Source organism: Salinactinospora qingdaonensis, from assembly GCF_039539445.1.
Taxonomy (GTDB): domain Bacteria; phylum Actinomycetota; class Actinomycetes; order Streptosporangiales; family Streptosporangiaceae; genus Salinactinospora; species Salinactinospora qingdaonensis.
The window spans coordinates 1-55,849 of record NZ_BAABDD010000003.1 but is presented as its reverse complement, the minus strand read 5'-3'; the positions used below and the strand labels follow the sequence as shown (position 1 = coordinate 55,849).

Annotated in this window: 54 protein-coding genes, 1 tRNA gene and 2 pseudogenes (1 of these 57 cut by a window edge); 34 read left to right on the top strand and 23 right to left on the bottom strand. The window is 68.7% G+C overall.

The window, feature by feature from the left end; genetic code table 11:
- Positions 1-904, bottom strand: a pseudogene (tgmC, locus tag ABD848_RS04135) (ATP-grasp peptide maturase system methyltransferase); its annotated part reaches 239 nt to the left of the window's first position; the annotation flags it as partial.
- A 214-nt stretch (positions 905-1,118) separates the two neighbouring features.
- On the opposite strand from tgmC, the gene ABD848_RS04130 reads away from it, so the two are divergent.
- Genes ABD848_RS04130 through ABD848_RS04120 form a run of 3 tightly spaced genes read left to right on the top strand, consistent with a single transcriptional unit; the run spans position 1,119 to position 3,461 of the window.
- On the top strand, positions 1,119-1,385 hold the full coding sequence (locus tag ABD848_RS04130; protein WP_344967461.1) for a hypothetical protein: 267 nt from the start codon (positions 1,119-1,121) through the stop codon (positions 1,383-1,385).
- Entirely contained in the window at positions 1,385-2,425 is a 1,041-nt protein-coding gene (locus ABD848_RS04125) for an MvdC/MvdD family ATP grasp protein (protein WP_344967459.1), read from the top strand. Before ABD848_RS04130 ends, ABD848_RS04125 begins: the two co-directional genes overlap by 1 nt.
- Positions 2,343-3,461, top strand: coding sequence for a methyltransferase domain-containing protein (locus ABD848_RS04120; RefSeq protein WP_344967457.1), 1,119 nt, complete (start codon positions 2,343-2,345; stop codon positions 3,459-3,461). The genes ABD848_RS04125 and ABD848_RS04120 overlap by 83 nt, the downstream gene beginning before the upstream one ends.
- Before the next feature lie 121 nt (positions 3,462-3,582).
- Here the strand turns inward: ABD848_RS04120 and rraA are convergent, their stop codons facing one another.
- Positions 3,583-4,074, bottom strand: a complete 492-nt coding sequence (rraA, locus tag ABD848_RS04115; RefSeq protein WP_344967455.1) for a ribonuclease E activity regulator RraA — start codon at positions 4,072-4,074, stop codon at positions 3,583-3,585.
- A gap of 125 nt (positions 4,075-4,199) precedes the next feature.
- Between rraA and hemL the strand changes: the two genes are divergently transcribed.
- The 5 genes from hemL to ABD848_RS04090 all read left to right on the top strand — a co-directional run bounded on the left by hemL (position 4,200) and on the right by ABD848_RS04090 (position 8,971).
- Positions 4,200-5,501: a glutamate-1-semialdehyde 2,1-aminomutase gene (hemL, locus tag ABD848_RS04110; protein WP_344967453.1), complete on the top strand. Its 1,302-nt coding sequence runs from the start codon at positions 4,200-4,202 to the stop codon at positions 5,499-5,501.
- 384 nt (positions 5,502-5,885) lie between these two features.
- Positions 5,886-6,836 (top strand): LysR family transcriptional regulator, encoded by a 951-nt coding sequence (locus ABD848_RS04105; RefSeq protein ID WP_344967451.1) that lies wholly within the window; start codon positions 5,886-5,888, stop codon positions 6,834-6,836.
- A gap of 23 nt (positions 6,837-6,859) precedes the next feature.
- Positions 6,860-7,495, top strand: a complete 636-nt coding sequence (locus ABD848_RS04100) for a histidine phosphatase family protein (protein ID WP_344967449.1) — start codon at positions 6,860-6,862, stop codon at positions 7,493-7,495.
- A gap of 267 nt (positions 7,496-7,762) precedes the next feature.
- A complete protein-coding gene (locus ABD848_RS04095; RefSeq protein WP_236538798.1) occupies positions 7,763-7,861 on the top strand; it encodes a 30S ribosomal protein bS22 in 99 nt (32 codons plus the stop codon).
- A gap of 78 nt (positions 7,862-7,939) precedes the next feature.
- On the top strand, positions 7,940-8,971 hold the full coding sequence (locus ABD848_RS04090; protein ID WP_344967955.1) for an NAD-dependent epimerase/dehydratase family protein: 1,032 nt from the start codon (positions 7,940-7,942) through the stop codon (positions 8,969-8,971).
- Positions 8,972-9,269: 298 nt separating this feature from the next.
- Here ABD848_RS04090 and ABD848_RS04085 read toward each other — a convergent pair whose 3' ends face one another.
- Positions 9,270-10,130 carry an HAD family hydrolase gene (locus tag ABD848_RS04085; RefSeq protein ID WP_344967446.1) on the bottom strand — a complete coding sequence of 287 codons (861 nt, stop codon included), beginning with the start codon at positions 10,128-10,130 and terminating at the stop codon, positions 9,270-9,272.
- Positions 10,131-10,315: 185 nt separating this feature from the next.
- Here ABD848_RS04085 and ABD848_RS04080 point away from each other — a divergent pair, with 185 nt between their 5' ends.
- From ABD848_RS04080 to ABD848_RS04045, 8 genes are all read left to right on the top strand, one after another.
- Positions 10,316-11,512, top strand: coding sequence for a putative quinol monooxygenase (locus ABD848_RS04080; RefSeq protein ID WP_344967444.1), 1,197 nt, complete (start codon positions 10,316-10,318; stop codon positions 11,510-11,512).
- Positions 11,513-11,730: 218 nt separating this feature from the next.
- Entirely contained in the window at positions 11,731-12,426 is a 696-nt protein-coding gene (locus tag ABD848_RS04075; protein WP_344967442.1) for an LmeA family phospholipid-binding protein, read from the top strand.
- Between the two features lie 66 nt (positions 12,427-12,492).
- Positions 12,493-12,816, top strand: a complete 324-nt coding sequence (locus ABD848_RS04070; RefSeq protein ID WP_344967440.1) for a TlpA family protein disulfide reductase — start codon at positions 12,493-12,495, stop codon at positions 12,814-12,816.
- Between the two features lie 728 nt (positions 12,817-13,544).
- Positions 13,545-14,384, top strand: coding sequence for a sulfurtransferase (locus ABD848_RS04065; protein WP_344967438.1), 840 nt, complete (start codon positions 13,545-13,547; stop codon positions 14,382-14,384).
- A complete protein-coding gene (locus ABD848_RS04060; protein ID WP_344967436.1) occupies positions 14,381-14,698 on the top strand; it encodes a DUF1416 domain-containing protein in 318 nt (105 codons plus the stop codon). Before ABD848_RS04065 ends, ABD848_RS04060 begins: the two co-directional genes overlap by 4 nt.
- A gap of 332 nt (positions 14,699-15,030) precedes the next feature.
- A complete protein-coding gene (locus ABD848_RS04055; protein WP_344967434.1) occupies positions 15,031-16,965 on the top strand; it encodes a hypothetical protein in 1,935 nt (644 codons plus the stop codon).
- 303 nt (positions 16,966-17,268) lie between these two features.
- Entirely contained in the window at positions 17,269-18,525 is a 1,257-nt protein-coding gene (locus tag ABD848_RS04050) for a MurT ligase domain-containing protein (protein ID WP_344967432.1), read from the top strand.
- A gap of 11 nt (positions 18,526-18,536) precedes the next feature.
- Positions 18,537-19,247 carry a type 1 glutamine amidotransferase gene (locus ABD848_RS04045; protein ID WP_344967430.1) on the top strand — a complete coding sequence of 237 codons (711 nt, stop codon included), beginning with the start codon at positions 18,537-18,539 and terminating at the stop codon, positions 19,245-19,247.
- 768 nt (positions 19,248-20,015) lie between these two features.
- On the opposite strand, the gene ABD848_RS04040 is transcribed toward ABD848_RS04045, so the two are convergent.
- Complete coding sequence (locus ABD848_RS04040; protein ID WP_344967428.1) at positions 20,016-20,939, bottom strand: LysR family transcriptional regulator; 924 nt, start codon at positions 20,937-20,939, stop codon at positions 20,016-20,018.
- Positions 20,940-21,011: 72 nt separating this feature from the next.
- Here ABD848_RS04040 and ABD848_RS04035 point away from each other — a divergent pair, with 72 nt between their 5' ends.
- Both ABD848_RS04035 and ABD848_RS04030 read left to right on the top strand, forming a co-directional pair.
- On the top strand, positions 21,012-22,220 hold the full coding sequence (locus ABD848_RS04035; RefSeq protein WP_344967426.1) for a M24 family metallopeptidase: 1,209 nt from the start codon (positions 21,012-21,014) through the stop codon (positions 22,218-22,220).
- Positions 22,217-23,389 carry a mandelate racemase/muconate lactonizing enzyme family protein gene (locus tag ABD848_RS04030; protein WP_344967424.1) on the top strand — a complete coding sequence of 391 codons (1,173 nt, stop codon included), beginning with the start codon at positions 22,217-22,219 and terminating at the stop codon, positions 23,387-23,389. Before ABD848_RS04035 ends, ABD848_RS04030 begins: the two co-directional genes overlap by 4 nt.
- Positions 23,390-23,590: 201 nt before the next feature.
- On the opposite strand, the gene ygfZ is transcribed toward ABD848_RS04030, so the two are convergent.
- From ygfZ to ABD848_RS04015, 3 genes are all read right to left on the bottom strand, one after another.
- Positions 23,591-24,619: a CAF17-like 4Fe-4S cluster assembly/insertion protein YgfZ gene (gene ygfZ / locus ABD848_RS04025; protein WP_344967422.1), complete on the bottom strand. Its 1,029-nt coding sequence runs from the start codon at positions 24,617-24,619 to the stop codon at positions 23,591-23,593.
- An 80-nt stretch (positions 24,620-24,699) separates the two neighbouring features.
- A complete protein-coding gene (locus tag ABD848_RS04020) occupies positions 24,700-25,131 on the bottom strand; it encodes a Fur family transcriptional regulator (RefSeq protein ID WP_344967420.1) in 432 nt (143 codons plus the stop codon).
- A 398-nt stretch (positions 25,132-25,529) separates the two neighbouring features.
- Complete coding sequence (locus tag ABD848_RS04015; protein ID WP_344967418.1) at positions 25,530-26,075, bottom strand: heme-binding beta-barrel domain-containing protein; 546 nt, start codon at positions 26,073-26,075, stop codon at positions 25,530-25,532.
- A gap of 348 nt (positions 26,076-26,423) precedes the next feature.
- Here ABD848_RS04015 and ABD848_RS04010 point away from each other — a divergent pair, with 348 nt between their 5' ends.
- Positions 26,424-27,200 carry a GIDE domain-containing protein gene (locus ABD848_RS04010; protein WP_344967416.1) on the top strand — a complete coding sequence of 259 codons (777 nt, stop codon included), beginning with the start codon at positions 26,424-26,426 and terminating at the stop codon, positions 27,198-27,200.
- Between the two features lie 61 nt (positions 27,201-27,261).
- Positions 27,262-27,624, top strand: coding sequence for a DsrE family protein (locus ABD848_RS04005; protein WP_344967414.1), 363 nt, complete (start codon positions 27,262-27,264; stop codon positions 27,622-27,624).
- 199 nt (positions 27,625-27,823) lie between these two features.
- On the opposite strand, the gene dtd is transcribed toward ABD848_RS04005, so the two are convergent.
- Both dtd and ABD848_RS03995 read right to left on the bottom strand, forming a co-directional pair.
- Positions 27,824-28,249 (bottom strand): D-aminoacyl-tRNA deacylase, encoded by a 426-nt coding sequence (gene dtd, locus ABD848_RS04000; protein ID WP_344967412.1) that lies wholly within the window; start codon positions 28,247-28,249, stop codon positions 27,824-27,826.
- Between the two features lie 13 nt (positions 28,250-28,262).
- Entirely contained in the window at positions 28,263-30,038 is a 1,776-nt protein-coding gene (locus tag ABD848_RS03995; RefSeq protein ID WP_344967410.1) for a DUF2207 domain-containing protein, read from the bottom strand.
- A 245-nt stretch (positions 30,039-30,283) separates the two neighbouring features.
- Between ABD848_RS03995 and ABD848_RS03990 the strand changes: the two genes are divergently transcribed.
- The 3 genes from ABD848_RS03990 to ABD848_RS03980 all read left to right on the top strand — a co-directional run bounded on the left by ABD848_RS03990 (position 30,284) and on the right by ABD848_RS03980 (position 35,649).
- Positions 30,284-31,276, top strand: a complete 993-nt coding sequence (locus ABD848_RS03990; protein WP_344967408.1) for a neutral zinc metallopeptidase — start codon at positions 30,284-30,286, stop codon at positions 31,274-31,276.
- Between the two features lie 45 nt (positions 31,277-31,321).
- Positions 31,322-32,344, top strand: a complete 1,023-nt coding sequence (locus ABD848_RS03985; protein ID WP_344967406.1) for a neutral zinc metallopeptidase — start codon at positions 31,322-31,324, stop codon at positions 32,342-32,344.
- 1,013 nt (positions 32,345-33,357) lie between these two features.
- Positions 33,358-35,649 carry a hypothetical protein gene (locus ABD848_RS03980; RefSeq protein ID WP_344967404.1) on the top strand — a complete coding sequence of 764 codons (2,292 nt, stop codon included), beginning with the start codon at positions 33,358-33,360 and terminating at the stop codon, positions 35,647-35,649.
- An 89-nt stretch (positions 35,650-35,738) separates the two neighbouring features.
- Here ABD848_RS03980 and ABD848_RS03975 read toward each other — a convergent pair whose 3' ends face one another.
- The 7 genes from ABD848_RS03975 to ABD848_RS03945 all read right to left on the bottom strand — a co-directional run bounded on the left by ABD848_RS03975 (position 35,739) and on the right by ABD848_RS03945 (position 38,873).
- Positions 35,739-36,032: a DUF2516 family protein gene (locus ABD848_RS03975; protein ID WP_344967953.1), complete on the bottom strand. Its 294-nt coding sequence runs from the start codon at positions 36,030-36,032 to the stop codon at positions 35,739-35,741.
- Positions 36,033-36,187: 155 nt separating this feature from the next.
- Positions 36,188-37,135, bottom strand: coding sequence for a M56 family metallopeptidase (locus ABD848_RS03970; RefSeq protein ID WP_344967402.1), 948 nt, complete (start codon positions 37,133-37,135; stop codon positions 36,188-36,190).
- A gap of 4 nt (positions 37,136-37,139) precedes the next feature.
- Positions 37,140-37,505, bottom strand: a complete 366-nt coding sequence (locus ABD848_RS03965; protein ID WP_344967400.1) for a BlaI/MecI/CopY family transcriptional regulator — start codon at positions 37,503-37,505, stop codon at positions 37,140-37,142.
- A gap of 213 nt (positions 37,506-37,718) precedes the next feature.
- The gene (locus ABD848_RS03960; protein ID WP_344967398.1) at positions 37,719-37,964 is read right to left on the bottom strand and encodes a hypothetical protein; all 246 of its coding nucleotides are present in this window, start codon (positions 37,962-37,964) and stop codon (positions 37,719-37,721) included.
- Positions 37,965-37,982: 18 nt separating this feature from the next.
- The gene (locus tag ABD848_RS03955) at positions 37,983-38,210 is read right to left on the bottom strand and encodes a TIM-barrel domain-containing protein (RefSeq protein ID WP_344967951.1); all 228 of its coding nucleotides are present in this window, start codon (positions 38,208-38,210) and stop codon (positions 37,983-37,985) included.
- Positions 38,188-38,469, bottom strand: coding sequence for a TIM-barrel domain-containing protein (locus ABD848_RS03950; RefSeq protein ID WP_425567442.1), 282 nt, complete (start codon positions 38,467-38,469; stop codon positions 38,188-38,190). The genes ABD848_RS03955 and ABD848_RS03950 overlap by 23 nt, the downstream gene beginning before the upstream one ends.
- Before the next feature lie 233 nt (positions 38,470-38,702).
- Complete coding sequence (locus tag ABD848_RS03945; RefSeq protein WP_344967394.1) at positions 38,703-38,873, bottom strand: hypothetical protein; 171 nt, start codon at positions 38,871-38,873, stop codon at positions 38,703-38,705.
- Between the two features lie 30 nt (positions 38,874-38,903).
- On the opposite strand from ABD848_RS03945, the gene ABD848_RS03940 reads away from it, so the two are divergent.
- The 5 genes from ABD848_RS03940 (at position 38,904) to ABD848_RS03920 (ending at position 43,350) form a co-directional block, all read left to right on the top strand.
- Positions 38,904-39,419 carry an O-acetyl-ADP-ribose deacetylase gene (locus ABD848_RS03940; RefSeq protein ID WP_344967393.1) on the top strand — a complete coding sequence of 172 codons (516 nt, stop codon included), beginning with the start codon at positions 38,904-38,906 and terminating at the stop codon, positions 39,417-39,419.
- A gap of 31 nt (positions 39,420-39,450) precedes the next feature.
- The gene (locus tag ABD848_RS03935; protein ID WP_344967391.1) at positions 39,451-40,452 is read left to right on the top strand and encodes an alpha/beta hydrolase; all 1,002 of its coding nucleotides are present in this window, start codon (positions 39,451-39,453) and stop codon (positions 40,450-40,452) included.
- 150 nt (positions 40,453-40,602) lie between these two features.
- Complete coding sequence (mshA, locus tag ABD848_RS03930) at positions 40,603-41,919, top strand: D-inositol-3-phosphate glycosyltransferase (protein ID WP_425567441.1); 1,317 nt, start codon at positions 40,603-40,605, stop codon at positions 41,917-41,919.
- A 64-nt stretch (positions 41,920-41,983) separates the two neighbouring features.
- Positions 41,984-42,496 carry a type III secretion system chaperone family protein gene (locus ABD848_RS03925; protein WP_344967389.1) on the top strand — a complete coding sequence of 171 codons (513 nt, stop codon included), beginning with the start codon at positions 41,984-41,986 and terminating at the stop codon, positions 42,494-42,496.
- 107 nt (positions 42,497-42,603) lie between these two features.
- Complete coding sequence (locus ABD848_RS03920; RefSeq protein WP_344967387.1) at positions 42,604-43,350, top strand: phosphoglyceromutase; 747 nt, start codon at positions 42,604-42,606, stop codon at positions 43,348-43,350.
- 143 nt (positions 43,351-43,493) lie between these two features.
- Here the strand turns inward: ABD848_RS03920 and ABD848_RS03915 are convergent, their stop codons facing one another.
- Together ABD848_RS03915 and ABD848_RS03910 are read right to left on the bottom strand one after the other, a co-directional pair.
- Positions 43,494-44,183, bottom strand: coding sequence for a response regulator transcription factor (locus ABD848_RS03915; RefSeq protein WP_344967385.1), 690 nt, complete (start codon positions 44,181-44,183; stop codon positions 43,494-43,496).
- A complete protein-coding gene (locus tag ABD848_RS03910) occupies positions 44,180-45,334 on the bottom strand; it encodes a sensor histidine kinase (RefSeq protein ID WP_425567440.1) in 1,155 nt (384 codons plus the stop codon). The genes ABD848_RS03915 and ABD848_RS03910 overlap by 4 nt, the downstream gene beginning before the upstream one ends.
- A gap of 158 nt (positions 45,335-45,492) precedes the next feature.
- Here ABD848_RS03910 and phoU point away from each other — a divergent pair, with 158 nt between their 5' ends.
- The 3 genes from phoU to ispF all read left to right on the top strand — a co-directional run bounded on the left by phoU (position 45,493) and on the right by ispF (position 47,365).
- Positions 45,493-46,155, top strand: a complete 663-nt coding sequence (phoU, locus tag ABD848_RS03905) for a phosphate signaling complex protein PhoU (protein WP_344967381.1) — start codon at positions 45,493-45,495, stop codon at positions 46,153-46,155.
- Between the two features lie 229 nt (positions 46,156-46,384).
- Positions 46,385-46,867, top strand: a complete 483-nt coding sequence (locus ABD848_RS03900) for a CarD family transcriptional regulator (RefSeq protein WP_344967379.1) — start codon at positions 46,385-46,387, stop codon at positions 46,865-46,867.
- A 21-nt stretch (positions 46,868-46,888) separates the two neighbouring features.
- Positions 46,889-47,365, top strand: a complete 477-nt coding sequence (gene ispF, locus ABD848_RS03895; protein ID WP_344967947.1) for a 2-C-methyl-D-erythritol 2,4-cyclodiphosphate synthase — start codon at positions 46,889-46,891, stop codon at positions 47,363-47,365.
- Positions 47,366-47,395: 30 nt separating this feature from the next.
- Here ispF and ABD848_RS03890 read toward each other — a convergent pair whose 3' ends face one another.
- Complete coding sequence (locus ABD848_RS03890; RefSeq protein ID WP_344967377.1) at positions 47,396-48,634, bottom strand: DUF2637 domain-containing protein; 1,239 nt, start codon at positions 48,632-48,634, stop codon at positions 47,396-47,398.
- 404 nt (positions 48,635-49,038) lie between these two features.
- Here ABD848_RS03890 and cysS point away from each other — a divergent pair, with 404 nt between their 5' ends.
- The 3 genes from cysS (at position 49,039) to ABD848_RS03875 (ending at position 51,694) form a co-directional block, all read left to right on the top strand.
- On the top strand, positions 49,039-50,442 hold the full coding sequence (gene cysS / locus ABD848_RS03885) for a cysteine--tRNA ligase (RefSeq protein ID WP_344967375.1): 1,404 nt from the start codon (positions 49,039-49,041) through the stop codon (positions 50,440-50,442).
- A gap of 166 nt (positions 50,443-50,608) precedes the next feature.
- Positions 50,609-51,580: a 23S rRNA (guanosine(2251)-2'-O)-methyltransferase RlmB gene (gene rlmB, locus ABD848_RS03880; RefSeq protein WP_344967373.1), complete on the top strand. Its 972-nt coding sequence runs from the start codon at positions 50,609-50,611 to the stop codon at positions 51,578-51,580.
- A 41-nt stretch (positions 51,581-51,621) separates the two neighbouring features.
- Positions 51,622-51,694: transfer RNA gene (locus ABD848_RS03875), tRNA-Thr, on the top strand.
- A gap of 93 nt (positions 51,695-51,787) precedes the next feature.
- On the opposite strand, the gene ABD848_RS03870 is transcribed toward ABD848_RS03875, so the two are convergent.
- The 4 genes and pseudogenes from ABD848_RS03870 to ABD848_RS03855 all read right to left on the bottom strand — a co-directional run.
- A complete protein-coding gene (locus ABD848_RS03870) occupies positions 51,788-52,975 on the bottom strand; it encodes a tyrosine-type recombinase/integrase (RefSeq protein WP_344967371.1) in 1,188 nt (395 codons plus the stop codon).
- A 27-nt stretch (positions 52,976-53,002) separates the two neighbouring features.
- Positions 53,003-53,239: a helix-turn-helix domain-containing protein gene (locus ABD848_RS03865; RefSeq protein WP_425567426.1), complete on the bottom strand. Its 237-nt coding sequence runs from the start codon at positions 53,237-53,239 to the stop codon at positions 53,003-53,005.
- Positions 53,236-54,954, bottom strand: coding sequence for a replication initiator (locus tag ABD848_RS03860; RefSeq protein ID WP_344967369.1), 1,719 nt, complete (start codon positions 54,952-54,954; stop codon positions 53,236-53,238). The genes ABD848_RS03865 and ABD848_RS03860 overlap by 4 nt, the downstream gene beginning before the upstream one ends.
- Positions 54,954-55,849 (bottom strand): annotated as a pseudogene (locus tag ABD848_RS03855) (hypothetical protein); the annotation flags it as partial. The pseudogene ABD848_RS03855 and the gene ABD848_RS03860, both read right to left, overlap by 1 nt.

Sequence of the window (55,849 nt, the reverse complement as noted above, 5' to 3'; positions counted from 1 at the left end):
GGAGTACACCGTCGAGGGTTGCCCGCTGCGCGGTAGGGATCGCGCACTGGGCGAGGAACTGAGTGAAGAACGTGTCTTTTGTTGCGCCCTTGATGCGCTCTGGCGCATGCCGAGCTTTTCGTGGCGGGGCGTCGTCGACCATAGCTGCCCAGTGTTTGGGGTTGCCGAAGCGGGGCGGGGTGTGGGGGCGCGCCAGCATGAACGAGATCGTGCCGGGTAATAGGGCTCCCTCGGCACTGCCGTCATCGTCGACCGTCAGCAGTGCCCGGGCGCTGCCTTCCATCCATCCTGACAGTGGTGCCAGAATCTTGCCGCCTGGGGACACCTGGCCCAGCAGGGCAGCGGGGATATAGCGCATGGAGCACGCCAGAACGACGCGGTCGTAGGGAGCACTGGGCCAGTACCCGCACGTGCCGTCTGCCTCGGCGATTCGGGGAGCATACCCGCAGGCGGTAAACCCTTGGTGTGCCTGCGCCAGACGAGCCCCGTCCACCTCCACAGAGGTTACGTGCTCCGAACCAAGGCGTTCGCAGGCCAGAGCTGTGGAGTAGCCCGTTCCGGTGCCGATCTCCAAGATCCGGTGCCCGTCGTGGATGTCGGCGTCGTGCCACATGGTGGCTACCAGAGACGGCAGCGTGGAGGAGGAGGTGAAGAGGCCACCGTGGCGAACTTTGGGCGCCGCCCAGTCCTCCTCGATCTCGTCGAGCTGGGTGATCAGCGTGTCATCGCTGTAGGCGGCGGCCAACCACCGATTCCGGTCGATCGTCTCGGTGACCGGTTCCCACACAGGGAGTCCGGACGCGCCGACAGCGGACGACTCGCACCGCAGGTAGAACCCAGGAACGAAGATATGGCGGGGAACGATCTCGAAGGCTTTCCGCCACGCTAGGTCACTAAGATGGCCATTCTCGTGGAGCTATTCTACCAAGCAGGGGCGGAGTTGTTCAGCATCGGCGGTCATGGGCGGCTCCCGGAGCAGCCAGTGCGTGGGCGAACGATTCGGCGATTTCGGCGGTCAGATTTTGCGGATGAGAGTTGTGGGGACAGGCGAGGTGGCCGCAGTGGGCCAATCTCGATGACAGATTAAATACGAAGGGTTATTTTCTAAGTACCCCCCAGTGAAAGGCCCCGCGATGGGCCATGCTCTTGTTTCTGCCCGTGATCGCTTCTCGACCGGACTGCCCGGACGACAGGTGCCGGTCTCGACAGCCGAACCTACCGAGCACCGGCCCTGGGGAATGGACCGTGCTGTAGTTCCCCTGCCGGTGGAACTTGCTGGCAAACATGAGAAACCCACGGAAAACCGGGCGGAGAAGAAAAAAACGCAGTATCAAAACGATGGGAAACTCGAAACCGACCAGATCGCCCAAACCAGCACTGATTGATGTCCGAGACAACGCTGCTGTTAGCGCCTCTCGATGACGGCGAAGCGATGCGGGGCGGTCAGGTGCTGAAGGCGCGGAACCGGTCAGTGGCGTGGCTGGATACGGCCTGGTTTCCCACCCAAGTCAGTGTCGATGCCGAACTGGGCCTTGACGGCTGGCACGGTCGCATCGTCACTCCTGCGGCCACAATTGATCTGGCCAGCATCGGTGCCGTCTACTATCGTCAGCCTTCGCCGTTCGAGCTGCCGGTGATGAGCGAACCCGAGCGCCGTTTCGCTGTGGCCGAGGCCCGCTTCGGGATTGGCGGGATTCTCGCCTCCCTGCCGGTGCGGTGGGCGCCCGCTTCGCCGGGCCGGGCCGCTGATGCCGAGTACAAGCCCCTCGAACTCGCTGCGGCTGCCCGTGCAGGTATGAGCGTGCCGGCGACGTGGCTGGGTAACGCCCCGCAACCAGCCGCAGCCTTCATCGACCACCAGCCCAATGGGGCCGTCTCCAAGGCGCTGATACACAAGGTCGTCTCTGAACAGGGGCAAGTGAAACTGCTCTATACCAGCACTGTGGCCTCCGCCGACATCGACGCGCGCGTGGCCACCACGATGCACCACTTTCAGCAGCGCATCACCGCCGCGCGCGACGTGCGCGCGCTGGCGACCGCCACCGGCTGCGAGGCCGTGGAGATCACCACACGCGACAGCAGTCGCCCGTTGGATTACCGCGCATGCTACGACCGTCTGCATTACGCCAGGACCACGCTGGCCGCCGATGTGATCCATCGGCTCCAGCGCCTGCTGGCCGCGCTGGGGTTGAGCATGGGCGTCGTCGATCTTGCCGTGGGGCAGGAGGGCACCACGTGGTACTACGAGATCAATCCGGGCGGGCGATGGGCCTGGCTGGAAGAGGAGACCGGGGCGCCGGTGGCCGCGCTGGTCGCCGATATATATGCGTCGGAGATGGGCGATGACCGTTCCCGAACAGCGGTGGCGCCCCCTGGCCCGCGGGCTCGCCGCGCGCATCGCTGCGGACCACACGCCCTGGCATGAGGTGTTCGCGGCCACGCCCCGCCATGTGTTCGTGCCCGAGTACTGGGACCGCAGTACGGGGGAACCGCAGCGGATCACCTCCGCCTCACCTGAGTGGCCGGCGGGGGTCTACGCCGATGACGCGCTCGCCACTCGCCTCCAGCAGCACCCCGACTATCCGGGGGTGTGGGTAGCCACCTCCTCCAGCACCCGCCCCTCGCTCATGCTGTCCATGCTCGAAGCATTGGACGTCGCCCCGGGCATGCGGGTACTGGAGATCGGCACCGGCACCGGCTACAACACCGCCCTGCTGGCCGTTCGACTGGGCGGCGAGCACGTCGTCAGCCTCGACCTCGACCCCGAGTTGGTGGAAGCCGCGCGCCGGCGTCTGGCCACCCTCGGCTTGCACCCCACCGTGGTCACCGCCGACGGCATGACGGGCTGGCCCGACGGCGCCCCCTACGACCGGGTGATCGCCACCCACGCCGTCGAGCGCATCCCCCAGACGTGGGTGGCCCAGACCCGGCCCGGCGGCGTGATCCTGGCCGATGTGCGCTCGGTGGCCAACCCAAGTATCGGACGCATCGCCCGCCTGACGGTGAACGCCGACGGCAGCGCTACCGGCGACTTCGCCCATCCCGACTCCGGCGGGTTCATGGCCGCCCGACACAGCCTGCACGCTCCCACCCTCGACTTTGGACTGCACACCCGCGACCTGCGCGACGCCACACCCCGCTCCAGCCCGGTGGGCGGGGCCGTCCTGCACGAGCCCGGCCTGGCCTTCGCCCTCTGGAGCCGCGTTCCCCAGATCACCATCTCGCACGCCGACGAGACGCTGGTATCCGTCCCTGACGGCTCGTGGGCCAGCGCCCCTGAGCAGCCCGGCAAGGTGCACATTGCCGGCCCCCGCGACCTGTGGAGCGAGGTGGAAGCCGCTTGGGAGTGGTGGCACAGCCACGGCCGGCCCGACATCGACCGCTTCCGCCTCACCGTCATCCCGGACGGGCAACAGAGGTTGTGGGTGGACACCCCACAGCAGCCGGTGCTCCCCGATTGAGCGTCTCGGGAGTGTCTGACCTGGCCGTGCCCCCGGTTGACCGGTCTCGGAAGGGGCGGAAGTCAATGCCGGCCACAGCCGTGACCGGGAGGCTGTACGGAAAGAGGGGCACCCTGGCCGGCTATGGGGCGGCCAGCGGCTCGGGGCTGATGACGATGCCGTCCTCGTCGCTGTAGAGCCACGCCCCCGGCGTGAAGAGGGCATCGCCGAAGGAGACCGGGACGTCGACCGCGCCTTCGCCCGCTTTGGCGGACTTGCGCGGGTTGGAGCCGAGGGCCTTGATCCCCAGCGGCAGTTGCGCGAGCGCGGCCACGTCGCGTACCGCGCCGTTGATGACGACGCCGGCCCAGCCGTTTTGTACCGCCGCTGCGGCGATCATGTCCCCCATCAGCGCCGAACGCAGCGAGGCGCCGCCGTCCACGACGAGGACGTGCCCCGCGCCGGGTTCGTTGAGGCGGCTCTTGACCAGGCCGTTGTCGGCGCGGCACCAGACGGTGGAGATCGGCCCGTGGAAGGCGTCTCGGGCGCCGAACGACCGCAACTGCGTCTGGCAGCTCGCGATCGTGTCGCCGTAGGCGTCGATCAGATCAGCGGTCGCCCTATCGTCGGCCATACGGCTCTCCCTCTCTCGCCTGCCGATAGCACCGTTGGGCGAACACGGTAGCGGTCCCTGAGGCCGCGGCAGTCACGGGGGCCGGTGGGGCGTGCCCGGCGGCCGGTGACTGCCACACTGGGTGTGTGGGTACCAATCAGACTTCGCATGAGCTGTTCCAGCGCGGTAGCGCTGTCATTCCCGGCGGGGTGAACTCCCCCGTCCGAGCGTTCGGCGCCGTGGGGGGCACCCCGCCGTTCATGGTCGCGGGGGAGGGGCCCTACCTCACCGACGCCGACGGCAACACCTACGTCGACCTCGTCTGCTCGTGGGGCCCGTTGATCCTGGGGCACAACCACCCGGCGGTGGCCGAGGCCGTTGGTGCGGCTGCGGCCAAAGGCACCTCCTACGGCGCGCCCACACCGGGCGAGGTGGAGTTGGCCGAGGAGATCGTCTCCCGAACCGCGGTCGAGAAGGTGCGACTGGTCAACTCCGGCACCGAGGCCACCATGTCGGCTATCCGGGTCGCCCGCGCGGCCACCGGTCGGCGCAAGGTCATCAAGTTCGCGGGCAACTACCACGGTCACGTCGACGCGCTGCTCGCCTCGGCCGGCTCCGGGGTGGCGACGTTCGGCCTGCCCGACTCGCCCGGGGTCACCGGAGCCAGCGCCGCCGACACCATCGTGCTGCCCTACAACGACATCGACGCCGTGACCGCCGCCTTCGCCGAGGCCGGTGACGGCGAGGACGGGATCGCCTGCGTGATCGCCGAGGCGTGCCCGGCCAACATGGGCGTGGTGCCGCCCAAGGACGGCTTCAACGCCCGCCTCAAGGAGATCGCCGCTGCCCACGGTGCGCTGCTCGTGCTCGACGAGGTGCTGACCGGTTTCCGCGTGACCTCCTCGGGCTGGTTCGGCGTCGACGGGGTAGCCGCCGACCTGGTGACCTTCGGCAAGGTCATGGGCGGCGGGCTGCCGGCGGCGGCGTTCGGCGGGCGCGCCGACCTCATGGAGTTGCTGACCCCGGCGGGGCCGGTGTACCAGGCGGGCACGCTTTCGGGGAACCCGCTGGCCACGGCTGCGGGGCTGGCCACGCTGCGCAACGCGACACCGGAGGTCTACGCCCGTATCGACAGTGTCGCCGCGCAGGTATCGCGGGCCGCGAGCGAGGAACTGTCGGCAGCCGGGGTGGCGCACCGCGTCCAACACGGCGGCAGTCTCTTCACGATCTTCTTCACCGACGCCGAGGTGACCGATTTCGCGGGGGCCAAGGCCCAAAACACCGCACAATTCGCGGCCTTCTTCCACGCGATGCTGGAGCAGGGAATCTACCTTCCGGCCGCCGCGTTCGAGGCGTGGTTCTTCTCGGCGGCTCACGACGCCGCCGCCGTCGAGCGGGTCCTCGGGGCGCTGCCCAAGGCGGCGCGTGCGGCAGCTCAGGCGCAGTAGAGCGCCACGAGAATCGTCGCCAGGTGATGCTGGGCGCCGAGAATCGCCCGGCGCTCACCCGCCGCGGCGATCCGGCCGCCCCGCCCGCGCCGGGCCCAGTCCCTCTCACGTCCCCGCAGGGGCCTGGATTCTGGGATGGCTGGGGTGGTGGCTGTGGGGGTGTTCGTCGTCCGCTCGTACCTCGATCGCTGTGCGATCTCGGTAGCCTGCGGGGGCTCGCCGGTTTGCGTCCACGGCCTGTCCTCGCCCCTGTCCAAAAAACAGAACCTAGCGCCCCGATCTTCTTGGCGTCCGGGTATGGGGGGAGCTCTTCGTGAGGGAGAATGTCCGTAACCGAGGTTTACGTTTGCCATTTAAGGTTGAACTAATCTCTAGTATGTCCCCATGCTCGATCTCGATCGGTTGCGCGCACTCAATGCCATAGCCGAATACGGTTCGGTGAGTGCTGCGGCCGAGATCCTTGGCATCACCACCTCAGCCGTCTCCCAACAGATCGCCAAGCTGGAACGCGAGACGTCTTCTCAGTTGCTGGAGCGCAGCGGGCGCGGGGTCCGGCTCACCGACGCCGGACAGTTGCTCGTCAACCACGCCGACCGCATCCTCACCCTGGTGGCGGAGGCGGAAGCGGATTTGGAGGCCCAGCGTGGCCGGGTCATCGGTCACCTCCGCGTCGCCGCCTTCGCCACCGCCCTCCGCGGGCTGTTGCCCCATGTCCTGCGCGACCTGGCCGAACGCTACCCCCAACTCGACGTCCAGCTTTTCGAGCGCGATCCTCGGGTGGCCCTGCCGCATGTGCAGCGAGGCGAGTTCGATCTGGCCATGGTGCAAGGCTGGCGCAACTCCCCGTTGCCCATCCCCGACGGGCTGGAGGAGCTGCACCTGCTCGACGACCCCGCCGAGATCGTCCTGCCCGCGGAGCACCCCCTCGTGGGACGCCCATGGCTGGCCCTGGCGGAGTTGGCCGAGGAGCGCTGGATCGGCTCGCCCCCCGGCGACATCTGCCACACCTGGCTCGTCGACTCGCTGCGCCACGGCGGGGTGGAACCCCGGGTCGCGCACTACGCTTCGGAGTATCCGACTCAGCTCACGCTCGTCGCGGCCGGGTTCGGCATCGCCCTCCTGCCGCGGCTGGGGCAGGGGGCGCCCCACCCTGGTGTGGTCACTCTTCCCGTACGTCCCGGTTTGGCGCGCCACCTGTACGTGGTGTGGCGGAGTGAGGCCACGAGACGCCCCGCCGTGCAAGCCGTGGTGGCGGCCCTGCGCCGCGCGGTCGATACGGTGGAGGCAATGCAGGCGGCATGCGCTCCGCTGTCCAACCCCGGCAGCGCGAAATGAACGGAAGGGAAACGGTCCCGTAGATGTCCACGACTACCGTCGTTCACCTGCTGCGTCACGGCGAGGTACACAATCCTGCGGGGATTCTCTACGGCCGCCTACCCGATTTCCATCTCAGCGAGCGGGGCCGCCAGATGGCCGAGATCACCGCCAAGTGGCTCGCCGGCCGCGACGTCGTCGCCCTCTACTCCTCCCCCTTGGAGCGCGCCCAGGAGACCGCTGAGCCGGTGGCGGAAACGTTCAGCCTGCCCATATGGACCGACGATCGCCTCATCGAGGCAGGCAACAGCTTCCAAGGCAGGTCGTTCAAGTCCCGTTCCATGGCCGATCCTCGGACGTGGCGGCGGCTGTACAACCCCTTCCAACCCTCGTGGGGCGAGCCTTACACCACGATCGTGGCCCGCATGGTCGACGTCATCAAAGCGGCCCGTAGGCAGGCGTGGGGGCGGCAGGCCGTGTGCGTCAGCCATCAGCTCCCCATCTGGATGGCCCGCCGCGCCGCCGAGGGGCAACGGCTGTGGCACCGTCCTGACCGGCGGCAATGTGATCTGGCCAGTGTGACTAGTCTGACCTTTGAGGACTACCGGCTGCTCAGCGTCTCCTACGCTGAACCCGCCGCGGAGCTCTACACCTCTGGGCGCGGCGTCCCGGGAGCCTGACCCCCGACCCTGGCGCCTCCCGTCGGCCGGCCAACGACCGGTTCGCCGAGCGTCGGTGGTGGCCGGGCGTGCGTGCCGGTCGTGGTTGCCGGGTACGCTAGTTCGTTAGGTACTGCGCCTTTTGGCGTGGTGGTTCGTTGTGTCGTGCGGCGCTGCATTTCGGTGGCCTGCCGCCACGTCCTCCCTAGCGGCATGGTCTCGCTCGCCTCTCGCTGCGACGCGGGCGTGCCGTCATGTTTCGTCCGTTCGTCCGCGAGAGGTGGTCCTATGGGTTCGGTCGTCAAGAAGCGCCGCAAGCGCATGGCCAAGAAGAAGCACCGCAAACTGCTGAAGAGGACGCGCGTCCAGCGTCGCAACAAGAAGTAGTAGCCGCTCTCGTCACCGCCGCTCCGCGGCCCCGTTTCCCTTCTGCCACGTATCCCTCGTCGAGGAGGCGTGTCCATTATGGCCCGCGTCGTACTCGTCACCGGTGTCTCCCGATACCTCGGAGCCCGGGCCGCGAACGTTATGCGCAGCGCCTCGGGCGTTGAACGGGTGATCGGTGTGGATTCCCGCCCGTCCCGCTACGCGCTGCCCGGCGTGGAGTTCGTCCACGTCGACCCCAGTGACGACACAGTGGGCACGGTGATCCGTGACTCCGGCGCCGATACAGTGCTGCACCTCAACCTGGTCGCGCATCCGGAAGGGGCGGGCGAGTCCGCCGGGGCGGCGAAGGAGAACAACATCCTGGGCGCCATGCAGGTTCTCGCCGCGTGCCAGCGTTCGACAGCGGTCAGCCGGATCGTCCTACGCTCCACCGCCGCGGTCTACGGAGCCTCTTCGCGCGACTGCGACCTTCACACTGAGGATTCGGTCGCGCAGGGGTCGCGGGGCCGCTACGGTTCCAGCCACGCCGACGACGCCATCGAGGTGGAGCGCCACGCGCGGCAGTTGCGCCGGCGCCGCTCTGACATCGCGGTTGCCGTGCTGCGCTTCGCCAACTTTATCGGGCCCGCCGCAGAGACCCCGTTGACGCGCTATCTGGAGCGCGCGATCGTCCCCACGGTCTTGGGCCACGATCCGCGGATGCAGTTCATCCACGAGGATGACGCGGTGGAGGTCATCCGGCGCATGGCACTGTCTACCGACGGGCAGGGCGGTGTCTTCAACGTCGCGGCCCCCGGAGCGATGCCGTTGTCCCAGTGCCTGCGCAGGGCTGGCAGGCCGGAGATGCCGGTGCCCGAGCACGGACTACGGGTGCTCAACAGCCTGACGCCGGGCGCCGGATTCGGCTATTCGCCCGAGCGGCTCCGGACGCTGTGCTATGGCCGGGTTCTCGACTCCAGCAAACTGGAGCGCGCTCTTGGCTGGCGCCCCAGTTACACCTCCCAAGAGGCGTTCGACTCCTATGTGGCCGAGCAGCGCTACAAAGGCACGGCGCCGGCGCGGTTCATCGGGAATATGACGCACCGGGTCCGGGCCGCGGTAAGCCGCTGATCCTCTCCTCGCCGTCCCCGCGGCTTGTCACGGTTCGTGCGGCACCGGTGGCCGTAGGTGTCCCGGGTGTCCGTCGCCCGTGTCGGTTCGTTTCCCCGCGACCCGAGGTGGCCTGGCGTTGGTAAGCGCAGTTACGCCGCTGGGTTGTTGTTTTTCGGACGGTTGGGGTGTGGGGCGCGTGGGGGTTCGTCGTCCGCTCGTGCCTCGATCGCTGCGCGATCTCGGCAGCCCGCGGGGGCGACAGCAGAGGCACCCACGTGCGCCCCCGCCCGCGCCGACCTTTTCAAAAAACAGCAACCTAGGAGCGCTGGCGGCGCCGCGCCACCTTCACCGCGACTCCTCCGGCGACCGCGCTGAATACGGCAGCGCGAACACCGATGCGCATCGCTTTGCGGTGCCTGCGGAACTCGTGTATCGGCCAGCCGTGCCCGGCGGCGTAGGCGTAGAGGTCATCGTCAGGGTTCACGGCGTTGGGATAACCCACGATCGACAGCAGCGGCAGGTCGTTGTGGGAGTCGCTGTAGGCGGTGCAGCGCGAGAGGTCCAGCCCTTCGCGTTCGGCCAGGGCACGCACGGCGGCGGCTTTGGCGGGGCCGTGGAGCAGGTCGCCGACGAGGCGGCCGGTGTAGACGCCGTCGACCGACTCGGCGACGGTGCCCAGCGCGCCGGTGAGGCCAAGCCGCCGTTTGATGATGTCGGCCAGTTCCACAGGGGTGGTGGTGACCAGCCATACCCGCTGCCCGGCGGCGATGTGCTGTTCGATAAGCAGGCGCGTGCCCTCCCAGAGGCGGTCGGCCATAGTCTCGTCATAGACCTGTTCGCACAACCGCACCAGCTCGTCGACCTTGTGGCCGGCGACGAACGCCAGGGCGGCCTCACGCGCGGAGTTGATATGGCTGCGCTGTTCGCTGCCACTGACTCGGAACACCACCTGCCCCCAGGCGAAGCGCGCGAGGTCACGTGTGGTGAACAGGTCGCGACCCGCGAGTCCACGGGCGAAATGGTAGATCGACGCGCCACGCATGAGCGTGTTGTCGACGTCGAAGAAGGCGGCTGTGGTTGCGGCTGTCTCGGGGCGATTGAGCTTGGCGGATACGGTCGCCGCTTCGCCGGCGCGAGAAGAGCGGCCGGGGTCGCTGTGCCAGGGTTGGCGCCACATGCTTTGAGCCTACGGCCCCGGCGAACTCCGTCCAGCACACTCAGCTAAAGTGCAAACTGTCGAGTGAGTTAATTCACACCCTAAAGCGTGTGATGGTGTGAGATGCAGCGCGATCGGCCCGTAACGAGGGAGGTGTACAGCCCCTGTGTGCGCGTTGACCTTCAAAGTGCAGCATCATTAGCGGGATGGTCGAGGTAGGACTTGCATTCGTCTGCGCGCTCGTGGCCTGGAGTGCCACAGCGGCGCTGGCCGCCCGTTGCTATCGGGGTCCGCAGTCGTACATGTGGGGGTGGGCCGCCGCAGTCCTGGCGGTGACGGTCGCGCTCAGTGCGGCGTTCCCCGGTGCCCTGCTGGACTTCTCCGGGGTGACCTTCCGCGTCTTCCACCTGGGGGTGGGTCTGTTCGGGCCGCTCCTGCTGGGGTGGGCCGCGGTGGAGTACGTGGTCACCTCGCCGCGGGTCCGGTTCGGGGTACGGCTCGTCACCATCACCCTCGCGGTCGTCCCGCTGGTGATCCTCCTCATGGACCGGCTTCGAGGCAGTTACGAGAACAGCTACCCCGCCGCCGGGGACCACTACGACGTCATCCCTATGACGGTGCTCGGTCTGACGCACCTGTTCGTCGCCGTCGTGCTGTTCGCATGCCTCATCGTGGCGCTGCGAGGATGGCGGGAGTATCCGCAGGTGTCGCGGCACCAACTCACGGTCGTGGGGCTCACCATTCTGGCTGCCGTTTTGGAGATCACGGTGAGCCGTTTCGGTCTCGGTGTGTTGGGCCAGCTCATGCTGGTGGGCGCCGTGGCCGCTGTCTGGAGCGCCGTCTCGATCGCCGCCACCCCGTCGCGGGATCGACGTCGACGCCGCTCGCGCGGCGGGCGACGCGGGGACGACTACGACGAGCCCGGTTATGACGACGAAGACGACTACGACGACGAGCCCGAGCCCTCCGACCACGGCGACGATCGTTTTGAACCACCGGAGGAGGACGTGCGACGCAGGCGCCGCGAACCCGGGCCCCATGAGGAGCCGGCGGTCTCGTCGCGGCTCTCGCGGCTTTACGGGATCATCACGATCTACACGCTGGCCGACGGCCACGGCGAGGTGTTCGACGACTGCGCCGAGAAGTTCGTCGACAAGGTGGCGCGCTACGAACCCGACACGCTGCTCTTCGCCTGCCACACGGTGCCCAGCGCTCCCCTCCAACGCATCATCTACGCCATCTACCGCGATCAGTTGGCCTACGAGGAACACGAACAGCAGCCCCACGTGGCCGACTTCGCCCGCGAGCGGGCACGGCACGTGGTGGCCACCAATGTCATCGAACTTTCCCTCGCCGGTGCGTCGGCGACCGATAACCTCGTGGACATGCTGATGCCCCGCTGAAGCGCTCGGTCACGTTGGTGCTGGTCACTCTGCTTTTCTCAGAGTTCGCTGGGAAAATGGGTGGAAAACCGGTGAAAGTGGATGTTTGAAGTAACCTTCTAGGGGTTTCGGGGCAAGGCGTCCCGCCGGTGCCCCTCGGGGCGCGATGCTCACCACTGATCGTCCGTACTGCCCCCGTCAGCCTCGCCAGAACCGACGTGGAGTGTCCTGGAAACCCGATGCGCAAGCTAGTCGTCTTCCTCATCTTCGTGCTGGCCGTGGTCGTCGCGGCCGACCGTGGACTGCATTACGCCGCCCAGAACGAGATCGCCAAGCGCATCAGTGGCCGCTACGAGATGGCAGCCGAACCAGAGGTGACCATCGCCGGCTTCCCCTTCCTGAACCAGGCGTTCTCCGGGGAGTACCAACGGATTCGTGTCGTCACAGGCGCACTCACCATCCAGGAGGTGCAACTGGAGCGTGTCGACGCCACCCTGCGCGAGGTCGACGCTCCCATCGGTGATCTCATGACGCGCCCCAAGGTTACGGCGAACTCGGTCGATGCCAGCGTGTTGCTGCCCTACAGCGAGTTGCAGAAGCGCCTGCCCGAGGGCATCGTCATCGAGACGGAGAACGGCACGCCTCGCATCACCGGTGACCTCGCCATGGGCCAGTTCAGCGCGCCCGTCGAGAGCGACCTTGACGTCTCCGTCGACGAGAGCGGCATCGTCCACGTGTCCCCCTCTAACCTTGAAGCCGGCGACGCCCCCATCGACCTCGGCTCGGCCCAGGACCGGCTGACCCTGTCGTTCGAGATCCCGCCGCTGCCGTTCGGGCTGCGCATCACCGACATCGAAGCGCTGCCCAACGGGGTGCAACTGACCGGAAACGCCAGTGACGTCTCGGTGGTGGGCGATTTGGAGGCACAGAAGTAGGTTCGGCCGGCAGCGTCGCTCCGCCACTCACGCCCGGCCGAGGTGGCCGAGAAGTGGAGGTACCCGATGGTCGAAGAATCGTTGACCGCCGCCGACATCGGCGGTGCGCTCGGGGAGCGGGCCACGCTCGTGCAATTCTCCTCGGCCTTCTGTCAGCCCTGCCGCGCCACCCGGCGGGTCCTCACCGAGGTCGCCGCGATGGTCGAAGGGATCGGCCATGTCGAGATCGACGCCGAGTCCCACCTCGGCCTGGTGCGCAGACTTGAGGTCGAGCGGACGCCGACTGTGCTGGTCCTCGATGCCCAAGGGCGGATCACCACCCGTGCCAGCGGCCAGCCACGCAAGGCCGACGTGATCGCGGCACTCGGCCGTGCCGTGACACCGTCTTGAAATGTGGATATTCTGTCTTGTCAAGTGGCTGCCTGGTGCCGTCGTGGCCTGCTACGACGCGATGTGAAGCAGCGCACTCGTGACATCAGCGCAGCAAACCCTTAACATCATCACCGTGACTTTCCTGACAGAGGCGTTGCTGACCAAGCGACGCGCCGTGGATTTCTGCCACGTCGCCACCGCGCTCTGTCACGCTTCTCAGTAGAGCGGAGCGTCAGGGGGCCGCGTCGCCCCGTGTAGCACAGTCACGCTCGTCGCCGCGCCGCTTGCAGTTTTTCCGACCGTCTCGCGCCGCTGGGAAGCCCACGATGCAGATCGCCCACCGAGGCCAGTGCCGGCAACGCTGCCAGCGTTCCCTCGCTGCCACTTCCCCCTCGGTCATCGGTGACCCGTCACAAGCCCCGCCGGTCCGGCATCACCCGTCCACTCCGGCGCCGCTCCCTGTAGCGGCAACGGTCACGCCAGCCATGCCCAGCGCCCCGCGTGCCCGGCCCGGCTGGTGCGGCCGGCCCCCGGAACGGCTCCGGCTTGCCCGCCGCGGTTCGGGGCGAGAGGTAACGCCGTCGCCGCGGCAGCGCTCGCAACCGGGTTCCGCGCCGGTTTCGGACGTGGCCCGTGCCGCGATCGGCAAGGAGACCTTTCGGCGCCCCGACCCGGCTCGCCGGGCCGCTGGGCGGCGGGGACACCCGTAGCACCTACAACACGACCACACATCAAGGAGGACCCTTATGAGCCGCTCCGACGTCCTGGTGGACGCCGACTGGGTGGAGGCTCACCTGGACGATCCCAACGTCGTCCTCGTCGAGGTCGATGAGGACACGGCCGCCTACGACCGGGGCCACATCCGCAACGCGGTCAAGATCGACTGGAAACACGACTTGCAGGACCCGGTCCGGCGTGACTTCGTCGACAAGACCGGCTTCGAGAAGCTGCTGTCTGAGCGTGGCATCTCCAACGACGACACCGTGGTGCTCTACGGCGGCAACAACAACTGGTTCGCCGCCTACGCCTACTGGTATTTCAAGCTTTACGGCCACGACCAGGTCAAGCTGCTCGACGGCGGTCGCAAGAAGTGGGAGCTGGACTCCCGCGAGTTGGTCGAGGAGGTGCCCCAGCGCCCCAAGACCGACTACACCGCCTCCGAGCAGGACCACACCATCCGTGCCTTCCGCGACGAGGTCGTCGACGCCATCGGCAAGAAGGACTTGGTCGACGTGCGTTCGCCTGACGAGTTCGTGGGTAAGCTGCTCGCCCCCGCCCACCTGCCGCAGGAGACCGCCCAGCGCCCCGGTCACGTTCCCACCGCGTGCAACATCCCCTGGTCCAAGGCGGCCAACGAGGACGGCACGTTCAAGTCCGACGAGGAGCTGCGCGAGCTCTACACCGAGGCCGGTGTCGACCTGAACAAGGACATCATCGCCTACTGCCGCATCGGCGAGCGTTCCTCCCACACGTGGTTCGCTCTGCACGAGCTGCTGGGGCTGGACAACGTCAAGAACTACGACGGTTCGTGGACCGAATACGGCTCGCTCGTGGGCGTGCCGGTTGAGCTTGGGGAGGCCAAGTGAGTCAGGGAAGCAACGACGGCTGCGGAGCCCCGGTGGGCGGTGTCGCTCTCGCCGACGAGAAGGCCGGTGACCAGGCGGTCATCCAGGGTGTGGTGACCCGCGACGGTCAACCGCTCAGCGGCGCCTACGCTCGGCTGCTCAGCGCCTCCGACGAGTTCGTCGGGGAGGTCGCCACGGGCGACGAGGGAACCTTCCGCTTCTTCGCCGCAGACGGCGACTGGAAGGTGCGCGTCCTCGCCTCCCAAGGGTTCCGTGAGGAGTACACCGTGACTGCCGAAACCGGCAAGATCGTCGAACTCAAGGTCGCCGCCTAGCGACCGGCCCGCTTCGGGACGACACTGGCACCGGTGGCCGCGGGAGCCCGCTCCCGCGGCCACCGCCTGTTGTGTGGGGACCGCCCTTAGTGGGGCCACTTTCCCTGGCCGGCTTCGGCCACCCCCGCGCCCGCGACGAGCGGTCGCGCGGGCACCGACATTGGGCACGGACGCCACACGACAGGCCGATTGCGGCCGTTCTCACGAGCCGCGACCTGTCGACCATTTTCCGGCAGGCCGTGACAACTCAGCTACCTCCTGGCAACATGCCCACGTATCGTGCGGGTTCTTGGCCCGGCTCCCCTCGACCGCCGGGCAGGAGGTGCTTCACGGTGGCGCAGGCGCCAGAGGAGGCAGGCAAGCAGTCGCGAACGACCTATCTCGGGTGGCGACACGAACTCGTGGTTGCCGACCCCGGCCCGGCCCCCCGCCGGCCCACCCCCGAGGAACGGACCGATCTGGAACCCGACTGGCTGGACGCCCAGCGCCGTGCCGAGGCCGAGAGCAATCGGCCGCTGCTGTTCGTGCTGACCGTCCTGATCCTGGTCCTCAGCGGTTTCGCCATCATGCACGTGCTCACCGCCCTGCCGTGGGTCTTCTCCGTCGTGGGCTACCTCGGCTGTATCGTCGTGGCCGTTCCGGTCCTCATCTCGCTGTCGCAAGACCGGCGTACGCTGCGCACCCGGCTGGCGCAGCAACGCGAACGCCTTGAACGCGAACAGCGCGAAAAGGAAGAGGGGCTGCGGCAGCGCCAGGAAGAGCACGCCAAACTGCACACCGAGTGGCAGGCCCGAAAACGGGCATTCGAGGCCCAGCCCCGCTGGTACGGCGTGACGGTGCCCGCCTCGGCCGAAGCCGTCGTCGTCACCGGAGGCACTGAAGCCAGTTGGTCGGCGCTGCTGGCCACGGTCGGCGCCGCGCGGCTGCGCGACGGCGGCGACCTCACCGTCGTGGACCTCTCCGGTCGGGCCGCGGCCGGCGACCTGGCGGCGCTGGCTCGGCGCTGCGGGGTCGACCCCCGCGTATGGGTCCTGCCGGCCGACCTGCCGCGCGTCAACCTGGGGATGGGGTTGGCCCCCCACGAGCGTGCCGGAGTACTGGCCGCTGTGGTCTTCGCCCTCGACCCCGAAGCCGATCTCGACACCGATGAAGTCATCCTCACCGAGGCGCTGGAGATTCTGGACACCGACTGCTCTATGGCGGTGCTCACCACCGCGCTGCGCGCCCTGGCCACCGGCGAGCCTCCCGACGCCGGCACCGACCCGGTGCTGGGCGAGCTCACCGACGAGCAGAGCAGTCAGCTCGTGGAGCGTTGCACGGCAGCTCCCGAGTGGCGCGAGCGCGCCTGGAACATCCAGGAACACCTGAGTCCCTTCGAGGGGTTGGGCGCCCGCGCTGAGGACGAGCCCTACGCCCAGATCAAGATCATCGCCGCCGACCGGGGCTCGGGAGAGTACGCGCACCGCGCCTACGGCGTCTACGCCTTGGAGGCACTGGGGACCCTCCTCGACCGCCGCGCCCAACGCGGCGGGGCGCGCCCCTGGGAGCACACGATCGTCGTCTGTGGCGCCGACGCGCTGCCCGACATCGACGTCCGGCTGCTGGTGCAGTCGGCGACGCGGGCCGGCGCCGGCGTGGTGCTCACCTTCCGCGAGACCAACGACGACATCGCCAGTTGGCTCGGCGCCGACAACTGCGTGCCGGTGGTGATGCGCCAGCCCGACCTCGCCTCGGCGGAGCGGGCAATGGAGCTGTTGCGTGAGGCAGGACCCCTGCGGCTGCATCGGCTCACCGAGGTCATCGGGGAGGCGCTGACCGACTCGCTGTCCGACGGCTACACCACCGATCCCGCCGAGAGCGTCACCACGGGCTTGCCCGCCCGCCCCGGAAAGCGTGCCATCGCACCGCTCGACCTGGTGCGCCACATCAAGGCCGCGACCGTGTGGGGACGCGCCACCGCACAGGCCGCCGACATCGACGACCCCGCCGAGACTGAGGGTGCGCACGTCCGTGATCTGCGGATCGATCTCACCAGCCTGCGCGACCTGCCCACCACGGCCGCGATTGTGGGAAGCGGGGCCGAGGCCGTCCTCGCCGACGTCAACCCCGGCATCCTGACCTTGAGCACGGCCACCCTCGCCACCGTCGACGATCAGAATCCGCAGCGGCTGGCCGAGCAGGCCCCCGCCGATGCCGCCGATCTCCCGCCCAATCTGGGGCCGCCTCCCGAACAGTGGGACTGGCGTTCCTCGCGGCAACGGGCGTGACACCCGTCATTGGCCGGCGTTGCCCGTCCCCGCTACGCATGGCTGCGAAACACACTGCGACATGGCAGGATGCTGCGGATACAGCGCGCTACAGGGCCGCGGCGCCATCCGATCGCCCCGTGCTCTGAGCCCGCCCGCGTGGCTGAGCGTGTCGAAGCCCCGTGACGAGCAATAGGCTTGGACGCACGCGGCTACGGCTGGGCAGTCAGCCGCAGCGGTCGGATGGACGAGGTCACAGCTCCTTTCCCGGAGGCCCGGACCCCCGTTCCGGGCGCCGTTTCGATTTCCAGCGAAGTGGGGACCATGAGCGAACTTCCCTTGCGTGCCCAGTTTGCCGCCGCACTGGGCAAAGGCGCGGCGACACTGTCCCGCGCGACCGGCCGCGGCGACGGCTCGGTCATCGGCGGTCGGATCGCGCTCAAGGTCGAGCCGGACCTGCTGACCCAGTTGGCGCGTGACAAGCGCCTCACCTTGGTCAGCGCAACCAACGGCAAGACCACCACGACCCGGCTGATCGCGTCGGCTCTGCGCGAGCTCGGTGACGTCGCCACCAACGAGCACGGCGCGAACATGCCCACTGGGCATATCACAGCCCTGTCCAACAGCCCCGAGGCGCGGTTCGGCGTCTTGGAGGTCGACGAGAAGTACCTGCCGCTCGTGTTGCAGCAGAGCCAAGCCGAGTTCGTGGTCCTGCTGAACCTCAGCCGCGACCAGATGGACCGCGCCTCCGAAATCAACCTGCTCGCCAAGAAATGGCGCGAGGCACTGGCCAAGACGGACACGCGCGTCATCGCCAACGCCGACGACCCGCTGGTGGCCTGGGCGGGACTGGGGGCCCACCACGCCACATGGGTCTCGGCGGGACAGCGGTGGAAGGAGGACTCCTGGTGCTGTCCCGAATGCGGCGGCCACCTCAAGCGCGAACCCGAACCGCACTGGGAGTGCCCCGAGTGCGGCCTGCGTCGCCCCGAAGCCACGTGGGAGGTCGACAACAGCGTCGATGTGGTCACCGCCCCCGATGGCCAGCGGCTCCACCTGCAATTGAACCTGCCCGGTGACGCCAACCGCGCCAACGCGGCGATCGCGATGGCCACCGCCGCGGCCTATGGCATCCGTCCGGATCAGGCGCTGCCGCGGCTGCGCCAGATCCAGTCGGTGGCCGGCCGCTACACCTCCATCGTCACCAACGGGGTCGAGGTACGGCTGCTGCTGGCCAAGAACCCCGCCGGCTGGCTGGAGTCGTTCGCTGTGCTCGACCCGCCGCGGGTTCCGGTCATTCTCTCGGTCAACGCCCAGATTCCCGACGGCAAGGACACCTCCTGGTTGTGGGACGTCGACTACACGGTGCTGCGCGACCGCCGCGTGTTCATCATGGGCGAGCGCCGCACCGACTTGGCGCTGCGCCTGGAGACCGACGAAGTCGCCTTCGAGGTGGCCACGCGCGTCGACGAGGTCGTCGCGCGGCTCAAGGCCGAACAGCCCGACATCACCAAGGTCGACGTGATCGCCAACTACACCGCTTTCCAGCAGATCCGTACGGCCTACGGCCGCGTCCAGTAGGAGGGGCACTCATGAGCGACACCAGCAGCACGCTGCGGATCGTGTGGATCTACCCCGACCTCCTCAGCACCTATGGCGACCAAGGCAACGCTTTGATCCTCAGCCGGCGCGCCCGGCTGCGGGGGATCGACACCGAGATCAGCCACGTCCACTCCAGCGATCCGGTGCCGGTCGAAGGCGACGTCTACCTTCTCGGCGGGGGAGAGGACCGTCCTCAGATCCTCGCGGCCGAGCGGCTACGCTCCGACGGCGGTCTCAAGCGCGCGGTCGAGCGGGGGGCGACGGTCCTCGCCGTGTGCGCCGGCTACCAGATCATCGGCGAGTCCTACGGCGACGACGATGACAACCCGCTGCCGGGCGTGGGCATCCTCGACATCCACAGCGGGCGTGGCGAGACCCGAGCCGTCGGCGAGATCGTCGCCGACATCGTTCCCGAACTGGGCGGCGGCCGGATCACCGGGTTCGAAAACCACCAAGGCCGCACCACCATCGGCCCGAGCGCCCGGCCGCTGTCGCGCACGGTCATCGGTATCGGCAACGACAACCAGACCGAGGGCGCCTACCAGGGGCACGTGCTGGGCACCTACCTGCACGGTCCGGCGCTCCCGCGCAACCCGGGCCTCGCCGATCTGGTGCTGCGGCTGTGCGTGGGCGAGATCGCTCCCCTACAGCCCTCGTGGGGGGAGAAGCTCCACGAGGAGCGGCTGGCCGCCGTGATGTAGTCCGCCCCGCTCGGCACGCCCGCGGTGCCTGGCGCGGCCACCGTGGCCTGTCCCGGTGGTTCGCCAGCGCCGCCCGTGTCGCTCCCGCCCGCTTCCGGGGACGCCTCACAGTTGTGGAGCGGTCCTGGATCGGGCGGGTCGGCTCAGCGGGGCGCCGCTGTGTTTGTCGGCGAGCGGGCTGGGGAGGGTGACGTCGGTCGCTCGTGCCTCGATCGCTTCGCGATCTCGGCAGCCTAAAAGGGGCGCGGTGGCTGGGGTGTGGCCGCAAACGACCCAGGCGGCCCCCGGGGTGAGTAAACACCGCTACAGCCCGGGATACGACCATGGGTCCCTTCCCCGGACGCAACACCAGGTTGCGGCGAGCATTTTAGGCATGCTGCCCAGGGGTGGAGGGGTGGCTTCCCGGGGGGTGGGTGTCAGGTTGCGGCGAGCACTCCATGGGGCAGCCCGCCTCCGGGGCTGCCGAGATCGCGCAGCGATCGAGGCGCGAGTGATGGGAAACAATCACGCGCCCTCCTCAGCCCCGACCCACACGGCGTCCCAGGCCCGCCTGGGCGGAAAGACGGTCCCCGGGATGTCGCTGTGCTGCCCGCGCACGGGGACGGTCTCGGCGTGTACACGATCGTCCGGGGCCCGCCCGTGTGCTCTTTGCGCGGAGGCGGTGGTTGGCGGGGCGGGCCACTCCGCCTCGGGGAGTGCGCCGCTTCTGGGCGCTGGAGCGGTTTTCCCGTGGCGGCGCCCCGCTCGTGAAGGCCGCCGAGCGCGGCCTCAGGGGTGGCGTACGTTCCGGCCCAGCCGTTCGCGCGCCACAGCGGCCAGGCTCGCCGAAATGGCGCGCAGGGCCGGGTTGCGCAGGGTGCCCGTGCGCGCGGCCAGCGAGATGGAGCGGGTCACCGGGTCACCGGCCAGCCGGCGGACCACGATGTCGGTGTCACCGGGCTCCAACGCCATCTCCGGCACCAGCGCCACGCCCAGGCCCGCCCGCACCAAAGCGATGATCACGGTGTAGTCGTTGCTGGCGTAGTCCACCCGAGGCGCGAACTCCGCCGCTGCGCACGCCTGATCCAGCGCCGCCCGGCCGGAGGTGTCGCTGTAGGCGCTGATCCAGGGCTCCTCGGCCAGCGAGGCGAGTTCGATCGGCTCTTCGCCCACCCGGTGATCTGGCGGGAGCGCCACCACCAGCGACTCGGCCACCAGACGGGTGAGCGTGATCCCGGAGGTGTCAAAGGGCGGCAGCATGTCGTACTCGTAGACCAGGGCCAGGTCGGTGTCGTGGCCCCGCAGCGCCACCATGCTCTCGGGAGCTTCGCGCTCGTCCATCACGATCCGCAGATCAGGGTGGCGGTGCCGGCACCGCGCCACGGCCTCAGGCACCACCGATCGCGCCACCGTGGGAAAGGCCGACAGCCGCACTGGTCCCGTCACCGAGCCCACGAGCTCGGCCAATTCGGATTCAGCCTCCTCCAAGCCGGTGAGCAGCCGCTCGGTGTGGGACACCAGCAGCCTGCCCGCATCGGTGATGCGCAGTCGCCGCCCCTCGCGCACGAACAGCGTCACCCTGGCCTCCCGCTGGAGCTGAGCGAGCTGCTGCGACACTCCCGACGGGCTCATGGCGAACTTCTCGGCCACTGCCGTGACCGTCTCCCGGTTGGACAACTCGTAGAGCAACCGGAGCCGACGCATATCAAACATGCAGTTCAGCTTAATGACATCTGAAAAAAACGTTGCTGGACTGTATTCAGTTGCTCCCGCCACCATGGGGGCATGACGGCGACCGTGGACCTCGCAGCGCGGGAGGCAGCTCCCCGCGCCCCCTCAGAACTGGAGCTGCGTCTCTTGGCCACCAGGGCCGAGATGGAGCGCCGCGATCTCGCGGCGCTCCTGCTCGTCTCGCCCGAGAACCTCTACTATCTGCTAGGTCTGGACTACCAGGGCTACTTCGCCTTCTCGCTGCTGCTCCTGCCGCGCGAGGGACAGCCGGTGCTGGTCACCCGCGCCATGGAGGCCCCCACCATCCGCGCCCGTGTTCCGGGCTGTCGCCATCTGCCCTTCCACGACGGCCAAGATCCCGTCACGATCGTCGCCGAGGCGATCCGCTCCACGGCGCTGTCCGGAACGGCCGTGGGAGTCGAGGACACCGCGATGTTCTTCCCCCCGGCGATCTGGGCGCGGCTGCGCGCCGAACTGCCCGGCCTGGAGTGGGTGAGCGCCGGCGACATCCCGCAGCGACTGCGCGAGATCAAGTCCGCGGCCGAACTCACCCACGTGCGCCGGGCCGCCGCGCTGTCCACCAGTGCCATGAACGCCGGCATCGCCACGATCGCTCCCGGCGCCCCCCAGCCGCGGGTCGCCGCTGCCGTGTACCACGCCATGATCTCCCAAGGCAGCCAGCAGCCCGGCTTCGCGCCCCTCATCCGCCCCACCGCGATCCTGCAACAGGAGCACGTCACCTGGGATGACGAGGTCGTCTCCGCCGGCGATGGCCTGTTTTTGGAGCTGTCGGCCGCCGTGCGCCGCTACCACGCGCCGTTAAGTCGCACGCTCTACGTCGAGCGCGCCCCCGCAGAGGCCACCATCGCCCACGACGCCGCCCTGGCCGGTCTTAGGGCCATCACCGCCGCGCTTCGCCCCGGCGTGGCTCTCAGCGCCGTCTATGCGGCCTGGGCTGAGGCTGTCAACCAGGTCCACCCCCAGATCGGTGCGCTGCCGCGTCACCACTGCGGCTATCTCGTGGGCATCGGGTTCCCGCCGAGCTGGGTCGGCGGCGGCGAGGTCCTGGGCATCAGGCCCGACACCGACCGTGTCGTGCGCACCGGTATGACCTTCCACGCCATGTCCTGGGTGCAAGAACCCACCGGCTACGTCATGTCCGACACGGTCGCGGTCACCGAAAACGGCTGCGAACTGCTCACCGACGTCTCGCGCGAGTTCACCGTCGTCGGCGACACTCAGGCAAAGGAGGCGACAGCGTGAAGATCACCGGTATCCGGGCAACGCCGGTCGCGGTCCCGTTCGGTACCGACGAGATCTGGGCGTTCGGCCGGCGCCGCGGCCAGGTCAGCGTCATCGTCGAAGTCGACACCGACGACGGGCTCACCGGCATCGGCGAGGCGGCGGCCTACCCCTCCACCGATGTGGTGCTGGCCGCGTTGGGGGCCATCGAACCCCTGGTCGTGGGGGAGAGTCCGCTTAACGTGGAGCGCGTCGCCAAACGTGTCGAGGTCGTGGGCACCTGGCACCACATGAAAAACACCAGCCCCGCCCTCGCCGCGGTGGACATGGCCTGCTGGGACATCATCGGCAAGGTCTGCGGCCAACCGCTGGTCACCCTGTTCGGCGGGCGCTTCCGCGACAGCGTCGACTTCTTCTACTACGTCTCGGGAGCCGACCTCGACGAGCTCACTGAGCGCGCCCGCCAAGGCGTCAAGGAAGGGTTCACCACGCTCTACCTCAAGGTCGGCTCGACCAGCGTGGCCGAGGACGTCGAGCGGGTCGCCGCGGTCCGCGCCGGAGCCGGCCCGGACGCCGGTATCCGCATCGACGCCAACGAGGCGTGGTCGCCGGCCACGGCCATCCGGGCCCTGCGCAGCATGGCCGACTACGGCCTGGAGTTCGCCGAGCAGCCCGTCTCGGGCCGCAACCTCAGCGAGATGGCCTACGTACGGGGGCGCGTCGACACCCCACTGTTGGCCAATGAAGCGTCGTGGACCCGGTTCGACCAGTTGGAGGTGATCCGCCACGGCGCGGCCGACGCGGTCTCAGTCGACAACCAGATGGACGGCGGGCTGCTCAACCTCAAGCGTTCGGCCGGCATCTGCGAGGCCGCCGGCCTGCCGGTCGTCAAGCACAGCCTCGGCGAACTCGGTGTGGCGCTAGCCGCGTCCCTGCACGTTATGGCCGCCACCCCCAACTTCGTGCACGCCAACCAGTGCTACGCCTCGCTGCTGGCCGACGACGTCATCACCGAGCCGCACCGCTACCGCAACGGGGGACTCACGGTGCCCGAAGCGCCCGGTCTTGGCGTCACCCTCGACACCGACAAAGTGGCCACCTACGCCGAGGCCTACGCACGCGACCCCCGCGGCTACGCCTTCCACGACCAGGACAAACTCAGCGCAGCCCCGGCGATCCCGCGCATCTAAGGCGGGGCGGCCACCCAGCCAACGAGCACACTCCGAAAACCGGTCCAGGCGCCCCACCTCACCGCCGCGCACGATCCGTCAGGGGAGCGAAGGCGCCACCAGACCCGGGCAGGGGCGGCCACGCGGACAGCTCGTGGCCGGTGACCCTCCCCTTCCCGGGGGCACAGCTCCCGCCGTGCGCGGGCGGCGGGAGCACCACACCTAAGCCGGCCGACGACGCAGATTGATCTGGGCGTTCGCCCCAGTATCGGGGGAGACGACCACCTCTTGGGCCGCCGCGATGCCGTCGACGACGAACTCGGCGTCCACCGGGACGTTGCGCTTGACCAGCCCCAAAGCGATCGGGCCGAGTTCGTGGTGGCGTGCCGACGACCCCACGAACCCCACCGAGCGCCCGTTCAGCTCGACGGCGGCGCCGCGTTCGGGCAACCGCTCGGCCATACCGTCAAGGTGGAGCAGCACTAGGCGGCGCGGTGGTCGGCCCAGGTTGTGCACCCGGGCGACCGTCTCCTGCCCGGGGTAGCACCCCTTCTCCAGGTGCACGGCCGTGCCGATCCAGCCCATCTCGTGGGCGATGGCGCGCTCGTCGGTGTCGAGGCCCAGCCGGGGCCGGTGCGCGGCGATCCGGTGCGCCTCGTAGGCCCACAGTCCGGCCGGACGCACCCCCGCCTCGGTGAGCCGCTGCGCGGTCTCCTCCAGCGCGACTGCGGGCAGCAGCAGGTCGGTCTCGCGGGCGGTGCGCCTCAGGACCACGTCGTCGAGGGCGTCGATCACCTCGCGCGCCCGCGTCTCGCGCTCGGGACCGGCGAGCGTGAGCACGGCACGTTCCTCGCTGATGTCGGCGACCTCGACGCGGAGCATGAACCGCATCGAGTCCAGGAACGCGGCGAGATCGGCGGCCGTGCCGGGCTCGACGTGGGCCCACACGGCCTCGTCGTCGGTGACGATCGACATGTGGTGGCGGATGTGGCCGTTGGTGTCCATCACCAGGGCCTCGGTGGCGGTCCCCGGCGCGGTTCCCTCCAGGTACTGGCTGGTCAGACTGTGCAGCCAGGACAGCCGGTCGGGCCCGGTGACGCGGACCACGCCGCGGTTGCCGCGGTCGACCCACCCGGCGTCGCGCTCCAGCGCACGTTGCTCGTGGACGGGCTCTCCGTAGTGGGCGGCGATGTCGGCGTCGGGCGGATCGGCGGCCACGGCACCGGGGTGCTTCAGCAGCGGCGAACTCATACCACCGAGCCTATGCGCATCGGCCGGCCGTTACCTCGTCCCGGGGCACCTCCGCTCCAATGCCCCCAAGCTAAGGCGCCTCAACCGTCCTCGCCGCGACAGTTCGCGCACCGCCCGTGCACCGTCAGGTGCTTGGCGTCGGCCTCGAACCCCACGGTGTCGCGCAGCGAGTCGACGAGGGGCGCCGCCACCTCCAGGCTGATGTCGGAGACGGTGCCGCAGCCGCGGCAGACCACGTGCAGGTGGTCCGCCTCCTCGGCGAGGTGGTAGGCGGTGCACCCCTGGCCCAGATGGGTGTGGCTGACCAGTCCAGCGCGTTCGAGGACGTCGAGCGTGCGGTAGACCGTCGAGAGGTTCACCCCGGAGGCCGTCTGCCGCACTCGGGCGCAGATGCTGTCGGGGGTGGCGTGTTCCAGTTCGCTGATCGCGTCCAACACGAGCTGGCGCTGCGGCGTCACCCGGTAGCCCAGCGAGCGCAGTTCTTCGCGCCACGTCCGCGATGTCTGCGACATGGCACCGAGTCTATGTTTATCGCGACAGTGGTGGGCCGGTGGTGGCCCACCGGAGTCCATGCTCACGCGCGACTCTCGGTCCGAGAGGGTCTCCGAAAAAACATTTGCCCCCTGCGCCGCGGCCGACGTAGCGTCATAAGCACGCGGGAAAGGAGGTGGTCCTAACAGTGAATGCTTATAGGACTCGCGAGGTGTCCGCCCGTTAGGGCAGCGGCATCGCCTGATTCGCCCTAGCGAATCCACAGTGGACACCCGGACCCCCGGGCGGCCGGCCCAGTCCAGCCGGCCCCGCCGCGCGCGGCGGAGTTAGGCCCGGGGGTCTGTCCTTGCCACCGGCGCCGACTCGTCCTCCCGCCCCGTCTGCCCTGCGGTTCCCGCCGGCCGTGGCGCCGGGCGGGCTATCCGGCGCGCTTGAGCTGAGCCGACATGTACGACTGGAGTTCGTGGCCGCGCGCCGCGAGGTCCCAGGCATAGCCCAGCGTCTCGCGGTTCTCGCCGAACAGGCCGTACAGTCGGTGTCCGGCGGTCGTCTGCATACCGGTCTCCGTGCGGGTCACAAGGTCGGTGTAGAGCTCGACCCGGTAGGCGAAGATGTTGCCGAGATAGACCTCGCTGAAGCCCTCCGGGTGCGACAACAGCACCTCCACGTGTACGGGCGGCGAGTCCGGGGTGGCCGCTACCTCTTGCTCCCCGTCCCCTTGCTGGGGCGGTCGAACCCGCCAATACCCCGATTCGGCAGTGACAAAATCCCCAAGTGACCCATCCTCTCGGATTCGCCACACACGGCTCCGGTAGGTCAGGTACGGTTCGCCATCGTGTGTAAATTCGACCTCCTGGCCAAACCGGAACTCCTCCATGTCGGGATAGCCGGCGACGCCCACTCCCTCCCAGCGGCCAAGCAGGAACGACAGTTTTTCCAAATCCGGGTGCACCTCAGGCTGCATAACCCCCGAGACTAGCTCCGTGAGCGCACCGCCCCGTACGTGGCGGGCCGCCGCCGATCCGGTATGTCAGGCTGTGTCCGGCCGTGACCATTCGCCGTCTGTGACCGCACCGCCGTTGTCAATCTGTTATTAGCGCGGCCGTTGGACGTGTCGGGTATCACGGGGCGCAACCATGGCAATCCGGCCATCCGCGGGCGGCGCGGCCAGCCGTGAGTACCGGCCACGGCCGTCGCGGCGCGATGCCAACGGACACTGGCCGCCGCAAACCACGAGCTAAGTCGGCAGATGATCAAGCAACGATCGATGACCTCCACGGATGAAGACAAGCGAAGAGAAGAGGCGGAGTAGATGCTGGAGTTCGGGATAGCCCTCCTGATCGGCGCGGCCGTCCTGGCGCCTCTGACGGTCATTCTGGTCCGCCGCTGGCTGTCCCAGCGCGCCTTCGCCGCGATACGCCCGACCGCCCTGACCCGCTTGGTCGGCCAGCAGGTGACCCTCACCGGCACGGCGGTGGCCGGCCCCGCCGGTGAGACCGAGTCGCGCCTGGCCCGCGTCGACTGCGTGTGGCAGGGCCACGATGTGCTTCGGCACTACTGGCAGTGGGCCGACCCTGACGGCAGCGGCGAACGGGTGCGGGTGCGCCGGTGCGACTCCATCGCCGAATACAGTTCCCCCGAACCGTTCGGCATCGTCGGAGCGGGCCGGGCCGGCCGGCGCGAGACCACCCCTGTCCTCGTCATGCCCCAAGACGCCGACCTCAACGGGGTTCACATGTGCCTCCAACGAGTCGTGGGCCGTCCACAGCAGGGTGTCCCCGCTCCCGCCGACGACCTGCTCGGCCGGGTCAAAGGCCGCATTTCGGGAGTGTTCCGGGGCGAGACCATCGAGTTCGAGTATCGCGAGTGGGTGCTGCGCAGCGGCGATCCGATCGTCGTCCACGGTCGGGTGGAGCTTCGTGACGGCCGTCCGGTGATCGTGGCCCCGCCGGAGGGCCGCGTGCGTATCGAACACGACGCCCCCCGCGATGTTGCCCCCGCCCCCGCCGCCGCCAACGCCCTCCTGGTCGGCGGTGGCGCCATCGCCTCGGTGGGCGCCGGCCTCATGCTGACCCTCATCGCCGGGTGAGGCCGCCGCCAAGAGGCACGGACGGGCGGGAGGGGCGTCCCACTGCACTACGCTGGCCGCTATGACCCGTTCGTTGGTGATCAAGGCCACCGCCGGTGACGATGCTCCGGAGCGGTGCAACCAAGCCTTCACCGTCGCCGCGGCAGCCGTAGCCGGCGGCGCGGATGTCTCCCTGTGGCTTACCGGCGAGGCCAGTTGGTTCGCTGTGCCGGGGCGAGCCGAGCAGTTCACCCTCCCGCACGCCGTTCCGATGCGCGAGCTGCTCGATGCTGTCCTCGCGGCGGGGCGCGTCACCGTATGCTCCCAATGCGCGGCCCGCCGCGAGCTGACTGAGGCGGATCTGATCGCCGGTGCCCGCATCGCCGGCGCCCCGACCTTCGTCGAGGAAATCACCGGCGAGGGCGTGCAGGCCCTCGTGTACTAGGTTCTGTTGTCCGGACGGCTGGGGTGCGGGACCGTAGGGATGTTCTCCGTCGGCCGGTGCCTCGATCGCTTCGCGATCTCGCCGGCCTGGGGCGACAGCGGAGGCGCTCACCCGCGTGCGCCCACCGCCGGTCCTCGCCGCCCGTCCAAAAACACCAACCTCGTCCGGCCACCGTGGCCTGGTGGGTCGGGCGGGCCGGTCAGCTCTCCAGCAGCACCGTGAACGGCCCCTCGTTGGTCAGCGACACCGACATCTCGGCCCCGAAAACCCCGGTCTCGACGTGGGCTCCCAAGCCGCGCAGCTCCTTGACCACGGTCTCAACCAGCGGCTCGGCCACCGGCCCCGGCGCAGCGGCCTGCCACGTCGGCCGGCGGCCCTTACGGGCGTCGCCGTAGAGTGTGAACTGGCTGATCACCAACAGCGGCGCGGCGATGTCGGAGCACGACTGCTCCTCTGGCAGCATCCGCAGCGTCCAGAGCTTACGCGCGATGCGCCGCGCCTGCTCCTCGGTGTCCTCGTGCGTCACGCCCACCAGAGCCAGGATTCCCGGGCCGTCGATAGCGCCGACGACGGTCCCGTCGACGGTCACGGCGGCGTGGCTGACGCGCTGGGCGACCACTCGCATAGCTGGTCTCTTCCTAACTCAGGTAACTGAGCGTCTTGAACTGCCTGGTGTTGGAGATGACACCGGACAGCGTCAGGGTGAAGGTCTTGATGGAATCGGCGAAGTCGTCGATGTGCCAGTCTCGCGGCCCCCGATACCACACCAGCTCGTCGCCCTCCGCAGGGGCCGAGCCGGCGCGGGCTAGCAGTTGCGCCCACCGGTCGACGTCGTCGAAGATGATCGCGTAGGGCAGGTAGCGCGAGAGCACCGCTACCCGCCGATCCGCCGGCACGTCCTCGCCGTTGGTGCGCAGCAGGTAGGTGCGAAACCCCAGGGTGTGGGCGAACACCGCGCTGCCCAGCTTGGTCTTGGCCGGCATGGACTGTGCGCCCACCGTCACCGCCGCGCCCGCGATGATGACCGCCAGCCCGGTGAACGCCGCGTAGGTGAAGATCGCGAGCAGAACGGTCGCGACCACGCCCACCCCAGTGAGCGCGATGCCCATACTGGTCCACCGGTTGCGCTCCAGGTTGGGGCGGCGCGCGAACCACTTGAGCCGGACCATGTCGCGGTAGAGCTCATCGCGCACCCCGGCCAGGCGCAGCGCGAACCCCTCCGACAACTGCGAGAGCCGCACCTCGTCACCGGCGTGGAACAGCGCATCCAACAGCAGTCGCTCGTAGCGCATCAGCGGGTCCTCAGGCGGCGAGGGCAGCCGGGTCAGCAGCCAGTCGAACGAGGAGCTCCGCTCGTGGGGCAGCTCCTCGATCGCGAGGTGGCCGCGCACGCCCAGGTCCACGACAGAGGCGGTGATGTCGACGACGTCGGCTTGTTCGTCGACGAGGGTTCCGATCTGGCCCGGGTGGACGTCGTCGGGTGGTCGGAAGCGCAGCCCGCCGTGTTCGGCGTTCGACAGCGGCGCCGTATCACCGGCCTTGGCCTCGGTGCGCAGCGCCCGCTCGTCACGCCCCCGCACCCTGATGAGCAGCACCAGCCCGCCCACCAGCACGAGCAGCAGCAGCCCGAACACGCTGCCCGTCAGGGGAGTGATCGCGAACGCCGAGGTCAGTGACCAGGTGCGGGCCAGTATGGGGGCGTCGGGGGCGGTACCGGGCGGGTAGCCCACGACGATGCTGAGCATGTGTCCCGGCGCCATGTCGGTCTGCATGAAGCGGGCGATGAGCGCTTGGTGGCTGCCCATGTCGGAGGAGGCACAGTAGATGGAACTCCGCGGATCTCCCGCCGCACATGACAGCGCCAGCGGCGGGGCGTCGGCAGTGACGGTGACGGTCGTCTCGCTTACCGCGGCGCTGTAGCCGCCGACCGCCACCCACTCCATCTCCACGCGGTCACCGATGCGGCTCGTACTGCCGCGGACCTCGTACTCCAGGATCACCTGCTCGGCTGAGTCGGTGAGCAGCTCCACATCGAGCGTCTGCTCGTGCTCGGTGGTCGTGGTCTCCACCGTCGCACCGTCCCCGGTGCTCGCCGCGATGTGGTTCATCTCCCAAAGCCGGTCATGACCGTCGTCGTAGGGCTCACGGGTGACGAAGGTGCGTGTGAACCGCTCCGGTGGGTCGGCGCCGAAGCTGATCGTCTCCCGAGCGCGCAGCACCCCCGATTTCTCAAGGACAAGCTCGATGGCGTTGTCGATGCCCGAGCCGTTACCGTGACCGCCGGGTTCGGCGTGGGCCGCGGGCGGGGCCGGGCTCTCCTCAAGGGGAGGGGCGGCGCTGCTCTGGGCTGCGGCGCCGGTGGCAAGCCCCGCTACCGACAGCAGTCCGAGCCCGGCCACAATCGTCGGGCGCATACGTCTAACCCAGCCCATGGCGAGAGAGCCTATCCGTTCCCCGGAAGGGCCTTTCGCGTTCCTCCGTCGCAGACGGCTGAGGGTCGGTGGTGTCAACGGTGTCGTCCGTACCGGTGATAATCGGGAAAATCATCCGTGGCCGTCCCCACAATGGCTCTTCTCACTGCGGGTGGGAGCATTCCCATCGGTGCCGCGGGGTGCGGTCTGCGGGCGAAAACCACACGAGGTACGAGAACGGTGGTGTTATGGAGGCGGGCAGCCGAGAAGACGCGCGTGACACCTACGCACTGCCTTCCTACGCGCGCAAACCACGCAGACGGTTGAGCATCGGCGTGGGGGCCGTCATCGCCTTCGGCCTGGGCGCGGTCGGGCTCGCCGGTTTCCTCACCGTCGCCGCCCTCATCGAGCCCTCCGGAGAGCACGGCCGGCCCGTCGCGTCGAGCGGCCTGCCTGGGGGGAACACGGCGCCGGTGGAGGAGACGGCAGAGGAGACCGACGGAGCCGAGGAGCCCACCGGGACCTCCGACACCGGCGACGTCCTCTCCGGCAACGCCCTCTACACCACCGGTGAACTGGTCGAGGTGGCCTGCCCGGCGCCCAGCGTCGACATCGAGGACGCGGCCTCGATGGAGCGGTTCCTCCACACGATGACCACCTGCATGGACCGGTCGTGGTCCCAACAGTTCGACGACGCCGATCTGGAGTTTCAGGCTCCCAACCGGATCTACTGGTACGCCTCCGGGCAGAGCCCGTGCGGCAAATACCCCTCCCAAGGCACCGCCGCCTTCTACTGCCAGGCCAACAGGGGGCTCTACCTGGGCGTCAAAAACATCGTGCACAAATCCGGCCACAACGGTAATCCTGAGGCCTATACCTTCCTCCTCAGCCACGAGTACGCTCATCACGTGCAAAGCGAGGCGGGCATCCTCGGCCACTACCACGCCGGACGCGGCGCCGAAAGCGTGGTGAGCTCCCGCGACGCCTGGACGCGCAAAAGCGAACTCCAGGCCAACTGTCTTGGCGCAGCGTTTCTCGGTTCGATTCGCGCGAGTTTTCCCATTGGATCGGACGAGGAGGCGAATATCCTCGAAGACGCGGAACGACGTGGCGACTTCACCGACGCCGACCGCACGCATGGATCGCCGCGCAACAGCCGCCTGTGGACCGCGCACGGGATGGATCGCCGGGACCCGGCCTCCTGCAACACCTGGCAGGCCCGCAGCGACTTGGTCCAGTAACGCCGATACGGCACGTGTCGAGTTGACGGGAGCACAGCGGGGATCGTGGAGCGTGACGACAGCCAACGTCCTGAAGGGCGGCCACCTCGCGTGCGCTCGACGCGGGGACGACGTCGCCGGGGCCGGCGGCACCGCCCGCTGCTCCATGTCCTCCTCGCGGTCGCCTTCGTGGCGGCGGCTGTATTCGCGTCGAGTATGGCCGTCCGCGACGAGCACGGTGTCTTCAACGTCGCCACGCAGACCGCAACAACCCCCGAGCCCAGTGTCGCCGAGGGCAACGGGCACGCTGGCGGGGTGCCCAGGGAGGCCCCCAGTGGCGACGAGGAGTCCAGCCTGCCCGACCGGCCCTCGGGGGAGCGGGCGCTGCGCGCCAACCCGCTCTACGCCACCGGCCGGCTGTCCCCCCTCCCCTGCCCGGCCCCCGAGGTGCAGGTGGACGACCCGGCCGCCATGGAACGTTTCCTGTACCTCATGACCGACTGCCTCGACCAGGTCTGGGAAACCCAGTTCGCTAAGGCGGGGCTCTCCTTCCAGCCGCCCGAACGAGTCTTTTGGACCCAGCCCGGCACCAGCCCCTGCCGGGACTACCCCTCCTCAGCCGGGGCCTTCTACTGCCAAGCCAGCCAAGGCCTCTACATCGGGGTCTCCGACGTGGTGAAGAAGTGGAACGGCGCCGAAAACAGCGTCGTCTACGCCTCACTCCTCGCCCACGAGTACGGCCACCACGTGCAGGCTCAGTCCGGGCTGCTGGAGTACTACCACGACCAGCGCAGCCAAGAGCCCACCGTCGTCGACCGCAACGCCTGGACCCGCCGCGGCGAGCTCCAAGCCAACTGCCTGGCCGGCGCGTTCCTGGGCTCCATCTCCGCTAGCTACCCCCTCGACGCGGCCGACCGCAGCGCCGTTCTCGACGATGCGGCTGCCACCGCCGACCGGGAGAACAGCCCTCCCAGCGAGCGCACGCACGGTTCAGCCGCCAACAGCGTCATGTGGACCGAGCACGGCATGCGCTACCAAAGTCCCGGGGCGTGCAACACCTGGAACGTCGAGGCCGACCTCGTGTCTTGACCGGTTAAACGGAGGTAGCGACGTTCCCCCGAGAGAGCCGTCCGTGACCGGGTGAAGGGCGGCCTGTCCCCCGCGGGTGCCCAGCATGGGCGACAGGTCGCACAGCCACCGGCCGAGACAGCCCTGCCTTCGTAAGGGCGGCGCCATGTCCGCCTCGTGTGCCCGCACCACTTCCGGGTACGGCTCGCCTCGCCGGTGATGGAGCGCCCGGTCCGATCCCTCGCCCCGCCGGTGGGCTTGCCTTGCTCTCACCCCCTGGGGCTTGCGGCGGGATATGGCTGTGGCCTGAGGGGAGCATACGGGGTTTCCCGTCGCTCGCGCCGCGATCGCGGCAGCCTGGGGTTGGGCTGTGGGCACGGTGGGGTGGGATGGGGACGCGGCTCAATGCCCTCTGGGACGACCTCGGCCACCACCCCCGGAAAAGAGTGCCGACCACCGCTGCATCCGCCCACAGCACCGTCGTGTGGCAGTCGTGCTGTGGGCGGTAGTGGTGTCTTGGGAGGTAGCACCGTCGTGTGGCAGCGGCGCTCCGCGTGACAGTGATATTGCGCGAAAGTGGTCTCCTGGCCGGCAGCGATATCGCGCACGGTAATGACGTTCCGTTACTCCTATGGCGGTCCGTGTCGTTTCTGCTTGCTCCCAGCGGTGCCCCGTAGGACTGCCGAGATCGCGAAGCGATCGAGGCACGAGCGAACAGCACCCTCTCCAGACCCGGGCAAACGCCAGCCTCCACTACGACCCGCCCGCCAAGACCACCGAGACCACGCAACGATCCAGACACGAGCCAACACCTCCACCGTTGCCCACCGGAAACCAGGTGGCCACCCATGGTTTTTCCGGCAATGGTGTGTAAAGATCCGCCATGTGTCCCCCTCTGGCCTCCAACGCACGTCACGACAGCCCGGTGCGCCCCCGTCGGGCTGTACGAAACGTGCTGCTCCCGCCGCCGCGTCGGGCCCGCCCCGGCCGATGCGGGCCGCTACCGCCCCCACCCCAAGAACGGAGCTGTAGCCATGGCCGACGAACGCGCGATCGAACTGAGGATTCACGGTGTCAGCGGCGCCACAGCCGAGGAACTGCTCGCGGTGTCGCCCGCCGTGCGACGCGCCGGTGACCAGCTTGCCGGCTTCTTTCGCCCCCGAACCGAGAGCGACACTCACACCGTGCCCGGCGTGGACCAGGAGGCGTTCGCGTGGGGCAACCTCACCTCGGGCAGCGCCTCCCGGGCGCTGTGGCTGTTGCTGTTACCGTTCATGCTGGTCAACATGGCCTACTGGATGCGGCCACGGCGGTCCGACCAGCACGACCCGCCCGCCCACCGCGCCGCTGACGCCTGCTATGACGGGCTGGTCCGCCTCCTCGGGCTCTCGCTGACCGCGTTGCTGACCCTGGCAGCGGCCGGGGTGGGCATGGACCTTATGGCATGGCAGTGCGCCGGCTACGGTCAAGAGTGCGCCCAGTTGCGTCCCTGGCTGGGGTTCCTCTCCGCCCCAGGCGCGCCCCTGGCCGAGCCCGGCCGGGCGCTGGCCGCGGGAGCCTTACTTCCGTTACTGGTCATCGCCGTACTCTGGTCACTGTCGCGACGCACCGGCGCCGCCTACGCCGTCTCCCTGCCCCCACCCGCCGAGGAGGGGCCCACCGCCCCCTTGAGCAGCCCCGAGTTCTGGCGCAACGGCGAGACCGTGGGCCGGCTGCGCTCCGCCCACATCGCCATCGCCGCCACCACCGTCGCGGGCCTCCTGATCGCCGCGCCCCTCCTGCACGACCAGACGGCCGGCACGGTCACAGAGCTGACGACCGCCGGCAGCGCGCTCGCCGCCGCGCTCGCCCTCGTCGGCCTCGGCAGCGCCGCCGGGGTTCTCATCCCCGGCACCGGGGGGACGTGGAACCAACGCGCCACCCTCTGGTGCGCCCTCGCTCGCGACGGCGCCCTGCTCCTGCTCCTGCTCGCCGCCGGCTATGCGCTATGGCCGCGCCCGGAATGGCAAGCCTCTGGGGCGCTGCCTTTCTACACCGACGCCCTCAACATCCTCTTCGTCACTCAGTGCGTGCTGAGTGTGCTGCTGCTGGTGACGGCCTTGGTCCAGTACCGCAGTGCTCCCCCGCACGCCACCACGGCCATGCGGGGGATGTCCGGCCCGGCCACGGTGGTGTTCGGCGTCTTACTGGGCGGGGTCTTCTCCGCGGCGCTGGTCTACCAGACCGCGGGCTGGCTCGGCGGCTGCTACTACCCGGGAGCCAGCGAAGCCGGGTGTATCACGCTGCGCCCACCCAGCTCCTACGCCTGGCTGCAACTCACCTTCACACTGGAAGCCGCCCTCGCCCTCCTCTGCGGACTGTGGCTGGCAGTACTGGCCCTGTGGCGTCGCCGTAGGGCCGCCCAGGCGATCGGCCGGCGCTACGGGCGCTCCCGCACGGCTTCCCGGACCCGCGAGATCGCTTGGGCCAGGGCCCTGGCGTCGCTGCCGGAGGTCGTCCCGGCCTGTCTGACGGCGCTGCTGCTGCCTCCCGTGACACTCGTCGGCCTCGTCGGCTATGCGGCCCTCACCGGCCGGCTGGCCGCGGGAGCGCCGCACCAGGCCGGATCACAGACCAGCCCAGCGGCGATCGCGACCAACGACGCCTGGCTACAGGACGGGGTTACCGCCCTGGTAGCGGTCGGTTCGTGGCTGGGCGGGCTCTTCTTGGTCGCACTGGTGTGGGTGGGACGCAGCGCCTACCGTGATCTTCCCACCCGCCAGGCGGTGGGGGTGCTGTGGGATATCGGGACGTTCTGGCCCCGCGCCGCGCACCCGCTGGCCCCGCCCTGCTACGCCGAACGGGCCGTTCCCCAGTTGGCGACGCGGGTAGCCGCCCTCACCGGGGCCGGCACGGGCGTCATCCTGTCAGGCCACTCGCAGGGCTCGGTGCTTGCTGCGGCCACGGTCTGGCAGTTGCCGTGGCGCTGCCGCGAGCGGGTGGTGCTCCTCACGCACGGTTCACCCCTGGATCGCCTCTACGCCCGCTACTTCCCGGCCTATTTCGGCCAGTCCGCCCTGACCGAGCTGCACCAGCGGGTTACCGGCTGGCGCAATCTCTGGCGCGTCACTGACCCCATCGGGGGGCCGATCCGGCTCGGCGACACAACCGTCAAGTTCGCCACGCCCCTGCCCGACCCGCGCCACTACGGCCACCTTTCGGGCGAGGCGCTCTACCCGCCAGTGCTGCGCCACTCCGACTACACCGCCGACCCCGCCTATGCCGACGCGCTGTCGTGGGCGGCCACGACCCTCACCACGACGCAGCCGCCTAGCAGCGTCGGGTAGGTGTGCACAAGCATGAAACAGCACCACCCCGCCCGCCGGCCGGGCCGTCTCCCGGCACAGCCCCCGGCTCGCGGGCGGGGCGGGAGGGCTCAGCGGCCGTAGGGGCCGTCACCGGAGATGCCACGCACCGCCGGACGCACATCCAACAAAAAGATCAACGCGGCGATCAGGGAGAGGATCACCAGGAAGCCGCCGAAGCCGAAGACCGCCCCCAGCGACAGCACCGCTCCGACGCTGAGCAGCCCAACCCACAGCCCCTTGGTCTGCTTGTCCATAGCGGGAAACGCCTGGGCGGGGGTACGGAGGGCGTCGACCAGGGCGTACAGGGTCGTCACGAAAATCGCCAGGTAGAGGACTTGCCAGAGCAGGCTGAAAAACGACATGGCCACCACGGCAGGCACCCATCCTTACGTCAGTAGACCGGGCGGGTCTTGAGTTCGCTGGCGGGGTTCTCTTTCCAGGTTAAACGTTGCTGCCGTCGCGATCGTGCCCGAGACCTCGCCGGCAGTCCGTCATGGCTGGCCAGCGGGCGGCAATGTTATATGGGCAGGTGCCACAGGGCCAGCGTGCCCGACAGGAGAGCGACAGCGGCGGTCAACACCGCCAAGGTGGCCCGCCACGAGAGCGCTGCGGCCGGGTTGAGCAGCCGCGACACGCGCGTGACGACCTCGGGCTGGTCAACGGGCGCAGCCGCGGCCAGCGCCCCGGCCGGCACGGTGGCGGTGCCGGCGGTGCCGAACCGCATCAGCGCCATGGCCAGCTCCTTGGGGGAACGTTCCCGGCGCGCATGGTCGTCGGCGCACATTTCGATGAGCAGTGCCACAGAGTCGTAGGCGGTCTCGATCGACCGGAGCCGCGGGAACGCACGTTTGAGGGAGGAGAAGGGCAGCAGCACCAGGTCGTGGCGCTGGCGCAGGTGGGCGTGTTCGTGGGCCAGCACCGCGGCCAGCTCGTAGCGGTCGAGGACCTCCAGAGCACCGGCGCTGACGACGACCTGCGAGCGCAACATCCCCGGCAGGCAGTAGGCCGCTGCGGCCGGGTGGTCGAGGACGCGAGCACCGGGGACCTCAGGGTCGTCGCGGGCCACCAAGCGCAGCAGGTCGTGGTGGCGCCGCCGGGTACGCAACACGTGGATGAAGGAGGTGACCAGCCCCCAGAACAGCAGTAGCGCCAAGCCGACCGCAGCGATCACGGCCACCACCCGAGTCGCACCGAAGGGGGTGGCCGACAGTGCCGACACCTGCAACCCGTGGTCCATGGTGTCCTGGGCGAACGCGAGCACCCCACCGTAGACCCCCGCCTCGTAGGGGGCGAGCCCGAAAGCCAGGAGGGAGCCGATAGTGGCGGCGCCACAGGCCAAGCCCAGCGCCTGCCAGACGACGACGGCGACGTGGGGGCCGCGCGTGGGCCACGTGGCCTTACGGAGCCGTGCCGCTGCGACGAGGCAGCCAACTGCGATGGTGGCGAGTAGGGCGGCACTGACCATGCGGTTACGTCCTCGGCGGCTGGTCGGTTTCCGCGAGCGCGCGACGAAGCGCTTCGGCCTCGGGCCCGCTCATCGAACGGACAAAGGCCGCCAGAGCGGCGTCCCGATCACCTGTCTGGCCCAGCGCCTCAAACATCAGCTCAGACACGTAGCTTTCCCGGCTGGCGGCCGGGGCGTAACGCCACGCGCGACCCTCGCGGGTGCGGATCACGACGCCTTTCTTGGCGAGCCGGTCGAGTACCGTCATGACGGTTGTATGCGCGAGATCGCGGTCGGCCAACGCGCGCCCCACCTCGCGGACCGTCAACGGCTCGATCCGCTCCCAGAGTACATCCATCACCGCGCGTTCAAGATCGCCCAGCCGGTTCATGCTGTTCAGTCTACTCCCCGTAGTACTACACCTTGTAGCTACCCGAGGGTTACACTCCTCTCTCCGCACACCCTGGCCGCCCCGTCCTGCGCCATACGACAAGAGCGGGGCAGCCCCCGATCGCCGCTCCCGCCCCGCTTGCCGCGTCTCACGCCTCCAGCGGCACCGTTGCTTCGGCGCAGGCGTCGGCGGCGACAAAGACCGGGATGCGCTCTATCGGAGTGGGGCCTGCACCCACGCGCCGTCGGCATGCCGAGCGCCGGTGCCCGCCTCCCCCCAGGTGCGGCCCGCCGGTAGGTAGACCGCACGGCTTCGGCAGCCGGCCGACAGGACGGGAGCGACCAGCACATCGGCTCCCAAGAGGAACTGATCCTCGACCTCCCAGGCGAGCGGATCGTGGGGGTGAGCCACGAACAGCGGACGCATCGGCGCCAGCCCGCTGCGGGACGCCTCGTCCATCACCCCGTCCAGATAGGGCTACAGCCGTTCCCGCAGCCGCAGCGCCGCCGTCAGCGACTCGTAGGCGCGTTGCCCGTAGGACCACACCTCGTTGGGGCCGCCGGTCTGCGAGGCGCCCAGCTTGATCCGAGGCTCTCGGAAACCGGGCAGCCGCAGCAGCGGGCAGAAAACTGCGTACTGGAACCACCGCGCCACAAGCTCGCGGTACTCCTCGCCGTCGGGGTCACCGCCGTGGAAGCCACCGATGTCGGTCGTCCACCACGGAATCCGCCGACATCGCCATGTTCAGGCCCGCCCTGACCTGCTGGGCGAGGCTGCGCCAGGTGACATCGACATCACCCGACCACACCGCCGCCCCATAGCGTTGCGAGCCCGCCCACGCCGAGCGGCACAACAGCACGACCTCCTCCTCGCCGGTATCGCGCATCCCCTCAACGGAGGTCCGCGCGTTCTCGCGAGGGGAGACATTGGCTACCTCCGAACCGGGGCCGGCGCGAAAGGCCAGCGTGCGGGTGTCGGCCGGGCGGATCTCCGGTTCACAACCGTCCAGCCGTCACAGCCACCACACTCGCGCCCCCGGTCTCAGACGAACGCGCGCGCCCGCGGGTCGGTGGGATCGTAGAAGGCCACCGGCATCGGGAAGTCCGCGCCCTTGTCGGTCCAGGTAGCGGTGAACGGCTGGCCGGCCGCGCGGCCCGGCGATGCCGGGACGAAGACGGGACATGTTCGCGGTTGTCATCAGTTACCTCCCGAAGCCTGCTGCTGCGCGTGGCGCATGGCGGTCTCCGGCGTCTCCTGGCCGGTGACGGTCTCCTGGGTGACCCCCGCAACATCCGTTATGCCGCCGTTATCCCCGTTCCCGGCGTCGGCGCTCCAGCGGCTCTCCTTTCCGCTGTGGACGGCCGCCACGCTGCTCCCCGGCTGGCTACGCTGCTTGGTATGCAGATCCGACTGGTCCAGGGCGACATCACCGAGCAGCACGTCGACGCTGTCGTCAACGCCGCCAACTCCTCCCTGCTGGGCGGGGGCGGGGTCGACGGTGCCATCCACCGCAAAGGTGGTCCCGACATCCTGCGAGAGTGCCGCGCCCTGCGCGCTTCTTCTCTACGCGACGGTCTCCCCACAGGACAGGCGGTCGCCACGACCGCGGGGCGACTGCCCGCGAGCTGGGTTATCCACACGGTCGGTCCGGTCTACAGCGCTGGCGAGGAGCGCTCGCCGCTGCTCGCCTCTTGTTACCGTGAGTCATTGCGCCTCGCCGCCGAACTCGCCGCCGAAACCATCGCCTTCCCCGCCGTGTCGGCCGGAGCATACGGCTGGCCCCTGTCCGATGCCGCTCGTGTCGCTGTACAGGCTGTGCAGGAATCGTCGATTACGCTAAGTGAAGTCCGGTTCGTCCTTTTCGACGGGCCTACCCATGCCGCCTTCGCGCGCGCGGTCACCGAACACGGATAAGCGCACCTGCACTGACCTTTAGGATCTTGACGTGTTCACCACTCTGTCCCGCCGAACCACGGTTCTGGCGGCCTCGTCACTGCTCGTCGCAACGGCAGGAATGGCCGCCACCGTAGACAACGGGGTCCCCGGCACCGACGCCAGCGTGGCGAGCGCACGCCCAGCTGCTGAGAACGAGCAGCGATCCCAGCCCCGGCACACCCTCGAACCCGCGGTACAGCCACGCCCCGGCGAGGTCGACGTGTGCGACGAATCAGGCAGCGACGACGTCCTCTGGATTCCCGACAAGGGCGCCCCCGAACGAGGGCGCCCCATTTGGGTGCACCGCCCGCCCGGCGCCGACAGCGCCGACATCCCCGTGCTCTACCTGCTGCACGGCTCCACCACTACCCACCGCACCCTCAAAAACGCCGACGTCGGCGCCCGCATGGACGAACAGATGTGCCGCGCTGGAGTGGAGTTCGTCATCGCCGCCCCCTTCGGACAGGAGGTCGGCGGCAGTGACACGGAGTGGGGCGACGCCGCCGACGGCGACTTCGCCATCGAGACCTTCGTCACCGACGCCGCCATCGACGCCGTGGAAGGCACGTACCAGCGCCCCCGCAACCTGCGCGCCATCGGCGGCTACTCCATGGGCGGCTACGGCGCCGCGGCCCTGGCACTGCGCCACCCGCGCCTGTACTCCCAAGCGGCGAGTTGGGGCGGCTACTTCAAGGTCGACGACCCCAGCGGCACCTTCGGCGACGACACCGACTCCCACGCCCCCGACCAACTGCTCGACACCCCCAAAGCCCACGACATCCGATTCTTCCTCGCTGAAGGCACCGAAGACCACACCCCCCTCCAGGAGGGCAGCATCCACGGTGAGGCCGAACGGTTCGCCGCGATGCTGCGTGAGCGCCACATGACCGTCCAAACCGCCTTTCCCCACGGCGGGCACGACTTCGAAACCTGGGAGAAGACCTACTCTCAGGCAGTGAGTTTCCTGACAGCGGGCTGGTCCACCCCCGTCCTGGCCCCCGAACCCGGCTGAACCGACCGGCGTTAGCCGCCCCCGCTGCCGTGTGCGTGGCCACGCAGCGGCCATCATTGGAACACCGCGCCTGTAGGTGCGTGTTGACCGATGTGGCATGTCGTCACCGCGTGCCGATGGACGACGGAGGGACGGACCGAAGCAGTGACGCTGCACAATCTGGGCTGGATCGGTGGGCCATCGGGCATCGACCGCGCGCCGGCGGCACCTCGCCGCGTCGCCACCATCAGCCTGCACACCTCACCCCTCGACCAGCCGGGCACTGGCGACGCCGGCGGGATGAACGTCTATATCGTCGAGGTCGCCAGGCGACTAGCCAAACGCGGTATCGCCGTGGACGTGTTCACCCGTGCCACCCGCCCCGAGCAGCCGCCCGAGGTCGAGATGGCCCCTGGCGTCACCGTCCGCCACATCCCCGCCGGCCCCTTCGGCGACCTCGACAAACACGCCCTCGCCCGCTACCTGTGCCCCTTCATCTTCGGGGTGCTGCGCGCTGAGGCTTCCAACGATCCGGGCCACTACGACCTCGTGCACGGTCACTACTGGCTGTCGGGCCGCGCCGGCATGGCCGCCGCCCACCGCTGGGGAGTCCCGTTCGTGCAGACCATGCACACCCTGGCTCGGGTCAAGAACATGTCCCTGGCCACCGGCGACACCCCCGAGCCTGAGGCCCGCGTGCGCGGCGAGGAGCACCTGGTGCGCTCCGCTGATCGCCTCGTCGCCAACACCGCCGGCGAGGCCGCCGAGCTGATCCGCTACTACGACGCCGACCCCGGCAAGGTCACCACCGTCCCCCCCGGTGTGGACCTGGAGCTGTTCACCCCGGGCTCGCGTACCGAGGCGCTACACCACCTTGGGCTGCCCTCCGACGCCGAACTGTTGCTGTTCGTCGGGCGGGTACAGCGGCTCAAAGCCCCCGATGTGCTGCTGCGTTCGGTGGCCCACCTGCTCCAGCGCGCCCCTGGCCTGCGCCAACGCCTCGTCGTGGCTATCGTGGGCGGTATGTCGGGCGCGGGGATGGGCGAGCCCGGCGAGCTGACCGAGTTGGCGCGTTCGCTGGGCATCGCCGACGTAGTCCGGTTGGAGCCGCCGCGCTCGCGCTCCGAGCTCGCGTGGTTCTATCGCGCCGCCACCGCCACAGTCGTGCCTTCCTACTCGGAGTCCTTCGGCCTGGTGGCCGTGGAGTCCCAGGCCTGCGCCACCCCCGTGGTCGCCGCCCGGGTGGGCGGGCTGCCCACGGCCGTGCGCGACGGGGTCTCCGGTGTCCTCATCGACGGCCACGACCCGCGCGACTATGCCCGGGTGCTCTACCGTGTGATCACCGATCCGGAGCGGCGCGCCAGGATGGGCGAGGCCGGTGTGCGTCACGCGGCCAGCCTGAGCTGGTCGACCACTGTGGACGGCCTGCTCGACGTCTATCGGGCGGCCCTGGGGCGCCGGCCCCTCCCCTTGGCGGCCAGCCAGTAGGCCCGCGCGGGAAACAACCGTCCTCCCCGACCACGACCGTGGCCCCGCCAGAGAGGAAGGCCCCATGCTGACACCGCAACAGGCCAACGTAGCCGAGGCCATCGAGACGGCCCTACGCGAGGCCGAGTTGGAGTTCGAGCGTCCCCGCCCCGAAGCGTTCCTGGTGACCATGCCCGGACAACGCAAGCTCAAGACCCTGGTGTGGCTCAACATCGGTTTGCACAGCCTGTTGATCAAGACGTTCTTCTGCCGTCAGCCCGACGAGAACCACGCCGAGTTCTACCGCTGGCTCACCCGCAAGAACGACGAGATGTACAGCATGGCCTTCGCCAGCGACGATGTCGGCGACGTCTACATCGTGGGGCGGGTGGCGCTGGCCGGGATCACGCCCGAGGAGGTCGATCGGCTCCTGGGGTGCGTCCTCACCTACTCTGACGACAACTTCAACGGCGCCCTTGAGCGCGGGTTCGCCTCTGCGATCCGCAAGGAGTGGCAGTGGCGCGTCGACCGTGGCCAGCAGCCCCGCAACCTGGAGGCATTCCGGCACCTCGTCGAGGAGGCGCCCGCCTCCGAATAGCAGGCGACCACTGCGGAACACCGGCGGAGACGAATGTGACCAGATTGGCCTAGACCAATCTCTGGCCCCCGGAGCGACCCTTGCCGACGACTCGCTAGGCTGGCCCCATGGGGACTCTGGTTCTACTGCGACACGGCGAAAGCGTCTGGAACGCTGAAGGATTGTTCACCGGATGGGTGGACGTCGACCTCTCGACCACGGGTGAAGAAGAGGCCCGTCGAGGCGGCTCGCTGCTGCTCGACGCCGACCTGCGACCCGACGTCGTTCACACCTCGGTGCTCAAGCGCGCGATCCGCACCGCGAACATCGCCCAAGACGCCGCCGACCTGCACTGGCTGCCGGTCAGTCGGTCCTGGCGGCTCAATGAGCGCCACTATGGCGCCCTCCAAGGCAAGAACAAGGCGCAGACCCGCGCGGAGTTCGGCGAAGAGCAGTTCATGATCTGGCGCCGCTCCTACGACACCCCGCCGCCTCCGCTGGCCGACGACGACCAGTACTCCCAGGTGGGCGACCGTCGTTACGCCGACCTCCCCCCGGAGCTGATGCCGCGCACCGAGTGCCTGGCCGACGTGGTCACGCGCATGCTGCCCTACTGGTACGACGCCATCGTCCCCCAGCTCGCCGCCGGACGTACCGTGCTCGTCGCCGCTCACGGCAACTCGCTACGTGCCCTCGTCAAGCACCTCGACGGTATCGACGACGAGACCATCGCCGGGCTCAACATTCCCACGGGCATCCCGCTGGTCTACGAGCTCAACGACGACTTCACGCCCCGCAAGACCGGTGGCGAGTACCTCGATCCCGAGGCGGCCAAGGAAGCCATTGAAGCCGTGAAGAACCAGGGAAAGAAGTAAGCCGCGTTCCATCCGGCCACCAGTTGGCCGCAAACCTGTGGCCCGGAGCCCCTAAGGGCCCGGGCCACCGTCGTATCGCGCCGCCTTAAGCGGTCGCGCGGCGGTCGTGTCCGTGACGCATCGTGAGGGGAAGGGAGGAGAAACTACTCCGCCAGCGGCTCGAACTTGTAGCCCAGGCCGCGCACCGTGACGATGAAGTTAGGGTTGCCAGGGTCGCCCTCGATCTTGGCGCGCAACCGTTTCACATGCACATCCAGCGTCTTGGTGTCGCCGACGTAGTCGGCGCCCCACACGCGGTCGATCAGTTGCATCCGAGTCAGGACCCGCCCGGCGTTGCGCAGCAGGACCTCCAACAGCTCGAATTCCTTCAGGGGAAGCTGCACGTTCTCCCCGCGTACCGTCACGACGTGGCGTTCCACGTCCATCCGCACCGGGCCCGCCTCCAGGGTCGTCGGCAGCAGTGTCTCATCCTCGCCCCGCCGCCGGAGCACGGCGCGGATGCGTGCCACCAACTCGCGCGAGGAGAAGGGCTTGGTGACGTAATCGTCGGCCCCCAACTCCAACCCCACGACCTTGTCGATCTCGCTGTCCTTGGCCGTGAGCATGATGACCGGCACATTGGACTTCTGCCGCAGGGTCCGGCAGACCTCTGTTCCGGGCAGGCCGGGCAGCATCAGGTCCAGCAGCACAAGGTCGGCTCCGGTGCGGTCAAACGTCTCCAGCGCCACCGTCCCGGTCGGCGCCACCGCGACCTCGAACCCCTCCTTGCGCAGCATGTACGACAGGGCATCACTATAGGATTCCTCGTCCTCGACGACGAGTACGCGCGTCACTGTGGTGCCTCCCGATAGGTGTTCGCATCGGAGCGAGCACGCTCCGGTGTCTCAGGCCGGGGCAGTCGCAGCGTAAACGTCGACCCCGAGCCTTCCTTGCTCCACACACTCACTTCTCCACGGTGGTGGGTCATGATGTGCTTGACGATCGCCAGGCCGAGGCCAGTGCCTCCGGTGGCCCGGCTTCGAGCGGCATCCACACGGTAGAACCGCTCGAAGATTCGCTCCAGGTCCTGTTGGGGGATGCCGATGCCCTGGTCGGCCACCCGCAGGTCCACGGTGTTCTCAGTGACCTCAGCCGAGATCGAGACGCGCGTGCGCTCAGGGCTGTAGGCCACAGCGTTGGCCACGAGGTTACGCATGGCGGTGACGAGCAGCCCTTCGTCGCCCGGAACCACCACTCCTTCGGTGCCACTGGCCATCAATTCGATTTCCTTGGAGTCGGCGGCCGTGGCCACGGCGTCGATCGCATCCTCGACGACGGCCTCGACGTCGACATCCTCAGGCTCGGCCAGGGGCTCGGCGCCTTGCAACCGCGACAGCGTGATGAGGTCCTGGATGACGCTGGTCAGTCGCGACGCTTCTTGCTGCATGCGCTCAGTGAAGCGCCGCACTGCCTCGGGGTCGTCGCTGGCGTCGGCGGTGGTCTCCGCCAACAGCGACAGCGCCCCGACCGGCGTCTTGAGTTCATGACTGATATTAGCGACGAAGTCGCGGCGCACAGCCTCGACCCGGCGTCGCTCGGTTTGGTCCTCGGCCAGTACCAGCACCAGTCCCGTGCCGCCCAGCGGCGCGACACGCACCGCGAACGACGTGACATCCGGTCCGAACTTGCGGACAGCTACCTCGATTTCGGTCTCACGGATGACGCCGTCGCGGCGTACCTGGCGAGCCAGGGCGAGTAGATCACTGATGACCAGCTCGTCGCCCCGAACGATCCCGAAGGCACGTGCGGCCGAACTCGCGCGTAGGACACGGTCGGCCGAGTCGAGGACGACCGCCGAGGACGGCAACGCGGAGAGGACTTCAGCCACTCCCGGCGGGAGTTCGGGTTGTGGGACGGGTGTGCGGGTACGACCACGGCTCGCCTCGCTTATACGAAACGCCAGACCGGCCGCCACACCAGTGACGAGTCCGACGATCCCCGCGATCGCGGCCAGCAGTTCACCTTGCACACTATCGATCGTAGGTGGGTAATGTGCTCCATTACCCCATCGATGGCTTCTTGCAACTGAGGTTCGCTGAAAGTTAACTGTTCCTTGCGGGGCCATTCAGCTTTGAAACAACGACGAATTGGGACGATCTGCTCATGCGCGATACCTATCATGAGGACCTCGATGCCCTCGGTGAACGGCTCATCGAGATGGCCCGCTTTGCGCGGCACGCGATGGAGCGTGCCACCACGGCGCTGCTTGAGGCCGATCTCAACGCCGCCCAAGAGGTGATCTCCGAGGACGACGCGCTCAACGACATCGATGAGGAGATCGAGCGTGTTGCCTTCGATCTGATGGCCCGCCAGCAGCCAGTCGCGCAAGATCTGCGAATGATCATCACTGCGCTGCACATGTCCGGTGATCTGGAACGGATGGGCGACCTCGCGGTCCACCTCGCCAAGACCGCGCGGCGGCGCCATCCCGAATCGGCCATCCCCCCTGAACTGAGAACCATCGTCACCGACATGGGTCAACAAGCCGATGTGTTGGTGGCCAAGGCAGGGGAGGTCCTGAGCAAGCGCGACGTCGACCTCGCGCTGCAACTTGAGCAAGACGACGACAAAATGGATGAGCTGCACCGGCGCATGCTCACCCGTATTCTCGACCCTGATTGGCAGCACAGCGTCGAGTCCACCATCGACATCACGCTGGCCGGTCGGTTCTACGAGCGCTTCGGGGACCACGCTGTCCACGTGGCCAATCACCTGGTGTATATGGTCACGGGCGAGAAGCCCGACGATTTCGACCGCGAGATCTAACGAGATCTACGGGGAGCGCTTCCGCTCCAACGCCGCGTCTGGGGGAGGTTTCCGGCCGGCGTGCCCCCCACGCACCCACCTGAAACCACTGTCTCAGCCTATGGAACACTTCTCCGCGGCTTTGTCAAGACCCGAATTGCTGTGTTGACCTGCGCCTTCGTAAACCGAATAGGTACGTTAAGTCGTGGATTCGTGGTACCCTGGAGTTAGCGGAAGGGGTACTTGCCACATGACTTTCAAGGTCGGCGACACCGTTGTCTACCCCCATCATGGGGCTGCTCGTATTGAGTCAATCGAGACTCGCATCATTAAGGGTAAGGAAAAGACCTACCTCGTTCTGAAGGTCGACAAGGGCGATCTCACGGTTCGGGTGCCGGCTGACAACGCCCAGGAAGTCGGCGTCCGTGACGTGGTCGGTCAAGACGGCCTGGACCGTGTCTTCGAGGTGCTGCGTGCGCCGCACACCGAGGAGCCCACCAACTGGTCGCGGCGGTACAAGGCAAATCTGGAGAAGCTCGCTTCGGGCGATGTCAACAAAGTCGCCGAAGTCGTGCGCGATCTGTGGCGTCGCGATAAAGAGCGCGGTCTTTCTGCCGGGGAAAAGCGAATGCTCGCTAAAGCTCGTCAAATATTGGTTAGTGAACTCGCCCTCGCAGAAAAGACCAACGAGGACAAAGCCGAGGCACTTCTCGACGAAGTTCTCACGGACTAACAGAATTCCATTATGCATGCCATGCCACGGGTGGGCGTCGGAACCGACGTCCACCCATTTACGTCTGGGCGTCCCCTTTTTCTTGCCGGTTTGGAATGGCCGGGCGAGGATGGTGTCAGCGGTCACTCCGACGGCGACGTCGCCGCACACGCAGCCTGTGACGCCCTGTTTTCAGCCTGTGGCTTGGGTGATCTGGGGGGCCAGTTCGGCACGTCCGCACCCGAATGGGACGGTGCCTCCGGAGTCGAACTGCTCACCGCCGCCGCCCGTCTGGTCCGCGCCGCGGGATACGAGATCGGCAACATCGCCATCCAGGTCATCGGTAACCGTCCGAAATTCGCGCCACGGCGTGACACGGCCGAGAAGGTCCTCTCGGAGGCCGTGGGAGCGCCGGTGACGGTTTCAGCCACCACGACCGACGGTCTGGGGCTCACCGGCAGAGGTGAGGGGATCGCCGCGGTAGCCACGGCGTTGTGCATGCCCACGCTTCCCGAGTGACCACGGGCCCGCGCCGCCACCGGTGACGACTTACTCCGGTTCCTCCCCGTCAGGTGGGGTAGGGCCGCTACGCACGTCGGCCGAGGGCGGCGGCTCGACGGTCACCTCCGAGCCGTTTCGGCGGCGCGGCTTGCGCATCATCGGGCGTTTGCGCATGCGCGGCGCAGCCGAGGAATGTGCCGTTCCCGTCGCCTGTGCCGCTTCGGCCGTATGCGGATCGGCTTCTCGCGCCGGTTCGCCCTCTTCACTCTCTTCGGCACTCTCTTCGGCCTCACTGTCGGCTGGAGCGGTGCTCCCCGTGGCCGTGCCGCTGTCATCGTCGGCCGAGTCCGCGGCCTCCGCGCGTTCTCCGGTCTCGCCCGGGGCCTCCGGCGCTGCGGTGTCGGCCGGGTCGTCGCCGTGCCCGGCGTGGTCCGCCTCGTGGTCGGTCTTGCTCACCAGGGGAGAGGAGGGAACCGCTGCCGCCCGCTTGATCTGGCCGCCGCCTTCGTCACGCCTGCGCTTGGGCAGTTCCGGCCCTTCCGCCCCCTCCGATGGGGCTTCGGGCGGGTGGCGGTCGGCGCCCGCCTCGCCGGCGGCCGTAGCCATGGGCTCCGTCGCGGCGAGATCGTCTCCGGCGTCCTCGCTCCCGGTTTCGGGCTCGGGGAAGAGTGGCGGGGCCTCGGCGGGGTTGGGGTCCCAGTCGACCTCAGCCGGCGGGGCGGGGGTCCGTTCAGGCGCAGGTGTCGGGCGAGCCGGGGGTGGCCGTCGCGCCGGCTGCTGCGGCTGCCGCCGGGTGGGGCGCCGTCGGGATTTGCCCGAGGAGCGGCGGTCCTCCCGGAGGTGGACGACGATCCACATCCAACAGCGGAAGGCGATGAGCAGCGCCCCCCATGGAGCTACGGCCACGAGGACCGCGGCGACGGGCCCGGCCAGTTCGTAGTCCATCGACCCCATCGCGCTGGCCAGCGCGGCGATGCTGATCAGCCCCAGGACCAGCGCGTCGATCCAGGTGCGCCGGCGGCGGGGCGCGTCGCGCAGCAGATACGTCGCCGCGAAGGTGAAGACCAGCAGCAGTGTGAACACAGCCGGGTAGAGGTGGGCCAGTCCAGGGGTGATACCACCGGTGATCGCGATCTGGTAGATGCCGGTGTAGGAGAGCACGACAGCGCAGGCGGCGATCACCAGCACGCCCAGACCCGTCAGCGCGATGGTGCGCCGACGCTGGACACCACCGTTGCGGGGGGTGGGGCGGGCGCCGGTGGATTCGGAGGAAGGATGACGGCCCATCGTGGGTAGCAGGGTAACCCAACAAAGGTGACGAACACGAGGTTCTGTCCGAAATTAGGTATAATGTCGGATGAACATCTCTACCGGGGGCGAGCATAACCGAACATCGTGACCGATTTTCCTGGTTAATGCCGTGACGATGCGCCGGAACGTGGCCAAAAGCACACCCATTTTTCCCAGTTGGATGCTCTGATACGGCCATCCGTTTTAGGTGCTGCCGGTCTCTCGCCCGCCTGCCTCACGTGGCTCCGGCAGTAAGAAATGCTCCACGAAAGGCAACAGCGGCGGTAAACCCGCTGCTTCTCGGCCGTAGCCGGCTCCTGGCCGGTCACCCCGCCTTGTGCGAAGGGTGGTTTTGGCGTCACCGATCCAGCGCGGGCCACAGAACAGCTACCCTTGGGGCCGTGAGTCTCCGCTTCTATGACACCCGCGCCCGCAGCGTCCGCGACTTCGCCCCTCTGCGCGAGGGGCGCGTCTCGCTGTACCTGTGTGGTGCCACGGTACAGGCGGCGCCCCACATCGGCCACATCCGCTCCGGAGTGAATTTCGACATCCTGCGGCGGTGGCTTACTTACCTGGGCTACGAGGTCACCTTCTGCCGCAACGTCACCGACATCGACGACAAAATCCTCAACATCGCCAGCGATGAGGGCGTCGAGTGGTGGGCGGTCAGCGAACGTAACCAGCGCGCGTTCACCTGGGCCTACGATGTGCTCGGCTGCCTGCCGCCCTCGGTGGAGCCGCGCGCCACGGGCCACATCCCGGAGATGATCGAACTCATGGGCCGGCTCATCGACAAGGGCCACGCCTATCCGGCCGGCGACGGCTCCGGCGACGTCTACTTCGACGTCCTTTCTTTTCCCCGTTACGGCGAACTGTCCAATCAGCGTGTCGACCAGATGCGCGGCGCCGGCGACACCGACGACGAACGGGCCAAGCGCGACCCCCGCGACTTCGCGCTGTGGAAGGGCGCGCGGCCGGGTGAGCCGAGTTGGGACACTCCCTGGGGGCGGGGGCGGCCGGGATGGCACCTGGAGTGCTCGGCCATGTCCACCAAGTACCTCGGCCCCACCTTCGACATCCACGGCGGCGGGGTCGACCTCCTGTTCCCGCACCACGAGAACGAGTTGGCCCAGTCCAACGCCGCGGGCGACGGGTTCGCCCGCTACTGGCTGCACAACGGCATGCTCACGATGAGCGGCGAGAAGATGAGCAAGTCGCTGGGAAATTCGCTGCTCATCCCCGACCTTGTCCGCAGAGTGCGCCCTGTGGAGCTGCGCTACTACCTCGCCCAGGCGCAGTACCGCTCGGTCATCGACTTCTCAGAGGAGGCGCTCCAGGAGGCTGCGTCGGCCTTCCAACGTGTCGAGGGCTTCCTCACCCGTGCCGTCGAGATCGCCGGCACGGTGGCCCCGGCCGCCCAGGTACCGACGGAGTTCGCCGCGGCGCTCAACGACGACCTCAACGTTTCCCAAGGGCTGGCCACGCTGCACGGCCAGGTACGCGAAGGCAACGCCGCCCTCACCGAGGGCGCCAAGGAGCAGGCCGCCCGGTGCGCCGCGAACGTGCGCGCGATGCTGGGGGTTCTTGGGCTCGACCCGCTCGCCCACCCGTGGGTCGACAGCCGCGAGACCGGGCTACGCGAGGTGGTCGACGCTTTGGTCTCGGTCGCGCTAGAGCAGCGTCAAGCGGCGCGGGCCCGCAAGGACTACGCTGCCGCCGACGCGATCCGCGACCAACTCACCCAGGCCGGGATCGTGGTCGAGGACACGCCGCACGGGCCGCGATGGGAACTCAGGCGTAACTAGAACAAGGAGCCACGCCTCACCACAAGGGGGACGCGGCAGTGGCTTCCGCCCGACCGTCTGCACGTGGCGGCGGGCGCGCGGGAAGGGCACCCACCGGGTGGACCGGGCCGCGAGACATCGCGCCGCCACAGGCGCGGATGGCCTACGTAACGGGAGGACGATTCCCATGCCCTCGAAGAACAGCAAGAAGGGCCCCACGAAGGGCACGGGCGGCAAGGGCAAGCGCGCGCTCCAAGGGAAGAAGACGACGCTTCCCAAGGAACAACGCCACTGGTACGAGGCCAAGCAGCGCTCGCGCGCGGCCAACCGGTCACCCCAGCAGCACCCGGCTTCCGCCGGCCGTGGCGCCGGCGGCTCGCGCAGTGGGCCCGGCTCTGGCGGGCAGGAGCTCCTCGTGGGGCGCAACCCCGTGGTCGAGGCCCTGCGTGCCGGCATGCCCGCACGGCGGTTGTTCATCGTCAACAGCCTCGACGCCGACGAGCGCATCACCGAGGCCGCCAAGCTGGCCGGCGCGGCTGACCTCGACATCTCCGAGGTCAGCCGCGCCGAGCTGGACCGCCGTTGCGACAGCAACGGCCAACCCGGCGCCGCTCACCAAGGCATCGCGCTCCAGGTGCTGCCCTACAGCTACAAGAGCGACACCGAACTGCTCGACATCGCCACCGCAGCCGAGAGCCCGCCGTTGCTCGTGGCGCTCGACAGCGTCACCGATCCGCACAATTTGGGGGCGGTCGCCCGCTCCGCCGCGGCCTTCGGCGCGCACGGTCTGCTGATCCCCGAGCGCCGGGCCGCAGGCGTTACAGCGGCGGCGTGGAAGACCTCGGCCGGTACGCTCGCCCGCCTTCCGGTCGCCCAGGCCACCAACCTGACGCGGGCGCTTCGCGCCTACAAGAAGGCCGGCCTGTTCGTTGCCGGGTTGGATGCCGGTGGCGACACGGCATTGGCGGAGTTGGACCTGGCCACCGGCCCGTTGGTCCTGGTGATCGGTTCGGAGGGCAAAGGGCTGTCGCGTCTGGTGCGTGAGACTTGTGACGCTGTGGCCGGCATCCCGATCACCGGCGCCGAGTCCCTCAACGCCTCCGTCGCCGCCGGCGTCGCCCTCTATGAAGTGATCCGTCGCCGTTCGGCACTGGAGTAGCCGCGGAACCGGTAGGATTCGTAACTGGTGTTACGGCATCGGCCGGCGTAGCTCAATCGGCAGAGCAGCCGCCTTGTAAGCGGCAGGTTAGGGGTTCAAATCCCCTCGCCGGCTCTCTTCCTCCTTTTCCTCGCAGGTCAGACCACCAAGCGCAACGGCCACCCGGAGCGCTTCCGGATGGCCGTTGCACATTCATTGCACACCGCGTCAGGCGGCGTCGCGCCGTTGGAGTTGGGCCAGGTGCTCGGAGCGCTTGGCGCCCAGGGCGTCGGCCACCTCGTCAAGACGATCCGGCCACAGGTGGCCGTAGGTGTCGAGCGTGATACTGGGTTTGCGGTGCCCCAGCATCGTTTGGACCACGTAGACGTCCGCCCCGGCGGCGATCGCCAGTGACGCCGCCGTGTGCCGGAGCTTGTGGGGTGTGAGCCCGCGTCCAGTCAGCCCAGCGTTCGTCACGGCCTTGTTGAAGACCCGGGGGCGCCAGTTCCGTAGCCAGATCGGCCCGCCCCGGGCAGCGGTGAACACCAGGTCCTCGCAGGAGCGGCCATCGACCAGGTCCGCGAGTTCCCCGACGAGGAAGGCCGGAACGGGCACGGAACGCACTTCCCCCTTCTTGGGGCGTCCCAGCGTCAGCTTCCCCTTGTTGTCCTTGTACGCCCGGTCGATGTGGGCACGGCGGGTTTCGAGGTCCAGCCGCCCCACTGTCAGGGCCGAGACTTCCGACCAGCGCAGCCCCGTGTAGGCCAGGAAGCGAATCACCGTCCCGTGAGGTCCCGAGGCGAGCGCCAGCCGTTCCGCCTCCACATGGGAGAGGTAGACGTGGTCACGAGGGGGTAGCTTCGGAAGGGGTACGCCCCTCGCCGGGTTCCTGCCGATGTACTCGCTCTTCACCGCCCATTCCATGACCGAGAGCAGCACCAGGTGAACCCCCCGGATCGTGGCGGGGCTGATCGGGTCGTCCCCCTTGCCTTTCCGAGGGTCAGCCTGGAGTGCGAGCACCCAGTCAACGACGTCCTGGTACCGCACTGCCGAAACCGGAGTGGTTCCCCAGCGGGGGAGAACGTAGTTGTCCAGGTGGTCGCGGTAGAGGTCCCGTGACCCCTGTTCCAGGTCGGTTTTGGCGCTCCACCAGGCTTCCGCGATCACGCCTACCGACACCTTGCTGAGCGCGGGATCACGGTAGGAGCCGTCAGCCAACTGGTTTTCGATCTCGGCTTGGCGCTTCTCGGCTTGCGGTTTCTTCTTGAACGTGCCCCCGCTCTTCATCCGGCCGGCGGGATCGTAGTAGCGGACGAGCCAGCGCGCCGGGGGTGTGCGTTTGGCTTGCTTGGCTTTGGCGACCGCTTCGCGGTACTGCTTGTCCTGCGTTCGGTCGTAGACCCAGGCCCGCGCCATTGTGGTTTCCTTCCGTCGGGGGAGTGGTCAGGGCTGTCGCAGGACCCAGGCACGGACTTCCGCAGGGTCATAGCGCAGGTGTCGGCCGATGCGATGCGAGGGAGGCCCCACCTCCAGGTAGCGCCACTGGTAAAGCGTTTTGGCGGGTACGCCGAGGAACGCGGCGGTGTCCTTGACCGACCACAGGGAGGGCGCTTTGTGTGGTCGGGTGACGGCGCTGGTCGAGCCCTCGTCACCGACGCCGGTTGTGGTGGGTGTGGTCACGTGGCCCCCGTTGCCGAAAGTTCGCTGTTTCTGCTTTGTCGCGCGGCGTCGAGCTGTGCGCGTCGGTTGAGGGTGTCGCCCACGGCGCGTAAGAGGCGGTGTTCGCGGGGAGGGACGTCGGGATCGGTGGGGCGGGCGAGTTCCCACACCTGGCGGTTGCCGGCCATGTGCAGCGGCACCGCAGCACCGCCCGAGGCCCCGGAGGACGCCGGGGACGGCGCCGAGCCCGTGTTGGAGTCGTCAGGCTCTTCGTTGGGGTTGACGCCGAGTTGGTCCAGCACCCAGGCCAGTCGGTCGGCGCGGTGGTCGGCCAGGGTTTTGTTGGACCATTTGCGTGAGACCAGGACCCGGCGTCCGGCATAGCCGAGGTGTTGGCGTTTGTGGGCTTTGGAGCGGCAGAACCCGGGGCGCATGCCGGCTTTGGGGGTGGCTGGTTGGATGCCGTAGCGCAGCCAGTTCGCACACGTGGGTGCGCAGGGTTCGAAGCGCAGGGCTTCCACGAGGCGGTCCACGTGGCGTTGTTGGGCGTCGGTGTCGACGGTGTGGCAGTCGGCGACGTCTTTGGTGAGGTATTTGGCCAGGTAGCGCACACACCGGTCGGCATCCGCCGATCCGGCCACCACGCCTTTGGCGTCGACCTGGCGGCCGAAGCGGCACACGTGCATGGGTTGGGCGTTGGGGTCGGCATCCAGGGCGTCGAGGGCCTCATCCCAGGTGGGCAGCACTTCCCCCGTCGAGGGGTCGACATAGTGTCCGGTTGCTTCGTCGAAGACCGGTAGGTGCTCGCCCTCGTACTTCACCGTGTCGGCGGTGGGCCACCACACTTGGTGGTAGGTGGCTGCGGCGATCTGGCGCAGTTCCGCCCGGGGCAGGGTGCCCCTGATGGCTATGTGCACATGGGGCGCCAAACGGCGTTGGGGTTCGACGGTGGCGAAGTACTGCACGTCGAAGCCGGCCACCCGCCTAAGGTTTTGCACGAAGCGGTCGATGAGCTTGGAGAAGTGCAGCGCATCGCGGGCGGTGCGCCGGTAGTCATAGCTGCCCGGGTCGACCGGGGTGCCGTCGCTTTTGACCCGGCCGTAGGAGTCACACGTGAGCGTGACGAACAGCGAGGGCCGAAACGTCGTGCCGGTGGCCGGGTCGTGGAAGGTGCGCCCGAGGGTGCGCCGGTTGCTGGGCCGCTTGGGCAGCTCGGGGGCGTCTTGGCGCCGTTTGGTGGAGCGCACCCGCCGCGAACCCCCCGCCGTCGAGGAGGAGGGGGTGAGCGAGCCCCGCAGCCCGGAGGCCGCGATCTGGCTGTCCAGCTCGGCGATGGCCCCATCCACCTCAGCCAGGTGGCCGGGATCGAGGTCGCCGGAGGCCGCCAAATGGTCGCGTTCAGCGGTGATCTGGGCGCGTTGTTCGACCCAGGCCCGCTGCTGTCCACGCGGTTCGTTCGGGGCGATGGTCGGTTCTTGGGCCAGGTGCCAGCCCTCTTCGCACTGTGTGCGCCGAATCGAGCGCTTGCGCTTGGCACAGGCGGGACAGCGCGATTCCAGGGTGGCGCCGCAGGGCACGTCGACGATCTCCGAGGTGCCGGTGTCGAGGTTGGTGCGCCGCAGCGAGACGGGCCGGATGCACACCCCTGTGTCGGCGGCGACCTGTTCGGCCACCTCGCGCGCCAGGGGTTGGGCCATCCGCTCGACCCGCGTGGACTTCCCCGTCGGAGTCGGCATTAGTGCCCCACCTCCGCATCCGAGCCCGCCGCATCACCCGACGGGGCCGAACCCGCCGAGGCCGCCATGCCACTGGCCACAGTGGCCCCATCCCCGGACCCGGCCAGGGTGGTCAACGGCACTGTGTGCCCCGAGGTGGCCGAATCGGTGGCCGAACCATCCGATGCGGCCGAACCGGCTGAGTCGGCCGAACTGGCCGAGTCGGTGGCCGGGGTGGTCGAGGTGTGGGTGGCTGTCATGTGGTCGATGTCGTCATCGGAGACGTAGGCCGCCCGGACCCGCACCGGGGCGGGCGAGCCCTCCAGTCGCACGAAGGCCACCCCGGGAAGGTCGGGATCGATCAGGTGGGCGTTGGCGCCCCGCTCGCGTGCGCCCTCGCCCAAGACCATGTCGACCTGGCTGGCTTCATCGAGGCGCAGGGCGATCTTGTCGGGGAACAGGTTGCGCAGGTTCAACACCTCCTTGCGCGGGTCTTGCAAGGCTGCCAGCACGGCCAGGCCGACCGACCGGCCCTGTGAAGTGAGGGTGGCCAGGGCGTTTTCGGCGCGGCGGCGCACGTCGCGGTCGGGGTGGTAGGCGGTCAGGAAGGCGACCTCATCGACCACGACCACGATGAAGGGGTCATCGACGCTGGGGGTGTGGCCCCGCTTGGTGCCGGCGTAGCGCGCGGCCCGCTCGTGCATCGTGGCCACCGCCGCTTCCAGCAGCTCCAACGCGGTTTCGCCCGTGTCGGCATAGGCCGCGAACAGCGGCCGTCCATAGGACAGCTCCATGCGTTTGGGGTCGATGGCCCACACCTGCGCTGTGCCCGTGCTGAGGGCGGGCAGCATGGCGCGGATGGCCGACCAGATCACCGAGCCCTTGCCCGATCCGGTCACCCCGATGGTCAGCACGT

Excerpts from the sequence above, each read along its gene's own strand:
- ABD848_RS04125 (WP_344967459.1), top strand. The coding sequence starts at position 1,385 with ATGTCCGAGACAACGCTGCTGTTAGCGCCTCTCGATGACGGCGAAGCG.
- ABD848_RS04120 (WP_344967457.1), top strand. The coding sequence starts at position 2,343 with ATGACCGTTCCCGAACAGCGGTGGCGCCCCCTGGCCCGCGGGCTCGCC.
- rraA (WP_344967455.1), bottom strand. The coding sequence starts at position 4,074 with ATGGCCGACGATAGGGCGACCGCTGATCTGATCGACGCCTACGGCGAC.
- ABD848_RS04105 (WP_344967451.1), top strand. The coding sequence starts at position 5,886 with ATGCTCGATCTCGATCGGTTGCGCGCACTCAATGCCATAGCCGAATAC.
- ABD848_RS04100 (WP_344967449.1), top strand. The coding sequence starts at position 6,860 with ATGTCCACGACTACCGTCGTTCACCTGCTGCGTCACGGCGAGGTACAC.
- ABD848_RS04095 (WP_236538798.1), top strand. The coding sequence starts at position 7,763 with ATGGGTTCGGTCGTCAAGAAGCGCCGCAAGCGCATGGCCAAGAAGAAG.
- ABD848_RS04090 (WP_344967955.1), top strand. The coding sequence starts at position 7,940 with ATGGCCCGCGTCGTACTCGTCACCGGTGTCTCCCGATACCTCGGAGCC.
- ABD848_RS04085 (WP_344967446.1), bottom strand. The coding sequence starts at position 10,130 with ATGTGGCGCCAACCCTGGCACAGCGACCCCGGCCGCTCTTCTCGCGCC.
- ABD848_RS04080 (WP_344967444.1), top strand. The coding sequence starts at position 10,316 with ATGGTCGAGGTAGGACTTGCATTCGTCTGCGCGCTCGTGGCCTGGAGT.
- ABD848_RS04075 (WP_344967442.1), top strand. The coding sequence starts at position 11,731 with ATGCGCAAGCTAGTCGTCTTCCTCATCTTCGTGCTGGCCGTGGTCGTC.
- ABD848_RS04070 (WP_344967440.1), top strand. The coding sequence starts at position 12,493 with ATGGTCGAAGAATCGTTGACCGCCGCCGACATCGGCGGTGCGCTCGGG.
- ABD848_RS04065 (WP_344967438.1), top strand. The coding sequence starts at position 13,545 with ATGAGCCGCTCCGACGTCCTGGTGGACGCCGACTGGGTGGAGGCTCAC.
- ABD848_RS04050 (WP_344967432.1), top strand. The coding sequence starts at position 17,269 with ATGAGCGAACTTCCCTTGCGTGCCCAGTTTGCCGCCGCACTGGGCAAA.
- ABD848_RS04045 (WP_344967430.1), top strand. The coding sequence starts at position 18,537 with ATGAGCGACACCAGCAGCACGCTGCGGATCGTGTGGATCTACCCCGAC.
- ABD848_RS04040 (WP_344967428.1), bottom strand. The coding sequence starts at position 20,939 with ATGTTTGATATGCGTCGGCTCCGGTTGCTCTACGAGTTGTCCAACCGG.
- ABD848_RS04035 (WP_344967426.1), top strand. The coding sequence starts at position 21,012 with ATGACGGCGACCGTGGACCTCGCAGCGCGGGAGGCAGCTCCCCGCGCC.
- ygfZ (WP_344967422.1), bottom strand. The coding sequence starts at position 24,619 with ATGAGTTCGCCGCTGCTGAAGCACCCCGGTGCCGTGGCCGCCGATCCG.
- ABD848_RS04020 (WP_344967420.1), bottom strand. The coding sequence starts at position 25,131 with ATGTCGCAGACATCGCGGACGTGGCGCGAAGAACTGCGCTCGCTGGGC.
- ABD848_RS04015 (WP_344967418.1), bottom strand. The coding sequence starts at position 26,075 with ATGCAGCCTGAGGTGCACCCGGATTTGGAAAAACTGTCGTTCCTGCTT.
- ABD848_RS04010 (WP_344967416.1), top strand. The coding sequence starts at position 26,424 with ATGCTGGAGTTCGGGATAGCCCTCCTGATCGGCGCGGCCGTCCTGGCG.
- ABD848_RS04005 (WP_344967414.1), top strand. The coding sequence starts at position 27,262 with ATGACCCGTTCGTTGGTGATCAAGGCCACCGCCGGTGACGATGCTCCG.
- dtd (WP_344967412.1), bottom strand. The coding sequence starts at position 28,249 with ATGCGAGTGGTCGCCCAGCGCGTCAGCCACGCCGCCGTGACCGTCGAC.
- ABD848_RS03995 (WP_344967410.1), bottom strand. The coding sequence starts at position 30,038 with ATGCGCCCGACGATTGTGGCCGGGCTCGGACTGCTGTCGGTAGCGGGG.
- ABD848_RS03990 (WP_344967408.1), top strand. The coding sequence starts at position 30,284 with ATGGAGGCGGGCAGCCGAGAAGACGCGCGTGACACCTACGCACTGCCT.
- ABD848_RS03980 (WP_344967404.1), top strand. The coding sequence starts at position 33,358 with ATGGCCGACGAACGCGCGATCGAACTGAGGATTCACGGTGTCAGCGGC.
- ABD848_RS03975 (WP_344967953.1), bottom strand. The coding sequence starts at position 36,032 with ATGTCGTTTTTCAGCCTGCTCTGGCAAGTCCTCTACCTGGCGATTTTC.
- ABD848_RS03970 (WP_344967402.1), bottom strand. The coding sequence starts at position 37,135 with ATGGTCAGTGCCGCCCTACTCGCCACCATCGCAGTTGGCTGCCTCGTC.
- ABD848_RS03965 (WP_344967400.1), bottom strand. The coding sequence starts at position 37,505 with ATGAACCGGCTGGGCGATCTTGAACGCGCGGTGATGGATGTACTCTGG.
- ABD848_RS03960 (WP_344967398.1), bottom strand. The coding sequence starts at position 37,964 with ATGGACGAGGCGTCCCGCAGCGGGCTGGCGCCGATGCGTCCGCTGTTC.
- ABD848_RS03940 (WP_344967393.1), top strand. The coding sequence starts at position 38,904 with ATGCAGATCCGACTGGTCCAGGGCGACATCACCGAGCAGCACGTCGAC.
- ABD848_RS03925 (WP_344967389.1), top strand. The coding sequence starts at position 41,984 with ATGCTGACACCGCAACAGGCCAACGTAGCCGAGGCCATCGAGACGGCC.
- ABD848_RS03920 (WP_344967387.1), top strand. The coding sequence starts at position 42,604 with ATGGGGACTCTGGTTCTACTGCGACACGGCGAAAGCGTCTGGAACGCT.
- phoU (WP_344967381.1), top strand. The coding sequence starts at position 45,493 with ATGCGCGATACCTATCATGAGGACCTCGATGCCCTCGGTGAACGGCTC.
- ABD848_RS03900 (WP_344967379.1), top strand. The coding sequence starts at position 46,385 with ATGACTTTCAAGGTCGGCGACACCGTTGTCTACCCCCATCATGGGGCT.
- ispF (WP_344967947.1), top strand. The coding sequence starts at position 46,889 with ATGCCACGGGTGGGCGTCGGAACCGACGTCCACCCATTTACGTCTGGG.
- ABD848_RS03890 (WP_344967377.1), bottom strand. The coding sequence starts at position 48,634 with ATGGGCCGTCATCCTTCCTCCGAATCCACCGGCGCCCGCCCCACCCCC.
- rlmB (WP_344967373.1), top strand. The coding sequence starts at position 50,609 with ATGCCCTCGAAGAACAGCAAGAAGGGCCCCACGAAGGGCACGGGCGGC.
- ABD848_RS03870 (WP_344967371.1), bottom strand. The coding sequence starts at position 52,975 with ATGGCGCGGGCCTGGGTCTACGACCGAACGCAGGACAAGCAGTACCGC.
- ABD848_RS03860 (WP_344967369.1), bottom strand. The coding sequence starts at position 54,954 with ATGCCGACTCCGACGGGGAAGTCCACGCGGGTCGAGCGGATGGCCCAA.